The sequence below is a fragment of the Rhodosalinus halophilus genome, assembly GCF_003298775.1.
GTDB classification, from domain to species: Bacteria; Pseudomonadota; Alphaproteobacteria; order Rhodobacterales; family Rhodobacteraceae; genus Rhodosalinus; species Rhodosalinus halophilus.
This window is the reverse complement of the sequence record NZ_QNTQ01000020.1, coordinates 1-56,329: the sequence shown is the minus strand read 5'-3', so window position 1 is coordinate 56,329 and position 56,329 is coordinate 1. Positions and strand designations below refer to the sequence as shown.

Here is a 56,329-nt window from a genome sequence, read left to right as displayed (position 1 = left end):
CCGCCATGGGGAGCGGCGGAAGCGCCTCGGCGCGCTGCATCAGCGCATCGAAATGAAGATGGCGCTGGACGATCAGCCCCGGCAGTTCCTGATCGTCGTAGACCAGCTTCTCGCGCGGTGCCTCGACCACAGCCTCGCCCTGCATGACGAGCGCGTCGTCGGACAGGCGCCGCACCTCGGTGGCGAGCGTCACCGTCCCCTCGGCCGCGTCCTTGCCGGTGACGGTCACGCGGCTGACGAGTTCCTCGCCGGCATGGGCGCGATTCTGGAAGTCGAGCGTCTGGTGCCGGTAGAGCGTGCCCGCCCCCGGCAGCAGGTTGCCGAGCACGGCCGAGACCAGCGAGCCCACGAACATCGAGGGCGCCACCGGCTCGCGCGGGCCGGGACCGTCAGGATCCACGATGTGCATCGGGTTGTGGTTGCCCGAGACGTTGGCGAAGATCAGCAGGTCGTCGGAGGTGCACAACCGCTTGAGCTCGGCGCTGTCCCCGATCTTCAACTCGTCGAAGGTCTTGTTTTCCAGGTGCATTGCCGTCCTCGTCCCGGCCTTCGCTGCCATGCAGCATGCGATATCGGCGCCACGATAGAAACCCCGCGTGACGCGCCTGCGACGCCGGGGCGTCGTGCTCAGGCGATCCGGATCAGCGCATCCGCCGCGACGGCGCGATCCGGCAGGCAGAGCAGCGGATTGACCTCCACCTCGTCCAGCCGCGCGGCATGGGCCTCGGCGAACCGCGCGACGGCCGCGACGGCGCCGACGATGGCCGCGCGATCGGCCGCGGGCCGGCCACGCCAGCCGGACAGGAGCCGCGCCGCGCGCAGCCCGTCGAGCGCCGCGGCGATTTCGTCCTGCGGGGCGGGCAGCAGCAGTGTGGCCGTATCCTCGACGAGTTCGGCGAGCACCCCGCCCGCACCCAGGGTCAGAAGCAGGCCATGCGCCGGATCGCGCGTGACGCCCACAAGCAGTTCGGCCACCGCGCCGGGCACCATGGCCTCGATTAGATAAGGCCCCGCGCCCATGGCGCGGGCCGCCGCCTCGGCCCGCGCGGCGCCCTCAAGGCCAAGCGCGACCGCGCCGGCCTCGGACTTGTGCGCCAGCCCCAGCCGCTTCACCGCGACCGGAACGCCCAGCCGCGCGGCGGCCGCCCCCGCCTCGGCGGCGGTCTCGACCCGCTGCCCCTCGGGCACCGGCAGCCCGAAGGCCGCGAGCGCCGACTTTGCCGCGGCCTCGTCCATCAGACGGCCGGGCGCCGGGCCGCGCGTCGCCGCCGGCGCCGGGACTTCGCCCCGACGGGGCACGGCCGCCTGCGCGACGGCGATCCCCTCGAGCGCCGCGCCGAGGCCCATGAGCGGCGCGATGCCGCGGGCGGCGAGACGCTCGGCCACGGGCTCGGGCAGTCCCTCGGGCAGGGTCGAGATCACGGCCAGCGGGCAGGAGAGTCGCGGCGCCGCCGCCTCGGCGGCCTCGAGCGCGCAGTCCCAGGCCGACGGGTCGCAGCGATCGGCGCGCGGCAGATCGAGCAGCAGGCCCACGAGGCCCAGCGCGGGCGAATCCATGCCGGCCACCACATCGGCCATCGCGCCCGCATCGCCCCAGATGTAGGTGTGATAGTCGAGCGGGTTGGCGAGCGCCACGCGCGGGCCCAGCGCCCGGCGCAGCGCGGCCTGCTGGCCGGCGTCGAGCGGCGGCAGCCGCAGGCCCCGCGCCGCGGCGGCATCGGCGGCGAGCCCGGCCTCGCCGCCCGAACAGGACAGGAGCGCCAGGCCCGCGCGTGCCGGCGGCCCCGCGACATGCAGAAGCTTCAGCGCCTCGAGAAATCCCTCCAGCGTCTCGGCCTGCCCGAAGCCCAGCCGGCGGAAGAGCGCGCGCGCGCCCGCCGCGCTGCCCGCCAGCGAGGCGGTGTGCGAGAGTGCTGCGGCCTGTGCCGCCTCGGTCGCGCCGCTCTTGAGCACGACCACGGGAAGCCCCCGCGCCCGGGCCGCGCGCGCAAGCGCATGGAGCGCGGCCGGATCCCCCACCCCCTCGACATGCAGCCCCAGCGCCGTGACCCGCGCATCCTGCGCCAGCGCGGCGGCGATCTCCGCGAGCCCTGTCTGCGCCTGGTTACCCGCCGTGACGACATAGGCGACGGGCAGCGCCCGGCGCTGCATCGTCAGGTTGATCGCGATGTTGGAGCTCTGCGTGACGATGGCGACGCCACGGCCGACCGGCCGGCCCCCATGCGCATCGGGCCAGAGCGCCACACGGTCGAGATAGTTGAGCAGACCGTAACAATTGGGGCCCACAAGCGGCATCGTTCCTGCCGCCGCGACGAGGCGGTCTTGCAGATCGACCGAGCCCGCGCTTTCGGCCTCCGCCTCGGCGAAGCCCGAGGCGAAGCAGACCGCGCCGCCCGCCCCCATCGCGGCGAGCGCGCCCACGGCGCCGACGGCGGCCTCGCGGTTCACCGCGACATAGGCGGCGTCGGGCGGCGCGGGCAGATCCTCCGGCCGGCGAAACGCGGGCAACCCCTCGATCTCGGCGGCGCTCGGGTGCACGGGCCAGATCTCGCCCGCGAAGCCTGCACGGGCGAGTTCCCGCACCACGTTGCGGCCCCAGCCCCCGCCCACCACCGCGACGCTGCGCGGCCGGAGCAGGCGGGAGAGGTCGCGCGGCCCGGCGGGCGCCGTCATGGGGGCGCTGCCCCCGTCGCGCGGGACGCGCGACTCCCCCGGGATATTTTCCCCCAAGAAGAAGGACCGGGCGCGCGCATGGGCCTCAGCTTCCCAGCGGGCGCAGCAGCTCGCGGCCGATGATGTGGCGCTGGATCTCCGACGTGCCGTCCCAGATCCGCTCCACCCGCGCGTCGCGCCAGAAGCGTTCCAGCGGGAAGTCGTCCATCAGCCCCATGCCGCCGAAGACCTGGATGCCCATGTCGGTCACGCGCGCGAGCATCTCGGTCGCGTAGAGCTTGGCCGACGCGATCTCGCGGTTGGCGGGCAGCCCCTGGTCGAGCCGCCAGGCGGCGGCGAGCGTCAGCCAGTCGGCGGCGTCGATCTCGGTCACGGCATCGGCGAGCTGGAAGGAGACGCCCTGGAAGCGACCGATGGTCTGGCCGAACTGCCGGCGCTCCGCGGCGTGGTGGAGCGCGAGGTCGAAGGCGCGGCGCGCGCGGCCCACGGACATCGCCGCGACGGTGATCCGGGTGGCGTAGAGCCAGGTGTTCATGACCTCGAAGCCCCCGTCCACCGCGCCCAGAACCTGGGCGTCCGGCAGGCGGCAGTCGTCGAATTCGAGGATGCAGTTGGCGTAGCCGCGGTGGCTGACCGAGCGGTATCCCTCGCGCACGGTGAAACCGGGCGTGCCGCGATCGACGAGGAAGGCGGTGATGCGCTTTTTCGGGCCGTGGGGCGTGTCGTCCTCGCCGGTGGCGACGAAAACGATGAAGAAATCCGCGTGATCGGCGCCGGAGATGAAGTGCTTGGTGCCGTTGACCACCCAGTCGCCGCCGTCGCGGCGCGCGGTGCATTTCATGCCGCGCACGTCCGAGCCCGCGTCAGGCTCGGTCATGGCGAGCGCGTCCATCCGCTCGCCGCGCACCGCCGGCAGCAGGTAGCGCTCGCGCTGCGCGCCCTCGCAGGCCATCAGGATGTTCTGGGGGCGGCCGAAGAAATGCGTCAGCGCCATGGAGCCGCGGCCCAGCTCGCGCTCGACCAGCGCGAAGTCGAGGTGCGACAGCCCCGCGCCACCCACCTCCGGCGGAAAGTTGCAGGCGTAGAAGCCGAGCTCCAGCGTCTTGCGCTTGATCTCCTGCGCCAGCTCGGGGGGCACGCGGCCCGTGCGCTCGACCTCTGCCTCGTGCGGGTAGATCTCGCGCTCGACGAAGGCGCGCACGGTGGAGACGATCATCTCCTGTTCGTCGGTCAGGCCGAAGTTCATGCGATGGCCTCCGCATGCGCCGCGGCGAGGCGGGCGAGCGCCTGCGCCACCTCCGGTTCGGGCTCGCAGGCGCGGCGCGCCGAAAGGCTCACGTGGATCAGCAGCTGGTCGCATGTGGCCAGCAGCGCGCCGTCGCGGGCGCGTTTCATCTCGTGGAAGAGGCGCAGCTTCTTGCCCGCGCCCTGCGTAACGCGGCTTTCCACGAAGATCGCCTCGCCCGCGAGGGTTTCGGCGAGATAGCGGATGTCGGTCTCGACCGTGAAATAGCTGAAGCCGCGCGCGACATAGTCGCCCATGGCGCCGATCTCGGCCAGCACGGTCTCGGCCGCGTCGGAAAAGACCTGTCCGTAGCGGCCCTCGTTCATGTGGCCGTTGTAGTCGGTCCAGTCCACGGGGACGGTCCGGCGCTGGGTCTGCATCGGCGTGGCGGCCACGGGCGCGGGGCGCAGGCGCTCCTCATGCGCGGCGAGCACGCGGCCGGCGGCCTGATCGCGTGCCTTGAGCGCGCGCAGGAGCGCCACGAGGTTGTCGTCGCGCCGATGCGCCAGATCGGCGATGGAGAGATGCCCCGACTGCGCGTCGGACTGCGCGGCGATCGTCTCGACAAGCGCCGCGTCGAGGTCGGGCACGTCCATGAGCTTCGTCCAGGGCCATTTCAGCGCCGGCCCGAACTGCGCCAGGAAATGGCGCATGCCCTGCTCGCCGCCCGCCAGGCGGTAGGTCTCGAAGATGCCCATCTGCGCCCAGCGCAGCCCGAAGCCCATGCGGATCGCGTCATCGATCTCTTCGGTGGTGGCGATCCCGTCCTTCACCAGCCAGAGGCACTCGCGCCAGACCGCTTCCAGCAGGCGGTCGGCGACATGGGCGTCGATCTCTCCGCGCAGGGGCAGCGGGTGCATCCCCAGGCCCGAGAGAGTTTCCGACGCGCTGTCAAGTGTTTGCGGGTCGGTCTTCGCGCTGCCCACGAGCTCGACGAGCGGCAGCAGATAGACCGGGTTGAAGGGATGCGCCACGAAAAGGCGGCCCGGGTGGCGCGCGTCCTGCTGGAGTTGCGAGGGCGTGAAGCCCGAGGTCGAGGAGCCGATCGGCGTCTCGGGCGCGGCGGCCTCTTCGATCTCGCGGAGCACCGCGTGCTTGAGCTCCAGCCGCTCGCCCACGCTCTCCTGGATCCAGTCCGCCCCTGCCACGGCCGCACCCGCGCTGTCGTGCAGGGTGAGCCTGCCCTCGAGCGGGAGCGCCACGTCGTAGAGCATGGGCAGGGTGCGGCGCGCGCGGGCCAGCGTCGCCTCGAGCGTGCGGGTTGCCTCTGGCGCGGGGTCGAAGACGCGCACGTCCCAGCCGTTCAGGAGGAACCGTGCGGCCCAGCCCGCGCCGATCACGCCGGCGCCGATGATCGCCGCCGTTTTCGTCATGGCACCAGGGTCTCCGTGTTTCCGTCGATGGCGATGACCTGCCCGGAGATGCGCGCGGCCGCGGGCGACGCGAGCCAGAGCGCCGTCCCGACCACGTCCTCCTCCGTCACCCAGCTGCGGAGCGACACGCCCCGCGCGTAGCGCGCGCGAAGCTCCTCTTCCGAAAGGCCGCTCGCCCTGGCCTCCATGGCGAGGACGCGCTGCATGCGCGCGCCCTCGACCGCGCCGGGGCAGAGCGCGTTGACGCGCACCCCGTCGGGTCCGAGCTCCATCGCCAGCGTCTTGGCGAGCCCGACGATCGCCCATTTGGACCCGGCATAGGGTGCGCGCAGCGGGTAGCCGAAAAGCCCTGCCGTGGAGGAGGTCAGCAGGATGAGCCCCGACCCCTGCCCGCGCATCACCCGCGCGGCCCAGCGGCAGGTCAGGAAGGCCCCGTGCAGGTTCACCGCCACGCAGTCCTGCCAGGCGCCGTATTCCAGCGTCTCGATCCGGCCGGCCGGCCCGCCCGTGCCCGCGTTCGCGCAGACGACGTCGGCGCCGCCCCAAGCCGCCTCCACCGCGCCGAGAAACGCGCCCATCTGCGCCTCGTCGCGCACGTCGGCCACATGGGCGAGCGCCTCGGGACAGGCCTCGGCGAAGGCGGCCACCGCGGCCGCGTCCAGATCGCAGATCGCCACGCGGTCGCCGCGGTCGCGGAAGGCCCGCGCCATGGCCCGGCCGAGGCCGGTGGCCCCGGCGGTGACGACGACGCGCCGGCCGCTCACGCAATCTCCTGCTTCTTGAGGTTGAGCTTCGCGCGCACCTCGGCCGGGGTCATCACGCGCGCGCCCAGCCCCTCGACGATGCCCACCGCCTTTTCGACGAGTTGGGCGTTGGTGGCGAGCACGCCACGTTCCAGAAACAGATTGTCCTCGAGCCCGACACGGACGTGGCCTCCGGCCAGCACCGCGGCGGCGACATAGGGCATCTGGTGGCGGCCCAGCGCGAAGGCCGAGAAGGTCCAGCCGTCGGGCACGTTGTTCACCATCGCCATGAGCGTGTTCAGATCGTCGGGCGCCCCCCAGGGGATGCCCATGCAGAGCTGCACCAGCGCGTCCGGCTCGATCATGCCGTCGGCCACGAGTTGCTTGGCATACCACAGGTGGCCGGTGTCGAAGGCCTCGATCTCGGGTTTCACGCCGAGTTCGGTGATGGCCCGGCCCATCGCCTGCAGCATGCCGGGCGTGTTGGTCATCACGTAGTCCTTCTCGGCGAAGTTCATCGTGCCGCAGTCCAGCGTGCAGATCTCCGGCCGGCACTCCGCGATATGCGCGAGCCGTTCCGAGGCGGGCGCCATGTCCGTCCCCTCGACCAGCGGCAGGGGCTTTTCCGGTCCGCCGAAGACCAGATCGCCGCCCATGCCGGTGGTGAGGTTCAGCACCACGTCGGTCTCGGAGTCGCGGATGCGGTCGGTGAGTTCGCGGTAGAGCGCGAGGTCGCGCGCCGGCGCGCCGGTCTCGGGGTCGCGGACGTGGCAGTGCACCACGGCCGCCCCCGCCTTCGCCGCCGCGATCGCGCTCTCGGCGATCTGCTGCGGCGAACGCGGCACATGCGGGCTGCGGTCCTGGGTGGAGCCCGCGCCGGTGACGGCGCAGGTGATGAAGACCTCGCGGGACATGGTGAGCGGCATCGGGGCACCTCCGTGTTCGCGCGAATGTTACGGGGGTGACGCAGCATCCGTCGTTGCGTTATTGGACAGAGATCATGCCGAACTGGACAATGCCGCCCCGCGATCCGGTCGAGATCGACGTGCTCGTCTTCGACCGCTTTTCGAACCTCTGCCTCGCCAACGCGGTGGAACCCCTGCGCGCGGCCAACACCTTCGCCGGGCGCGCCGCCTACCGCTGGCGGCTGCTCACGCGCGACGGCGCGCCCGTCGAAAGCTCGAGCGGCCTGCGCCTCATGCCCGAGGCGCCGGCCCTGCCCCGCGCCTGCGACTATCTGTTCGTGCTGGCGAGCTACGGCGCCGAGACGCAGGACGCTCCGGCCACGCGCCGGACGCTCCGGGCGATGGCCGCCAAGGCGCGTGTCGTCGCGGGGCTCGACACCGGGCCATGGCTGATGGCCGCGGCGGGGCTGCTCGACGGGCGCCGGGCCACCGTGCACTGGGACGCGCTCGACGGGTTCGCCGAGCGCTTTCCCGGGATCGAGGCCCTGCGCGAGCGGGTCGTGACGGACGGCAACCGGCTGACCTGCGCGGGCGCGATGTCGGCCTACGAGATGGCAGCGGGGCTCGTGCGCGCCCACCTGGGCGAGGCCGCGGCGCTCGAGATCGACGGACTGTTCATGGCAGGCGAGGCGCGCGCGGCGCCGGGGCCGGGCCAGGGGCTGACGGGCCGCGCGCTGGCGCTGATGCGCGCCCATCTCGAGACGCCGCTCGCGGTAGAGGAGATCGCCCGCCGCCTCGGCTGCCAGCGCCGCACGCTCGATCGCCGCTTCGTCGCGGAGACGGGTGCGCCCGCGGGCCGGGTCTATCGCCACCTGCGCCTCTCGGCCGCGCGCCAGATGGCCGAGACCGGCCGGCTTCCCGTGAGCGAGATCGCGCTGCGCACGGGCTACGAGAGCCCGGCCGCGCTCGCCCGGGCCTTCCGCGCGCGCTACGGCGAGAGCATCCGGGCGCTGCGACAGGGCTGACTCCGCCCTCGCGCCCGAGGGCGGACCTGAGTTCGCCGCATTCCGCTGGCATCGACGCCCGGGGGGCGAGGAGGGAGCCCATGCCTGATCCACCCGCGGCGGGCGACTTGCGAGCGACCCCGCGCCGTCCCGCGCGCGGCTCTTCGCGCTGTTGCGGGCGGAAGCGCTGGCGCGCCGCAGCCGGGCGGAGGCCCCGCCCGATCCGGAAACGGCCGAACGCCTGCGTGCGGCGGCGGTGGCCTCGCGCGTCGGGCCGGCGCCGCGCTAGCCTTCCCCGCGGCCCCGGAACCCGGTCGCGACGACGTATTTTTCCGAACTGTCGGAGCGAGAGGCCGGCGGCTTCACGTTCGACACTTTCGCGAAGCGGCGCTTGAGCTCGGCCTGCAGCGCGTCCTCCGCCCCCCCAGCGAGCACCTTGGCGACGAAGGTGCCCCCCTCTTCCAGCACATCGAAGGCGAGCTGCGCGGCGGCCTCGCAGAGCGCGACGATGCGCAGATGGTCGGTCTGCTTGTGACCCGAGCTCGCCGCGGCCATGTCCGACATGACCACGTCGGCCCGCCCGCCCAGCCAGCCCCTGATCCGCTCGTCGGCGCCCTCCTCCATGAAGTCCAGCTGATGGATCTCGGCGCCGGGAACGGGATCGACCGGCTGCAGGTCGATGGCGAGCACGCGTCCCTGCGGCTTGCCGGCCCGCTCCCCCAGCGCGTTCACGCGCGCCACGGCCACCTGCGTCCAGCCGCCCGGCGCGCAGCCCAGATCGACCACCCGCGCGCCGGGGACGAGGAAGCGATACTTGTCGTCGAGCTCGAGGATCTTGTAGGCGGCGCGGCCGCGATATCCCTCGGCCTTGGCGCGCCTGACGTAAGGGTCGTTGAGCTGACGCTGCAGCCAGCGCGTCGAGGAGGCCTTGCGCCCGCGGGCCGTGCGGACCTTGACCTTCAGGTCGCGCTGGCCGCGCCCGGAGCTTCCGGCTTTCTTCGGCATGTCCGTCCCTCACCCATCGCGGGAGATCCTTCGTACGAAGAATCTCTGTACCGCGCCGCTGCCGTCCGTCAGACCGGCGCATCCTCCAGCACCCCGTCGGCGGACATCTGCGCGTAGAGCAGTCCCTCGCGCAAGCCCCGGTCGGCGACCGACAGCCGGTCGGTCGGCCAGAGCCTCAGCAGCGCCTGCAGGATCGCGGCGCCCGACATGATCAGCGCCTGGCGGTCCTGCCCGATGCGCGGATCGCGCCGCCGGCCCGCCGGCCCCATCGCCAGGTAGTCGCGGATCACCTTGTCGATCTGGTCCGAGGTCATCCTGAGCCCGTCCACCTTGGTCCGGTCGTAGCGCCGCAGACCCAGATGGCTCGCCGCGACGGTCGTGACAGTTCCGGAGGTGCCGATGATCTGGAACCCTTCGCGCGTCTGCTCGTCCTTGTAGGGCGCGAATTCGGCGAGATTTTCCTCGAAGAACCAGCTCATCAGCGCGTAGCGGGCCGCGTCGTCCTCGACGTCGCGGAACTGGTCGCGCAGCGTGGCCACCCCCAGGGGCACGCTGATCCAGTCCACCACCTTCGCGGCCGGAAAGGGGCTCTGCGGCGGATGGAAGCCCGCATGCAGCCGCATGATCGCGCGCGGCCGGTCGCGATTCGGCACCGAGGAGAGATCGATCCACACGAGCTCGGTCGAGCCGCCGCCGATGTCGACGACCAGCAGCTGTTCGGTCCGCGTGGAGACCAGCGGCGCGCAGGAGATCACCGCGAGGCGCGCCTCCTCCTCCGGCTCGATGATCTCGAGCGTGAGGCCCGTCTCCCCCCGGATGCGGCGCAGGAACTCCGGCCCGTTGCGCGCGCGCCGGCAGGCCTCGGTGGCCACCAGCCGCATGCGACGCACCTTGTGCCGCTTGAGCTTCTGCTGGCAGATCCTGAGCGCCTGCAGCGTGCGCTTCATCGAGGCACGCCCCAGACTGCCCGTGACTTCCAGCCCTTCTCCGAGCTGCACGGTCTTCGAGAAACTGTCCACCACATGGAATTGACTGCCCTTCGGCTGGGCAATCAGCATGCGGCAACTGTTGGTGCCCAGATCGAGCGCAGCATAAAGCTCCGCCGGATCGGGCGGTGCTGGCGCGGGGCTTTCGACCGGGACCGGGAACGCGCCCGCACCATCGGGACGCCTGGGCGCCATGTCTCACGCCCTCCGGATACAAAGTTGTCACAAAGATACGGTCGCGGGCGTGATCCGACAAGCGCGGCGACGGCGTTTTGCCGGAATTCCGTTCCCCGACGGCTTCGACGGGCAGCGGAGGCGCGCCCCGGGGGCGTTGCCGCGATGCATCGCCGCGCGACCGGCGCGATCCGATCGCCGACCGAGTCGTTCCCCGTCGCGCATTCGTCGAAATCAGACCGTGCGCCCCCCACATGCTGACGTAGAGAGGAGCGACGGGAGAGAGGAGATTCGCAGCGGTGCCCGAGGTCACGATCGTCTACTGGCGCGACATTCCGGCGCAGGTGATCGCGGGCAAGGGCCGGCGCGGCGCCAAGCGGCCGCTGCCCGAACGCTTCGAGCAGGCGATCGACCGGGCGGCGATGAAGGCCGGCGCACGCGATACCGACGCCTATCTCGCCGAATGGCGCAAGGCGCCCGCCTACGAGGTGGCGGGGGATGCCGAAGCGGTGGCCGAGGCCGAGGCCGCGCGGATCGAGGCGGAGTACGATCAGGATCGCCTGAAGGCGCTGATCGCGAACGATGGATGGGCCTGAGCGCCCGATGCGATGGAAGGAGGCCCTGATGGCGCTTCTCAGTTTTCCCCGGCGCGGCGAGCGCGCTCCGGCGCCTGCCGGTCCCGACCTCGAGGCGCTGCTCGCGGGCTACTCGATCGAGGTGATGCCGCGCACCGCCGCGAAGATCGAGGACTTCCGCGCGCTGCTGCCCGAGGGCACCCGCGTCTACATCGCGCATATCGAGGGCACGCCCATCGCCGACATGGTCGCCACGGCCGCGCGGCTGCGCGCCCAGGGCTTCGAGCCGATGCCGCATTTCCCCGCGCGCATCATCGCCGACCACGCCACGCTCGCGGACTGGATCGCCCGTTACCAAGGCGAGGCGGACGTGCGTCAGGCGCTGGTGCTCGCCGGTGGGGTCGAGCGTCCGGCGGGCGCCTTCGAGTCCTCGATGCAGCTGCTCGAGACCGGGCTCTTCGACGCGGCGGGCTTCACCCGCCTGCACGTCGCCGGCCACCCCGAGGGCAACCGCGACATCGACCCCGACGGCGGCACGCGCGCCGTGGACGAGGCGCTGCGCTGGAAACAGGCCTTCTCCGAGCGTACCGACGCGCGCATGGCGATCGTCACCCAGTTCGCCTTCGAGGCCGGCCCCATGATCGCCTGGGCCGAGCGGCTGCAGGCTGCCGGGATCCGTCTGCCCGTGCACCTCGGGATCGCCGGCCCGGCCAAGCTGCAGACGCTCATCCGTTTCGCCATCGCCTGCGGCGTCGGCCCCTCGCTCAAGGTGCTGCAGCGCCGCGCGATGGACGTCTCCAAGCTCGTCAAGCCCTACGAGCCCACCCAGCTGCTGCGCGCGCTTGCGGCGCACCGCGCCGCCCACCCCGACAGCAACATCGAACAGATCCACTTCTTCCCGCTCGGCGGCATCGCCGCCACGGCCGAATGGGCCCAGGCGCATGGCGGCGCGGCGGCCCGCCCCGCAGCCCGCGCCGCCGGCTGATCCAGACCCCGAGAAAGGACCCCAATGACCCGCACCATCGTCGCCTCGAAGTCGAAGACCGTGACCATCGGCTTCGACGAGCCCTTCTGCGTGATCGGCGAGCGCATCAATCCCACGGGGCGCAAGAAGCTGGCGGCCGAGCTCGAGGCGGGCGACTTCTCCACCGTCGAGAAGGACGCGCTGGAACAGGTGGCCTGCGGGGCGATGGTGCTCGACGTCAACGCGGGCGTCGTCTACAACTCCAACCCCAACCCGAACGAGACCGAGCCGCCGCTCATGCGCCGGATGATCGAGCTGGTGCAGGGGCTCGTGGAGGTGCCGCTGTGCATCGACAGCTCGGTGCCCGCCGCGCTCGAGGCCGGGCTGGAGGCGGCCGAGGGCCGGCCGCTGCTCAATTCCGTGACCGGCGAGGAAGAGCGGCTCGAGGCGATCCTGCCGCTGGTCAAGAAATACGACGTGCCCGTGGTGGCGATCTCGAACGACGACACCGGCATCTCCGAGGACCCGGAGGTGCGCTTCGCCGTCGCGAAGAAGATCGTCGAGCGCGCGGCGGATTACGGCATTCCCGCGCACGACATCGTGGTCGATCCGCTGGTGATGCCCGTGGGCGCCATGGCCACCGCCGGGCGGCAGGTCTTCACGCTGGTGCGCCGCCTGCGCGAGGAACTGGGCGTCAACACCACCTGCGGCGCCTCCAACATCTCCTTCGGCCTGCCCCACCGGCACGGGATCAACGCGGCCTTCCTGCCCATGGCGATCACCGCCGGCATGACCAGCGCGATCATGAACCCCGTGCGCCAGGTCGAGATGGAGGCGATCAAGGCCGCCAACTTCCTGATGAACAACGACCCCAACGGCGCGGAATGGATCCGCTTTTCCCGCGTGCTCGACGCGGTGGCGGAGGGCACCGCCTTCCCCGAGGCGGCGAAGGCCGCGCAGGCCGCCGGCGGCGGCCGCGGCGGGCGCCGGGGCGGACGCCGGCGCAGCGCCTGATCCGGCGCGGCCGCGGCGCTGCCCCCCGGCCCCAGGTCGTCCGCAGCCCTCGAAAGGCGGCCGCTGCACGGCGGCCTGCGACAGCCTAACACATTCCATTGCCGGCATGTGGCTGTCAGGCTCCGATCGGAAACCGACCCTGATCCGAAAGGAACCCTGATGCTCCGCAAGATGCTGACAGCGCTCGGCCTCGCCGCCGCGCTCGCCGCCCCCGTGGCCGCCGAGATGGAGGACCGCCTGGTGACGGTCGTCACCTCGCCCGATCCGCAGACCCAGCTGATGAGCATGGTGCTGACCATGCAGGCCGTGCAGAAGGGCGTCGAGGCGCATGTCCTGCTCTGCGGCCCGGCGGGCGACATGGCCCTCACGGACGCGCCCGAAAGCGCCACCGCTCCGCAGCCGCCGCGCGACATGAGCCCGCAAGGGCTTCTGCAGGCGGCGATCGCCAACGGGGCGACCGTCGAGGTCTGCGCCATCTACCTGCCCGGCCGCGGCGAAGGCCCGGAAGTCCTGATCGAGGGCGTCGGCGTGGCCCAGCCCCCGGCGATGGCCGAAAAGCTGCTCGACGACGGTGCGGCCGTCTGGTCCTTCTGATCGCGGCCGGACGCGCAGCCCCTGCCCTTCTTCTTGGGGACAAGTATCCTCGGGGGGTGAGGCGGCGAAGCCGCCGAGGGGGGCAGACAGCCCCCCTTGCCGCCCGCCCGACCCCGCGCCGCTCAGTAGTGCAGCGCGCGGCCGTAGGCGGCCAGCACCGATTCGTGCATCATCTCGCTCAGCGTCGGATGCGGGAAGACCGCCTGCATCAGCTCCGCCTCGGTCGTCTCCAGCGTGCGGCCGACGACGTAGCCCTGGATGAGTTCGGTCACCTCCGCCCCGATCATGTGCGCGCCCAGAAGCTCGCCGGTCGTCGCGTCGAAGATCGTCTTGACCAGTCCCTCGGGCTCGCCCAGCGCGATCGCCTTGCCGTTGCCGATGAAGGGGAAGCGGCCGACCTTCACCTCGTGCCCGCGATCCTTCGCCTGCGCCTCGGTCAGCCCGACCGAGGCCACCTGGGGGTGGCAGTAGGTGCAGCCGGCGATCTGGTCGGGCGTCACCGGGTGCGGGTCGCCGCCGGCGATCAGTTCGGCCACCATGACGCCCTCGTGGCTGGCCTTGTGCGCGAGCCAGGGCGCCCCGGCGATGTCGCCGATGGCATAAAGCCCCTGCACCCCCGTGCGGCACATCGGGTCCACCTTCACCTGCCCGCGCTCGACGGTGACGCCCGCCTCTTCCAGCCCGAGTTCCTCGGTGTTGCCCACGATGCCCACGGCAGAGATCACCGTGTCGAAGTCCTGCGTCTGCGTCTTGCCGTCCTGCTCGATGTGGGCTGTCACCCTGTCCTTGCCCCGGTCGAGCTTCTTCACCGTCGCGGAGGTGCGGATCTCCATCCCCTGCTTCTCGAAGGCCTTGCGCGCGAAGGCCGAGATCTCCTCGTCTTCCACCGGCAGGATGCGGTCCTGCACCTCGACCACCGTCGCCTGCGCGCCCATCGTGTGATAGAAACTGGCGAACTCGACGCCGATCGCCCCCGATCCGATCACCAGCAGCTTTTTCGGCATGTGCGGCGGCTTGAGGGCGTGCTTGTAGGTCCAGACGCGCGCGCCGTCGGCTTCGAGCCCCGGCAACTCGCGCGCACGGGCGCCGGTGGCGAGCACGATGTGGGGCGCCTCGACGGTCTGCTCGCCCTTGTCCGTCTTCACCGCGACGCGGCCCTTGCCCGCGAGCCTGCCCTCGCCGCGCAGCACGCTCACCTTGTGCTTCTTCACCAGGTGTTCGACGCCCGAGACGAGCTGTTTCGCCACCTTGCGCGAGCGGTCGATGACGCGGTCGAAATCGAAGCTCGCGCCCTCGACGGCGAGCCCGAAATCGCCCGCGCGGTGCATGAGGTGATAGATCTCCGAGGTGCGCAGCAGCGCCTTGGCGGGGATGCACCCCCAGTTGAGGCAGATGCCGCCCATGTGCTCGCGCTCGACGATGGCGACCCTGAGCCCCAGCTGCGCGCCGCGGATCGCGCAGACGTAGCCACCCGGGCCCGCGCCGATCACGATCATGTCGTAGGACTGTTCAGCCATTCCGGCCCCCTGTTCGCCTCGCGTCGGCGCGACGCTATGCGAAACGGTCGGGCACGACAATGCCGCGCCCCGCGGCGCAGGGGCGCGGCCCGGCGGCCCGGGTCAGGCGGCTTCGCTCTCCTCGAGGTCGCGAACCACGGCACCGTAGCCGCCGTGGTCGAGGAAGACGCGCTCGGCGCTGGTGTCCGCGCGGCCGAGCGCCCCGTTGCGATAGGGGAAGCGGCCGAAGCGGCGGATCACCTCGCGGTGCGCCCGGGCGTGCTTGAGATTGTCGCCGCCCGTCTCCGGCATCCGCTCGAGGATCAGCCGCACCGAACGGTCCTGGTCACACAGGTTTTCCGAATGCATCAGCGGCAGGTAGAAGAACTGCCGCGCGGGCTCGTCGATCCGCATGTCCCAGCCGCGCTGGATGGCCGATTTCGCCGCCGCGCGGGCGGCTGCGTCGGTCTCGAAGGCGCGCGCCGAGCCGCGGAACATGTTGCGGGGGAACTGATCCGTCAGGATGATGTAGGCGAGCGCGCCCGTGGGATAGGTCAGCCAGAGCGCGTAGCGGCCCTCCGTGGCCCCCTCCCAGGTATCGAGGAAACGGTCGCGGATCGTCCGGTCGAGGTCGTCGTCCACGGCGTACCAGCCCTTGGGACCGACTTCGTCGAGCCAGAAACCCAGAATCTCCTCCACGCCCGTCATGCCCTTGATCCTCCATGCTGCGGGTCAGTTATCCACAGTAAAGGATGCGGGGCGGTGCGCCTCAACAGAGCCGTTTTCACGAATTGCAACAACCCCGGCGCGCGAAAGCGGCCCGCGTCACCGCGCGTCGTCCGGATTCTCCTGTTCTTCCAGCGCGGTATCGATCGCGTATTCCTGCGCGAACTCCACCGCGACCGGCGTGACCGTGGGGCCGAGCGGAGCGTAGGTGCCTGTTTCTTCGGCAGCGGGCGCGGGCCGTTGCGTCATGCGCCAGGCGGCATAGCCCACGAGCAGCGCGAAGAAGGCGGCGATCGTGGCGAAGAAGCCCGGCGGGCCGATCACCTGCATCACCCAGCCGGCCGCCAGCGGACCCACGATCGCGCCGACCCCGTTGACGAAAACCAGCCCGCTCGAGGCCGCGGCCATGTCGTCAGGCTCGAGGAAGTCGTTGGTATAGGCGATCAGCAGCGAGTAGAGCGGGTTCGAGACACCGCCGATCAGCAGCGCGGCGGCGAGCAGCAGCTCGGTGCGTGCAGCCCCCAGCATCAGCCCCAGCACCGCGCCGGCGGTGCCGACCGCCGCCGTGCCCAGGATCAGCACCCGGCGGTCCATCCGGTCCGACAGCCACCCCAGCGGATATTGCAGCACGAGCGCGCCGACGAAGAAGGCCGAGACGAAGATCGAGATCTCCTGCACCGACAGGCCCGCCTCGGCGCCGTAGACGGCCGACATGCCGAACTGCGCCGAGAACACGGTCCCCAGCAGCAGCATCCCCACCAGGCCCAGCGGCGAGACCTTGTAGAGCGCGGCGAGCGTCATCGGCTTGGCGGTGCCGAAGGCCGGCGCCGGCGACACCGACAGCAGGATCGGCGCGAAGGAGATCGACACCAGAACGGCGGGAATGACGAAGAGCACGAAGCCCGAGGGATCGGCCACCACGAGCAGCGCCTGCCCGGCGATCAGCCCCACCACCTGCACCAGCACATAGACCGAGAGCGTCTGCCCGCGCGTCTCGTTCGTCGCGGTGTTGTTGAGCCAGCTCTCGGCGGTGACATAAACCCCCGAGAAACAGAAACCGATGACGAGCCGCCCGATCGCCCAGAGCCAGGGATCGGTGAAGACCGGGAAAAGGATCACCACGGCCGAGACCATCGAGGCCAGCGCCGAGAAGACGCGCACATGCCCCACGCGGGCGATCATCCGCGGCGCCATGCGCGAGCCCCCGAGGAACCCCACGAAATAGGCGGCCATGACCACCGACATCTCGAAGGCCGAGAAGCCCTCGATCTCGCCGCGCACGCCCAGCAGCGTGCCCTGCAGGCCGTTGCCGATCATCAGCAGGAAGAGCCCGAGCAGCAGGGCCCAGGCGCTGTTGAGGACGGTGAGCATGTGCCGGAGGCTCCGAAACGCGTCGATGTCTGCCCCTACAGCGCCGCGTCACCGGTGGCTGTTCCCGCCGCGACTCGGCGCAGGGCCTTCGGCGACATGGGCTATCACTCCCCGGGCACGAGAAGCGAGGCGTCTCCGTAGGAAAAGAAGCGGTAACGTTCCGTGATCGCATGGGCGTAGATCCGCCGAACGCGATCGAGGCCCATCAGCGCCGCGACCAGCATCATCAGCGTCGATTTCGGCAGGTGGAAGTTGGTCATCAGCGCGTCGGTCATCCGGAAGCGGAAGCCGGGATAGATGAAGATGTCGGTGTCGCCCTCCCAGGGCGCGATCTCGCCGCCCTGCCCCGCGGTCTCGATCAGCCGCAGCGCCGTGGTCCCCACCGGGATGATGCGCCCGCCGGCGCGGCGGGTCTCGGCGATCTGGGCGGCGGCGCTTTCGCTCACCTCGCCCCATTCGGCGTGCATCCGGTGGCGCGTCACGTCGTCCACCTTCACCGGCAGGAAGGTTCCGGCACCCACGTGCAGCGTGACATGCGTCATGCCGATGTCCGCCGCGCGCAGCGCGTCGAGCAGCGCCGCGTCGAAATGGAGGCTCGCGGTGGGTGCGGCCACCGCGCCCGGACGCGCGGCCCAGACGGTCTGATAGTCCTCGCGATCCTGTTCGTCGGGCGCGCGACGGCGTTCGATGTAGGGCGGCAGCGGCATCGCGCCGGCTCGCGCCAGCGCCTCGTCGAAGGCCTTGCCCGTCTGGTCGAACTCGAGGAGCGCCTGTTCCCCCTCGCGCCCCTGCATCCGGGCGGAGAGGTCGTCGGAGAAGCGGATCACCTCGCCGGGCGCGAGCTTCTTCAGCGGCTTGACGAGCGCGGTCCAGAGCCCGCCCGGCCGCGGCTCGAGCAGCGTGACCTCGATCCGCGCGTCCGAGGCGCCCGCCGCGCCATGGCGGCTGCGGGTGCCGCTCAGCCGCGCCGGGATCACCTTGGTGTCGTTGAGGATCAGCCGGTCGCCGGGCCGCAGGAACTCCGGCAGGTCGCGAACGATCGCGTCGGTGATGCGGTCGCCCTCGGCCACCAGCAGCCGCGCGGAGGAGCGCGGCCGCGCGGGGCGCGTGGCGATCAGCTCGTCGGGCAGGTCGAAGTCGAAATCTGACAGCTGCATGGGATTACCGGACCACTTTCGGAGGCGGACGACGGAAGATTTCCCTGAACATGCCCGGCGTCAAGGCGGAGAGCGGGTTCACGCGCACCTGCGGATCCTCGCCCGTGCCGCGCAGCCGGAAGTTGAAGCCGAAGAGCCCCTCGCCCTTCCGCGTGAGCACCGAGCCCACGACGTTGAGCAGATAGACCGGCGAGAGCACGCCCTGCATGTCCATCCGCCCGGAGGCGAGATCGTAATAGCCGTCCATCGAGATGCCCATCGAGGGACCGATCGCGGAGGACCGCGTCAGGATCACCTGCCGGGGGGTGAGGCGGAAGCGGGCCTCGACCTCGGAGAAGGCGATGCCGGGCCCGCCGAGCTGGTCCAGAATGCCGACGATGCTGATCGCGTCTAGCAGCGCGGCGAGCGTCGGCGTGTCGCGCATCCGCGTATCGGTGACGCGCAGCGTTCCGTCGAAGGTGCCGGGCGCCTGCGCGGGCAGCAAGGTCAGGTCCATCGCGCCCCCGGCCGCGTTGCGGAAGATGCCGCTCGACCGCAAAACCCGCCCCGCATCGTCGGCGCGCAGGCGCACCGCGGTACGCCCGCTCACGGGAACGAGCGTGCCTCGGATCGCCGCACGGTCGTTGACGCGGGCGGTGAACTCGCCCTCGAGCCCCGCGCCGGCCGTCACTTGCCCCCGGAAACCCGTCAGCGCGATCCCCTCCGAGACGACCAGCCGGTCGAGGCTCAGCGCGACGGGAACGAGCGCGCGGCGCCCCCCCTCCCCCCGCTCGGGGAGCGCGCGCAGGTCGATCTCGCCGCCGGCGATCTCGATGCCGGGCGGGCGCCCGGCGCCGCGCGGCCGCAGCACGACCGGCGCATCGAGCCAGCCGCCCGCGCGCACGCGGTCGAACTCCGCCCGGGCCAGCCCGCCGCCGGGCGAGAGCGCGACGCGCCCGCGCGCCGAAAGTCCGGGGGCGTCGAGCGCGATACTGTCGATCTCGGCCGGCCGCCCCAGCCTGCCGGTCACCTGCAGAGCGCCGGTGGCCTGTTCGGAAAGCCGCCATCCCAGCGGCGCGATGGACAGGCCGAGCCCGCCGAGGCTCGACCGCAGGGAGAACTCCGGCGGCGCGTCCTTCGGCAGATCGAGGGCGAGACGCGCGGACGCCGCGCCGCGCACCGCCTCGGGCGGAAGGTCGAGCCCGATCGAGGAAAGGAAGGCGCGGTCGAGGCGCAGCTCCGCCACGACACTGCCCTGCTCGCCCGCGGTCAAGGGCTGCCGCCAGCGGCCCGAGACCGGCAGCCCGTCGAGCGCCGCCGCCCCCTCGATGGTGAGCGCCGCGTTGTCCACGCGCGCGTCGAGCCGGCCCGCCGTCAGACGGCGGTCCGGGACGATCGCGTCGCTCGCGACGTCCCGCAGCACGCCGGCGAGGTCGAGATCGAGCTCTTCCGCCGTCAGGTTCCTGCGCAGCCTGAGGCCGATCCGGCCCGTGGCGGAAAGCCGCCCCTCGGCGAGCTCGGGCGTCCGCCCCGCCCGCGCGAGCAGGCCAAAGGGCGGCCGGTCCAGCAGCCCGAGCGCGGCCGGCAGCGGCCCGGCGGCCGCGAGCTGCACCTCGGCGGGCCCCCTGGGGATGCGCACGTCCGGAATGACGAAGCTCGTCCCCGCCACGGCGACCTGCCCGGCCTCTCCCATCGGCACATGGCCCGCATGCGCCGTGGCGGCGAAGCGCGCGTCGTGCAGGCTGATCTCGCCCGACGCCGCCTCGATGGGCGGCATTTCGGGCAGGAAGCGGATGCGCGCCTCGCGGAAGCTTCCCGTGAAGGACACCTTCGGCGGGGCGCCCGGCTCGGCCCGGAGCGCCGCCTGCGCCGCGGCGAGCTCGCCGTCCAGCACGTTCCGCACGACCCACCGGCGCGCGCCGGGCTCCCACACCTCGGGCCACCAGGTGGCGACCATCTCTGGCGTGACCCCCTCCGCGCGGGCGTCGAGGGAGAGCCGCCAGCCCTGCGGCCCCACGTCGGCGCGCCCCGAGAGATGCACCGGCAGCATCGGGTCCGTCACCCGCAGACGCCCGAGCCGCAGCGAGAAAGGGTCGAGCGCGACGCTGAGATCCGCCTCGGCGCCGTCGAGGTCGAGCGGTTCCGCATAGAGCCGCCCGGTCTTGGCCGTCACCTCGCCGAGGCGGAGCTGCGCGGTCAGCCCGGTGGGCCACCCCGTCTCGAGACCGTGAAGCTGCGCCTGCGCCTCGGCCGTGACGCTGAGCAGTTCGCTGTCCACCGCGATCTCGTCGAAGCGCAGCCGCGCGGCCGCCGGATCATAGGTGAAATAGCTGTGCGCCGACCGGAAGGGGATGGGCCGCGCCACCGCCTCGGGCTGGAGCGCGCCCGCGCCGATCTGCAGCGCCGCGTGGAGCGGCCCGAGCGCGCCGGAGGCGTCCACTTCCGTCCGCAACGCGCCCGAGATCGGCGCATCGAGCACCCCGAGCCAGGCCAGCGCGGGCGATTGCGTCGCGATATCCGCGGCTTCCATGCCCTCGAAGGCCGCACCGAAGGCGACCGCGGCGGAGCCGATCGCGCTCTCGGCGTTGAGCTCCAGCGTCGCGGCCTCGTCACGCCCCGACAGAAGCGCGAAATCCCCCGCCACGCGCAGCCGGCCGTCGCTGCGCGTGATGCGCAGCCGCCCGCCGTCCGCCGTCCAGCCGCGGCCCGCGCGCGCATCCTCGTAGCGCAGCGTGAGCCCCTGCGCCTCGACCCGTGCAAGCCCGGCGAGGCGCGGGTGCACCGCCAGCGCGTCGACCGCCGCGATCATCTCGGGCACCGAGGCGAAGCCGGCCCCCGTGCCGCCGAGCGCGAGGTCGAACCGGCCCGACGCATCGCGGCGCAGCTGCATGATCGCGCCGGCTAGCCGGAGTTCGCGCAGCCGCGTCTCTCCCTGCAACAGCGGCAGCACCGCGAGCGTCCCCTCGATCCGCGCCAGACTGGCCTGCGGGGCGCCCGCCCGGTCGCGCAGCGTCACGCCGTCGAGCCGGATCGCGGGATGCCCGTCGCGGCGCAGGGACAGCTGGATCGCCTCGAACTCGACGCGCAACTCGGGCAGCGCCGCGTCGAGCCGCGCCTCGACCCGCGTCTCGAGCCATCTGGGCGCGGCCAGGGTGCGGTCGCTCAGCGCGAAGACCAGGCTCGCGACAGCGAAGCTCGCGACGCCCGCCAGCGTCGCCGCGACGAGGCGCCGCGGCCAGCCGCGGCGCGATCCGCCGCGCCTGCTCTTCGATGGCGTCATGCGTGCCCCTGCCACATGGCTTTCTTCTTGACGGTCGGCGCCTAGTATCTCACGCGCAACAGCGTCAGACCAGCCGAGGACTCATGACATGACCGAAAATGCCGCACCGGATTTCACGCTGCCCGTCACCGGCGGAGGCGAAATCACCCTCTCCGCCCTGCGCCCGGCCCCGGTGGTGCTCTTCTTCTACCCGCGGGACGACACCTCTGGCTGCACCAAGGAGTCGATCGCCTTCTCCGGTCTGAAGGAAGAGTTCGACAAGCTGGGCGTGAAGGTCTTCGGCATCTCGAAGGACAGCATGAAGAGCCACGAGAAGTTCGCCGACAAGCACGGGCTCACGGTGCCCCTGCTTTCCGACGAGGGATCGGACGTCGCCGAGCAATACGGCGTCTGGAAGGAAAAGAGCATGTACGGCAAGACGTTCTGGGGCATCGAGCGCTCGACCTTCCTGATCGACGGCGCGGGCCGCATCGCGCGCGAGTGGCGCAAGGTGAAGGTGCCGGGCCACGCCGAGGAGGTTCTCGAAGCGGCCAGGGCGCTGTGAGCCCGAGCCTCGCCCGACGCGCGGTGGAGGTGCTCTCCACCGCCGACGCGGCCGAGAAGGCGCGGCTGTCGCGTGCCCATGCGGCGGACTGGTTCGCGGCGCGCGCAGCCGGCACGCCGCTGCCCGTCGGCCGGGCCGAGCCGCCCCTGCGGCCGGCGCGCCCCGACCGGCCCGAGCTGCTGGACCCGCGCGAGGTGCCGAAACGGCGCCCCGGCTCGGTCGAGGGCCGGACGGCGCTCCTGCACGCGGTGGCGCATATCGAACTGAACGCGGTGGACCTGCACTGGGACGTCATCGCGCGCTTCGCTCATGTGCCGATGCCCGCGGGCTTCTACGACGACTGGGTGAAGGCAGCCGACGAGGAGGCCAAGCACTTCGGCCTGCTCTCAGACTGCCTCGCGGCGCGCGGCAGCCACTACGGCGCGCTGCCCGCCCATGCCGGCATGTGGCGCGCGGCGGAAGACACGGCCGGGGACTTCATGGGCCGCCTCGCCGTCGTTCCGATGGTGCTCGAGGCGCGCGGCCTCGACGTGACGCCGGACATGATCGCGCTCTTCCGCAAGCACGGCGAGACGGACGCCGTCGCCGCGCTGGAAACGATCTACGCCGAGGAAGTGGGCCATGTCGCCTACGGCGCGAAGTGGTTCCATTTCCTCTGCGGGCGCGAGGATCGCGACCCGAAGGAGACCTTCCACGCGCTCGTGAGGCGCTATTTTAAGGGCGCGCTGAAGCCCCCCTTCAACGAGGAAAAGCGCGCCGAGGCGGGCCTTCCGCCCGATTTCTACTGGCCGCTCGCCGCCGATGCCGGCTGACCCGCGGCCCGCAACGCGCTGACATCGGCGGAATTTCGCCCAATTCGCGGCGCCAAGGGGCGCGACGGCGGGTAAGCCGAGCAAAACCGTTGCCTGTCGCGTAACCAATCGCTAACCAACTGTGCAAGGTGCCGGGTGTTGGGGAGCCCGAGCGTCGCGATTGAGACAGGAGCGAGGGGCAGGCTTCGTGCGGACGCGGCTGGCGATACGGTTTCATGCGCTTCTCGAGCGCGTCTTTCCCGAGCGAAGGCTCTTTCTGAAATCCGACGACGACATGCGCTTCATCCGGCTTCGGTCGGGGACGCAGGCGATCGCGATGGCGGGCGCCACGCTCGTCGTGGGCTGGGCGATCCTCGCGACGGCGATCCTGCTGATGGACGCGATCGGCGGCGGCAACTTCCGCGAGCAGGCGCGGCGCGACCTCGAAACCTATCAGGCGCGGCTCAACGCCCTGGCCGAGGCGCGCGACGCCCGCGCGGCCGAGGCGGTCGCCGCGCAGGAACGGTTCAACACGGCGCTCGAACAGGTCTCGGTGATGCAGTCCGAGCTTCTCGCCTCCGAGACGCGCCGCCGCGAACTCGAGACGGGTCTCGAGATCGTGCAGGCGAAGATGCGCGACCTGGCCCGGGACCGCAACGCGATGCGCGAGCGGCTCGCGACGCTCGAGCGCGCGCTCGAGGACGGCGAGGCCCTGCCCGAGGGTGGCGGCGGCGCGGACACGACCGTCGCCTTCCTGACCCGCGCGCTGGCCGAGACTGCGGCCGAACGCGACCGGCTCGAGGCCGACGCCGAGGAGGCCCTGCTCGCTGCGGACCGCATGGCGAGCGAGTTGCGCCTGCTTCAGGACCAGAACGAGACGATCTTCCGCCAGCTCGAGGAGGCGATGCTCGTTTCGGTCGAGCCGCTGGACCGGATGTTCGAGCGCGCGGGGCTGGACCCCGACGACCTGCTCGACGAGGTGCGGCGCGGGTATTCGGGCCTCGGCGGCCCGCTCACGCCGATCTCCTTCACCACGAGCGGCGGCGCGATGCACCCCGACGCCGAACGCGCGGGCCGCATCATGAACAGGCTCGACGAGCTGAACCTCTATCGCATCGCGGCGCAGAAGGCGCCCTTCGCGCTGCCGGTCAAGGGCGCGTTCCGCTTCACCAGCGGCTTCGGGATGCGCTGGGGCCGGATGCACAACGGCGCCGACTTCGCCGCCTCGCACGGCACGCCGATCTACGCCACCGCCGACGGCGTCGTGACCCACGCCGGCTGGCTTTCCGGCTACGGGCGGCTGGTCAAGATCCAGCACGAATTCGGCATCGAGACGCGCTATGCCCACATGTCCCGCATTCGCGTGAAGGAAGGCCAAAGGGTATCGCGCGGCGACAGGATCGGTGATATGGGGAACAGCGGACGCTCCACCGGCACCCATCTGCACTACGAAGTCCGTGTCGGCGGCAAAGCCGTGAACCCCATGATCTACATCAAGGCTGCGAGAGATGTTTTCTAAGAGCAAGATCAACGAGCCCGGCCCCAAGGCCGCGGAACCGGCGCCCGCGCCCTCCGCGGAGACCTCGCCGGCGCCCCGGTCGGATTACGCGGCCTCGGCGAACAAGCCGAAGCCCTCGCCGTCGGTGCTCTCCTCCGATCTGCACATCACCGGCAACGTCAAGACCACCGGCGACATCCAGGTGGAAGGCACGGTCGAGGGCGACATCCGCGCCCATCTGCTGACCATCGGCGAATCCGCCACCATCAAGGGCGAGGTCACCGCCGACGACGTGGTCATCAACGGCCGGATCGTCGGCCGCGTGCGCGGGCTCAAGGTGCGCCTCACCTCCACCGCCCGGGTCGAGGGCGACATCATCCACAAGACCATCGCAATCGAATCGGGCGCGCATTTCGAGGGCTCCGTCCAGCGGCAGGACGACCCGCTCAACGGTGGCGGCCGGGCCAAGCAGGGCGCCGAGAGCCAGGCGCCGCAGACCGGCAAGTCCGGCGGATCTCAGCCGCAACAGCAGACCGCGACCCAGAAACAGGGCGCGTGAGCGCGCAGCGGGCGGCGTCGTCGCCGGCATGACCGACGACGCGCGCCCGCCGGTCTGTGCACCGCGCAACCGGCGCTGGATGCTCGCCGCTGCGATCCTCGCCTCGGCGCTGGGCTTCATCGACGGCACGGTCGTCGCGATAGCCCTGCCCGCCATCCGTGAGAGCCTGAACGCCAGCCTCGCGCAGGCGCAATGGATCAACAACGCCTACATGCTGCCGCTCTCGGCGCTGATCCTGGCCGGCGGGGCGCTCGGGGACCGCTTCGGTCTGGTCCGCGTCTTCGGCGCTGGGATCGCGGTCTTTCTGCTGGGATCGGCGGCCACGGCGCTCGCGCCCACGCCCGAGGCGATGATCGCGGCACGGGCGCTCAAGGGCGCGGGCGCGGCCGCGATGGTGCCGGGCTCGCTGGCGCTCGTGGCGCGCGCCTATCCGCGTGCCGAGCGGGGCCGCGCCATCGGCCTCTGGGCGGCGGCCTCGGCGCTCACAACGGCGGGCGGCCCGGTGATCGGCGGGCTGATCCTCTCGGCCGGGGGCGAGTGGACCTGGCGGCTGGTCTTCGCGCTGAACCTCCCGCTCGGGGCGATCGCGCTCTGGCTGCTGCACAGCAAGGCAGAGCCCGATCCGGGGCGGCCGGAGGCGCCGGTCGACTGGCCGGGCGCCGTGCTGGCCACGCTGGGGCTCTTCGCGCTCGCCTGGGGGCTGACGCGCCCCGGACAATGGCCGGTCTCGGCCGCCGGGATCGGAATTTTCGCCCTCTTCCTGCTGTGGCAGGCGCGCGCGCCCGCGCCGATGATGCCGCTCGACCTCTTCCGCAGCCGCGCCTTCGCCGCCGCCAACGGGCTGACCTTCGCGCTCTATTTCGCGCTCTCGACGATGATCTTCTTCGTGCCCATGGCGCTGATCGGCGGCTGGGGCGTCAGCGAGGCGGCCGCCTCCGTGGCCTTCGCGCCGCTGGCGCTCTGCGTGGGCGCCTTCTCGGGCCTCGCCGGGCGCGTCGCCGACCGGATCGGCCCTGCCCCGCCGATCCTCGCCGGCGCGCTGACGGTGGCGGCCGGTTACGCCGCCTTCGCCGCCACCGCCCCGGCGGCCGAGTTCTGGACGCGCAGCCTGCCCGCGCTCGCGCTCACGGGGCTGGGGATGAGCATGCTGGTCGCGCCGCTCTCGACCGCGGTGATGATCTCCGTGCCAGACGCCCGCGCCGGCGCGGCCTCGGGGGTGAACAACGCGGTCACGCGCATGGCCGGGCTGATCGCCGTCGCCGCCATGGGCGGCGTCGCGGCGGCCCGCTATCACGCTGCCGGCGGCCCGGCGAGCTTCGGCACGGAATCCGCTGCGGCGGGACACATGGCGGCGAGCACCGCGGCGCTGGCCACGCTCGCCTGGATCGCGGCGGCTCTGGCAGCGCTCGCGGCGCCGATCGCCTGGCTCGGTCTGCGTGCGGGCGGCGCGGCCGCTCAGGCCTCGAGCTCGGCGTCCCAGTAAAGGAAGTCGAGCCAGCTTTCGTGCAGGTAGTTGGGCGGGAACTTGCGACCGAGGTTGCGCAGCTCTTCCGCGCCCGGCCGGCGCGGCGGCTTGCGCAGGCTCATGCCCGTCTGGCGCAGGCTCTTGGCGCCCTTGCGCAGGTTGCACTTCGCGCAGGCGGCGACGACGTTTTCCCAGCTCGTCACCCCGCCCGAGGCGCGCGGCACCACATGGTCGAAGGTCAGATCGCCCTTGGCGCCGCAATACTGGCAGGCGAATTCGTCCCGCAGAAAAAGATTGAAGCGCGTGAAGGCCACGCGCTTCCTGGGTTTCACATAGTCCTTGAGAACGACCACCGAGGGTATTCGGATCGTGGTCGAGGGGCTGCGCACGGTCTGGTCGTATTCCGCGACGATGCTCACCCGGTCGAGCCAGACGGCCTTCACCGCCTCCTGCCACGGCCAGAGCGAGAGCGGGTAGTAGGAGAGCGGCCGGTAATCGGCATTGAGCACGAGCGACGGATGCTTTCGGAGCGCGCCGGGCTCCCGTACGAAACTCGTCCTGAAATCGCCATCCATCGCGCCCCGCGCCTCCGCCCGTGCGACGCCGCCGACCTGGCCGGGCCAATCCGGCGCCCTCTGCCTCTTCTTACTATATATCGCGTTCGCCTTGCGGCAAGCCCCGCAATATCCGGTGGCCTGCACGAGGCCTAGCCTGCTCCTGTAACGCCTGAATGACGGGCGCGTGCCGCTGACAGGCCGCACGCGCTCTGCTAGCCTCGGCGCCATGGCAGAGGATGACGCGACCCTTCCGCCGGCACCGCCGGCGCGCGGCGTGCTCGAGGCCGCGGTCTATGCCGAGGATCTCGATGCGGCCGAAGCCTTCTACGGCGGCGTGCTGGGGCTCGAGCGGATCCAGCGGGTGGGCGCCCGGCACGTCTTTTTCCGAGCGGGCGCGCAGGTGGTGCTGGTCTTCAACCCGGCTGAAACGGTCAAGCCGCCGGGCAACCCGCGGCTGCCCGTGCCGCCGCACGGGGCGGAGGGGCCGGGCCATCTGTGCCTCGCCGCGCCCGCCGGGGAGATCGACGCCTGGCGCGCGCGGCTCGAGGCCGCCGGCGTGGCGATCGAGGCGGATTTCGCCTGGCCCAATGGCGCGCGGTCGATCTACTTCCGCGACCCGGCGGGGAACTCGCTGGAGATCGCGGAGCCCTGGCTCTGGGATCGGCGCGCCTGAGACGAGGGGGGCGCTGCCCCCCTCGGCGGCTCGCGCCGCCTCACCCCCCGGGGTATTTCTTGCAAGCGGAAGGACCGGGCCGGCGTGTCGTCGTCGGCCGCGCGCGGCGGGGCATGGCCAAGCCGCGCGCGGCGCGGTAAGAGGCGGTGCGCAGTCAGGGGGAGGCGCGCATGGCCGGAGACGACCGCCCGCAGATCTATCTCGTTACGCCGCCGGAGATCGCGCTGCCGGACTTCGCGCCGCAGCTCGAGGCCGTGCTCGACGTCCATCCCGTGGCCTGTCTGCGGCTCGATCTGGCCACGCGGGACGCCGACGCGGTGGCGCGCGCCGCGGACGGGCTGCGCGAGATCGCCCACGCCCGCGACGTGCCGCTGGTGGTGGCGGAGCACCTGGCGCTGGTGGAACGGCTGGGCCTCGACGGGGTGCATCTGACGGACGGTGCGCGCTCGGTGCGCAAGGCGCGGGCCATGCTTGGCGCCGAGGCGATCGTGGGCGCCTTCTGCGGGGCCTCGCGCCATCAGGGTATGTCCGCCGGCGAGGCGGGCGCGGACTACATCGCCTTCGGCCCCGTGGCCGAGACGGGGCTGGGCGACGGCACCGTGGCGGCGCATGATCTTTTCGCCTGGTGGTCGGAGATGATCGAGCTTCCGGTCGTGGCCGAGGGGGCGCTCGACGCCGCGCGGGTGGCGGAGCTGGCCCCGGTGGTCGATTTCTTCGCCTTCGGCGAGGAGGTCTGGCGCGAACCGGACCCGGTCGCGGCGCTGGGGGCGCTCAGGGACGCGATGGGCTGAGCGCGGCCTCGAGCCCTTCGCGCACGCGTGCCTCGAGCGCCTGCGCGAGCGCCTTGCGGCCGGCGTGCCCGGCCACGTCCAGGGGCGCGTGCCAGATCACCTCGACCCGGCCCCGGCCCGGCGCGGCCAGCACCTGAAGCAGATGCGGCCCGAAGGCCATGTCGCCCCACCAGCCGTAGAAGCGCGCATCCCGACCCGGCGGCGCATGCCATGCGACCGTCACCGGCTGGATCCGCAGCCCGTCGAGGCCGTCGTCGTAGAAGGCGTCGAAAAGCGTCGGCACGAAGCGCAGCACGCGGCGGCCGTCGGTCGAGGTGCCTTCGGGAAAGAAGAGCAGACGGTGCCCCAGCCGCAGACGCTCCGCGAAGGCTTCCCGCTGGAGGCGCGCCGCGCGCCGGTCGCGCGCGATGAAGAGCGTGCCCGTCGCCCGGGCCAGCCAGCCGATGCCGGGCCAGCCGGCCACCTCGGCCTTGGCGACGAAGTAGAGGGGCGTGCAGGCGTTGAGCGCGAAGATGTCCGCCCAAGAGGCGTGGTTGGCCACCATCGCCCCCGCGCCGCGGATCGGCGCGCCGCGGATCACCAGCCGCACGCCCAGAAGCGGCAGGGCCGCACGGCAGACGCCCAGGGTGATCCATGGCGTGACAGGGCGCCGCGCGCCCCAAACGAGCCGCTCCGGCACGCGCAGGAGCAGCAGCACCGCAAGCCCGCCGAAGACGACGAGCGCGAGCGGCAGGCCGGTCGCCGCCGCGCGAAGCCAGCCGGCGGGGCCGATGGGCTCCGGCGCGGGCGGCGCCGCGCCGCGCCAGGTTCGGCTCATGCGCGCCCCCCGCGGTAGAGCGCGGCCTGCCGTTCGTTGAGCCGCGCCGTATCCATCAGCAGGCAGACATCCGTGGTGTTGAAGGCGTGGTCCACGAAGGCCCCCTCGCCCACGAAGCCGCCGAGGCGCAGATAGGCCTTGATGAGCGCGGGCACCTGCAGCATGGCGCGCCGCCGGTCGATCGCCGCCTCGGGCAGCAGATCCATGCGCTGGAAGTCCCGCGCCCGCACTCGCAGGTCGATCGGCGCGAGGTGGCGGTGGTGGAGCAGCGAAAGCGGCTCGGCCAACGCTTGCGGATCGGTGCCGTGGAAGCTCGCCACGCCGAACAGGATCTCTATCTCGTGCGTGGCGACGTAGTCGGCCAGCGCGCGCCAGAGATGGAACATGGCGGCCCCGCCGCGATAACAGGGGTGCACGCAGGAACGGCCCAGCTCGAGCATGCGGCGCCCGCTCGCGTGCAGCGGCGCGAGGTCGTATTCGTCCTCGCTGTAGAACTGGCCCGCCGCGGCCGCCTGCTCGGGGCGCATGACGCGATAGACGCCGACGACGTGATCGAGCGCGGCTGCGTCGCGCGCCGGATCGACGAGGACGAGGTGGTCGAAGAACGGGTCGAACCTGTCGCGCTCGAGCCGCGCGGCGTGATCGACGAGCGGGCCGGAGCCGCCCAGCTCCTCGACGAAGACGGCATAGCGCAGCCGCTGCGCGGCGAGGCGGTCGCGCTCGTCCGTTGCGAGACGGACACGGAACTCGGGGTCCGGGCGGGCGGCGGGCTTCGTCATGCGCGATCGGGCTAGTGTCTCGGCGCCTGCGTCATAGGCAAGGCGGGCGGAATTGGCAACAAAACCACCGCCCCGGCGCTTCGGCGCGTTTACCAATCCGTAACTGAATCAGGGTTCGATGACGGGCACGAGGGTGATGCGGGCCCCATCGATCACGACCTTGCCCTCCTCGCGGAAGTTGACGGTGATCCGCCCGCCGATGTTGGATTGCACCTGCCCCACGCCCCAGTCGGGTCGGTCGGGGTGGCGCACCAGCATGCCCGGTTCGAGAAGTGCGTTGAGGTCGTTCATGTCGGTTGTCCCGGATACGGTCGCCCCTGAACCTAGTGCGGAACTCGCCGCGCTCATAGGGGCGCGGATCTGTCACGATCTCGTCAGCCCCGTGGGCGCGATCGCCAACGGGCTGGAGCTTCTTTCGCTGGAGGGTGGTGCGGCGTCTGGCCCGGAGCTGCAACTCGTCGCCGAGAGCTGCGCCAGCGCGCAATCGCGGCTGGCCTTTTTCCGCGTGGCCTTCGGTGCGCGCGCCGGCGCCGAGGCGCTCTCGGCGTCCGAGGCGGCGCGGCTCGCGCAGGGCTATCTGGGCGACACGCAGCTCGATCTCGACTGGACCGTGACCGCGGCGGTCGCGCGGGCGGAGGCGCAGCTGGCCTTCCTGGGCGTGATGTGCGCCGAGGCCACACTGCCGCGCGGCGGCGCGCTGCGCGTGGCGCGCGAGGACGGCCGATGGCGCCTGACGGCGGAGGGGCCGCGGATCCTCGCCGATACGGCCGGGTGGGAGCTTCTCCAGGGCGCCAAGGCGCCCGAACCCGGCGATGTCCCGCCCGCTCAGGTCGAGTTCGTCCTGCTCGCGCTGCTCGCCACTCAGTCCGGGCGCAGTCCGGAAGCGGCGCTGGAGTCCGAGAGCCTGCGGCTCACGATCTGACTGCGTCAGGGGCGCACCGTCCCGTCGCCCTCGACCAGATACTTGAAGCTCGTGAGCTGCTCGGCCCCCACCGGGCCGCGGGCATGCAGCTTGCCCGTGGCGATGCCGATCTCGGCGCCCATGCCGAACTCGCCGCCGTCAGCAAACTGCGTCGAGGCGTTGCGCATCAGGATTGCGCTGTCGAGCCGCTCGAAGAAGCGCGCCGCGGCGGCATCGTCCTCGGTCAGGATGGCGTCGGTGTGCTGCGAGCCGAAGGTGCGGATGTGGTCGATCGCCGCGTCGATGTCGGGGACGACCTTCGCGGCGATATCCATGTCGAGGTATTCGCGGCCCCAGTCCTCCGCCGTCGCGGGCACCGTGCCCTCGATGTGGGCCAGGCTCTCGTCGGCGTGCACGCGGACGCCGGCCTCGATCAGGCGGCGGATCACCCCCTGCCCGATCGTGTCGGCCACCTCGGCATGGATCAGAAGGCACTCGGCGGCGCCGCAGATGCCCGTGCGCCGGGTCTTGGCGTTCATAACCACCTTGAGCGCCTTCACCGGGTCGGCGGCGGCATCCACGTAGATGTGCACGATCCCCTCGAGATGGGCGAAGACCGGCACCCGCGCCTCGCGCTGCACGAGGCCCACGAGGCTCTTGCCGCCGCGCGGGACGATCACGTCGATATGCCCGGTCATGCCCAGCATCGCATTGACCGCCGCGCGGTCGCGCACCGGCACCATCTGGATCGCGTCGCGCGGCAGGCCGGCGGCCCCCAGCCCCTCCTGCAGCGCCGCGTGAATCGCGGCGGAAGAGTGCAGGCTCTCCGAGCCGCCGCGCAGGATCACGGCGTTGCCCGCCTTGAGGCAGAGCGCGCCCGCGTCGGCGGTGACGTTGGGCCGCGATTCATAGATCACGCCGATCACGCCGAGCGGCGTGCGCACGCGGCGGATGTGCAGGCCCGAGGGGCGATCCCATTCGGCCATGACCTCGCCCACCGGATCGGGCTGGGCGGCGACGGCGCGCAGCCCCTCCGCCATGGCCTTGATGCGGCCCTCGTCGAGCGCGAGCCGGTCCATCATCGCCGGCGAAAGCGCCTTCTCGCGCCCGAAGGCGAGATCCTTCTCGTTCGCCGCCATGACCTCGGACCGCGCGGCCCAGAGCGCGTCTGCCGCGGCCTCGAGAGCGTGCCGCTTGGCCTCGGCGGGCGCATAGGCGAGTTCGGCCGCGGCGGCGCGCGCCCGGCGGCCCATGCCGTCCATCAGCTCGGAAATCTCAGCCAGATCCTTCATGGGGCTGCCTCCTGTCTCGGGCCCGTCCTCCATACCCCATATCGGGGTCAGAGCGCCATATCGTCACGGTGGATCAGCGCCGCGCGCCCGGGGTAGCCCAGCAGCGCCTCGATCTCCGAGGAGCGGTGCCCGGCGATGGCGCGCGCCTCGTCAGCCGTGTAGCGCGACAACCCCTGCCCCAGCTTGCGCCCCTGCCGGTCGAGGATCGCCACGGGGTCGCCGCGGCCGAAGGCGCCGCTCGCAGCGACCACCCCTGCCGGCAGCAGGCTCTTGCCGCGGGCGAGCGCGTCGGCCGCACCCGCGTCCACCCGGAGCTCGCCGCGCGGCTTCATCGCCGCGATCCAGCGTTTGCGCGCCGAGGCCGGATCGAGATTGGGAAGGAACCAGGTGGCGGGCGCGCCCTCTTCCAGCGCGCGCAGCGGATGATCCCGTGCGCCCGCCGTGATCGCGAGCGCGCAGCCCGCCGCCATCGCCGTGCGCGCGGCCATGAGCTTGGTCTTCATGCCGCCCTTGGAGAGCCCGCTGCCGGCGTCGCCGGCCATCGCCTCGATCTCGGGGGTGATCTCCTCGATCACGTCGAAGCGGCGGGCCTCCGGGTCGGCGAGCGGATTCGCCGTGTAGAGCCCGTCCACGTCGGACAGCAGCACCAGCCGGTCGGCCCCCACGGTCACCGCCACCTGCGCGGCGAGGCGGTCGTTGTCGCCGTAGCGGATCTCGTCGGTGGCCACGGTGTCGTTCTCGTTCACGATCGGCACCGCGCCGAGCGCGAGCAGCGTGCCGAGCGTCGCGCGCGAATTGAGATAACGGCGGCGGTCGGCGCTGTCCTCGAGCGTGACGAGCACCTGGGCCGCCGTCAGGCCGTGCGGCGCGAGCGCCTCCTCGTAGGCGCGGGCGAGGCGGATCTGGCCCACCGCGGCCGCCGCCTGGCTCTGCTCGAGCGGCAGCGTCCCCTGCCCCAGGCCCAGAGCCCCACGGCCCAGCGCGATGGAGCCCGATGAGACGATCACCACCTCGGCGCCCTGTCCCTTCAGCCGGGCGACGTCTGCCGCCAGCGTGTCCAGCCAGTCGCGCCGCAACCCGCCCGTCGCGCGATCGACGAGCAGGGCGGAGCCGATCTTGACGACGATGCGCGCCGCGCCGGTCAGGGACGCCACGGTTCCTCCTCCTGGGTGGCATCGCGCTCGGCGGCGCGCGCCGCCGCGATCTCGGCGCGCAGGGCGCGCAGCACCTCGGTCAGCCCTTCTCGGCTCACCCCCGATATCTCGAAGACCTCGCCGCCGCAGGCCTCCCGCAACTCCGTCGCCGCCGCCGCGCGCGCCTCCGCGTCCAGCGCGTCGACCTTGTTGAGCGCGGTGATCCGCGGCTTGTCGTTGAGATGGCCGCCGTAGAGTTCGAGCTCGCGGATCACCGTCCGCCAGTCCTCGGCGATTGTGTCAGACGTGCCGTCCACCAGATGCAGCAGCACCGCGCAGCGCTCGACGTGGCCCAGGAAACGGTCGCCGATGCCGCGGCCCTCGTGCGCGCCCTCGATGAGTCCCGGAATGTCGGCGACCACGAACTCGTGTCCGTCCACGCCCACGACCCCGAGGTTCGGATGCAGGGTGGTGAAGGGATAATCCGCGATCTTCGGCCGCGCGTTCGACGTGGCGGCCAGGAAGGTGGATTTGCCCGCGTTGGGCAGGCCCAGAAGCCCCACGTCGGCGATGAGCTTGAGCCGCAGCCAGAGCGTGCGCTCCACCCCTTCCTGGCCCGGATTGGCGCGGCGCGGCGCCTGGTTGGTGGAGGTCTTGAAGTGCAGGTTGCCCCAGCCGCCGTTGCCGCCCCGGGCGAGCAGGACGCGCTGCCCCACCTCGGTGAGATCCGCGATCACGGTCTCCTGATCCTCCTCGAGGATCTCGGTGCCCACGGGCACCCGCAGCGTGACGCCCGCGCCGTCCGCGCCGGTGCGCGCCTTGCCCATGCCGGCGCGGCCGTTCTTCGCGAAGAAATGCTGCTGATAGCGGAAGTCGATCAGCGTGTTGAGCCCATCGACCGCTTCGGCCCAGACGTCGCCGCCCCGGCCGCCGTCGCCACCGTCCGGCCCGCCGAACTCGACGAACTTCTCCCGGCGGAAGCTCACGGCACCCGCGCCGCCCGAGCCCGAGCGGATATGCACCTTGGCGAGATCGAGGAACTTCATGCGCGCGCGGCCTCCTCAGCCGTCCCGCGCGCTCTAGCGCGGCGCGCGGGCGGGCTCAATCCAGTTTGCGGGTATAGGTCCAGGTCGGAACCTTGGCCGCGCGGGCGACCGAATACCCCTCGGCATCGCCGAGATAGGCGAAGCCGCATTGCGTCAGAACCCGCGCGGAGGCGGGGTTGTCCTGGAACACCGAGGCGAACATCGCCGTCTGCCTGAGCGGGTTGGCGGCGACCAGGGCGCGCACCGCCTCCTGCGCGAAGCCCGTGTTCCAGAAGGCCGGACCGACCCAGTATCCCAGTTCGGACTGGTCGCGATCCATGCGCTTGAGCCCGATGACGCCCATCAGTTCGGGGCCGCCGTGCCGGGTGGCGTCCATGACCCAGACATCCTCGTCCCGCTCGTCCGAAAGCGAGCGGGCGATGAAGGCCTCGACCGCGCCGGGCGGCATGGGGTGCGGTATCGACCGCGTCATGCGCGCCACGCGCAGATCCCCGGCGTAGAGCTCGATCAGCCCCGCATCCGAGGGCGACAGCGGGCGCAGGTCGAGGCGCGCGGTCTCGATGACAGGCTGCGCGCGAACCATCTGGACGGTCATGCTTCTCCTCCCATGGACAGGCGACGCCTGCCCCAAAGCATGTGGGGGACCGGCCTCGCCGATCCCCCATTCATTGCGTCGACATGTCGGGAACGGCTTACTCGGCGGCCTCCGCCACGGGTTTGACGGATACGAAGGTGCGGCCCTTGAACCCCTTGTGGAAGGTCACGCGCCCCTCGGCGGTGGCGAAGATCGTGTGATCCTTGCCCTGGCCCACGCCCTCGCCCGGCCACCACTTGTTGCCGCGCTGACGCAGGATGATGTTGCCGGGGCGTGCCTCCTGTCCGCCGAAGAGCTTGACGCCAAGGCGCCGGCCCTCGGAGTCGCGGCCGTTGCGCGACGAGCCGCCTGCTTTCTTGTGTGCCATATGCCCTTACTCCTTCTCTGCCGCGAGCGCCTTGGCCTGTTCGACCCAGCCCTCGCGCTCGATACGGCCCTTGAACGAGAGCGCCTCGTCCATCTTCGCGACGTCCTCTTCGGTCCAGCCCGCGATCTGCGCGAAGCTGGTCACGCCCGCCGATTGCAGCTTCTCGGCCAGTTTCGGGCCGACGCCCGACAGCTTGGTCAGATCGTCGCCGCCCGCCGCGGGCGCGGCTTTGGCGGGCGCGGATTTCGTCGCGGCCGCGGATTTCGCCGGCGCGTTGGCTTCCGCGGTGCGCGGCGCCTTGCCCGCACCCACGGCGGCCTTGACGCCCGAGCTGTCCGCGCCCTTCTCCAGGATCTCCGTCACCTTGACGAGCGTCAGCTGCTGGCGATGGCCCTTTGTGCGCTTGGACGAGTGCTTGCGCCGGCGGCGGACGAAATGGATCACCTTCTCGCCCTTGATCTGGCCCAGAACCTCGGCCTGCACCGCGGCGCCCTCGACGAAGGGCGCGCCGACCACCGGGTTCGATCCGCCCAGCATCAGCACATCGTTGAACTGCACGGTTTCGCCGGCCTCGGCCGCGAGCTTCTCGATCTCCAGTGTGTCGCCGGGCGCCACCCGGTACTGCTTACCGCCAGTCTTCATGACCGCGAACATGCGCGTCTTCCCTTTTTCCCCGCGTCCTGCGGCCCCCGCCTTGCGGGCGTTCATGGCCGGCGTTCCGGCCGCCTGCGGACAGCGCGCCCCGCGAGGGGGGCGACGTTTACAACGAAACGGGCGCGGCCTGACGACCCCGCCCGAGATGCGCGCTTATCGGGCGCGCGCGGCGCGATGTCAAGCCCGCATCAGAGCTCCGTCGCCTGCATCTCCCGCGCGATGGCGAGGCCCAGCGCATAGGAGATCTCGGCATACATCCGGTCGAAGCCCGCAAAGAGCGCGCGGTTCATCGCCCGGCCCGCCTCGGTCTCCGAAAGCGTCACGTAGCGCTGCAGCACCTCGGCGGAGACGGGATCGTAGGCCATGAGAAGGAAGCCGTAGAGCCACTCGCGCGTGTCGGCGCGGGTCTCTTCCTCCTGCGCCCAGACGTCGGCGAGCATCTCGCCCTCGGTCATCTCGAGCGCGCCACCGTCGGCCAGCCCGCGGTAGAAGGCGAAGTTCGAGTTGAGCGCGCCCACGACGTTCGCCTCGACCAGATCGTTGGCCTGCACGAAATCGCGCACCAGCCGGAAGGTCTCGTCCGGATCGGCCGCGCGGGCGAGATAATCCTCGCGCGCCGCCGCTTCGACGTCCTCGTCCATCATCGCGCGCCGCGCGCTCACCTCCAGCGCCACGAGCCGCTGCCCCGCCTCGGTGTCGAAGAAGGCGATCAGCGGCCCGGGATCCACATCCTCCATCGCCGCGACGAAACCGTCGCGCACCGTGGCCGCCATCCGGGCGGGATCGTAGATGCGCGAGACGGTGCGCTCCCACTGGCCCGAGGCGCCGGCGGGCAGCATCTCCTCGGCGAGCGTCGCGCCGTAGTCGACCCCCTCCTCGCGCATCACCTGCACGATCTCGGGCAGCCCGATCAACTCGACCAGGCGCGTCAGGCCGTCCGGCTGGGCCGCGGCACGCTCGGCCGAGAGGACGCCCGACGCGAGCGCGAGAACGGTGGCGCAGGCGCGCAGGAACATGACGGACCCTCCCTCGGCGTCTCCCCGAGACTAGGCGCGTCCCGGCCGCTTTCCAAGGCCCCCGCCGGCGCGGGCGCCCCAGAATCCGGTTGCGCGCACACGGCTGCTTCGCTAGACCGCGCCGCAGACCAGCGGAGCGGCACGGGCAGACCGGGCGCGCATCCGGGCCGTGCGCCGCAATCACCGCGGGCGCACGAAGCCCCGAACGACGATCCGCACCCCCCTTCGCCCGGCCCGCACGGGCGAGGCCGGACGGACAGGTGGCCGAGTGGTCGAAGGCGCCGGTTTCGAAAACCGGTAGGCGTTAACGCGTCTCGTGGGTTCGAATCCCACCCTGTCCGCCACTTGTCCCCGCGAAAGCGTGCTCCCGATCCGGCTGCGGCCGGATTTTTCTGTTATATTCAAGGGTTATGCGGGTGGGGCTGAGCACCGGCCCCGGCGCTAGGAGGCCCGAAAGCGGTCTCTCAGGGCCGGTATTCTCCGGACCTCGTGACTGCGCCGATTTAGTGAATAGGTCATAAGCCCATGTAGAGATTTAGGAAATTCAAGTTTTTGAAATTGCTTGGACTGGAGTGGCATTTGAATCTGCCGCGACCGGGTTCGGAAGTTCTCAGGCCATGGCTGGGTGATTGTAGGACAATGCATCCAGCGGTGGGCGATGTAACGGCAATCCGGGCTCGGGTTTGGCCACGCCGCTTCTTCTGCTAGGATAGGCAACACCGACGGCCTGATGGCTACCACGTCCGGGTTTGGCCACGCCGCTTCTTCTGCTAGGATCGTCGGCGGTGTTCACCTGCTTCGCGTAGAAGTCCGGGTTTGGCCACGCCGCTTCTTATGCTAGGATCCCGCATCTCGCGCGCCGGCAGGCGTACGCGTCCGGGTTTGGCCACGCCGCTTCTTCTGCTAGGATAAGCCCCGCGCAACCTCTTGTTGCGCGGGGCTTTTTCTTGATTCCTGCTGCCGGGAATCGAGCGCAGGGCCATCAAAACAGGGCCAGTTGGCGCGGTTTTTCGTCGGGTTTCGCCGGTCTGGTCCGCCCGCGAAAGACTTGGCTTTGCGCATATTGCTTGTCTGTAAAGAAGAGCACTTGCACATGGCCCGCCTCCGGAACGCAGCCCCCAACCTGTTGCGCGAAGGATTCCGCCTTCTCGCGACTCCACGCATGGCGAAGATACACCGAGAACTGGACCATCTCGAAGCCCAGATCGAGAAGATCATTTCGAAACCGCGTGGCGCGCTTGCGTTCTGCCTTGGTGCCGACGGGGAGATCGAAGAGAACCCAGACCCACATAACCCGATATCCTGACAGTTGCTTGTAGCGTTCAGGCATGCTCGGTCTCGCCCACTACGTCCGGCAGCGGCCGGGATGGGAAATCCAGCTTCAGCTTGCGATCGAGGAAGGACCGCGCGAGGCTTTGCGCAAGGCGGACAAGAACCTGTGAGAGTGGCGTAGCCCCGTTTCGGGTCGGGAAATCGGCCGAGAGGCACGCGACAAGGTCCTCGCGGGCGTCCTCCACACAGGCGCGCCCCTCTGCCCTGAGGCGGTGGACGATCAGGTCCACCGTCGAGCGGAACGGCTCCATGAGATCATCGGCCAGCGCCAGCGCATCGCCGCCTGAGCGATGATGGACCGACAGCGAAGGGTGCAGACCGGCGGAGACGATGGCGCGGACGGTTGCGGCGCGAAGCACGGCGTACCCGTAGTTGAGCATCGCGTTGGCGCCATCCGCTCCGCGGTCGCGCCGGAAATCCCGTCCCATCATGAGGGGCCAATAGGCTTGTGCCGCCTGCGCTTCGCGATTGTCCGGGTCGCCCGAGCGAACCGCAGTCAAAAGCCTTCGCAAGCGTTCCGAGGGTTGGCCGATCCTGTCCAAAGCCTGAGCTATGCTCGAAAATGGGTGATGGGGCCTGAGAAGGCGGCGTATCGTGGCGGGTGCTGAAACCTGCCAGACCCTCCCGAAGGAGCGATACGCCATGGACGACGATACCACGATCACCCCGCTTCACCAGCCCGGATCCGTGGAAGACCCGCTGACCGAGATCGCGCGTGAAGGCGCGCGGCGCATGCTGGCTGCGGCGCTGCGGGCCGAGGCCGATGCCTTCGTCGCGCAACATGCCGAGGAGACCCTGCCCGACGGGCGCCAGCGGGTCGTGCGGCACGGGTACGGGCCGGACGGAGCGCAGCGTCCAGACCGGGATCGGCGCGCTCGAGGTGCGCCGCCCGAAGGTCCGGGATCGCGCCGAGGGCGTGCCGGCCGAGAGAAAGATCCGCTTCAGCTCCGGCATCCTGCCCCGCTGGGCGCGGCGCTCGAAGAGCCTCGATGCCCTGCTGCCGGTGCTCTACCTGCGCGGGATCTCCACCGGGGACTTCCTGGGTGAGGCACCGAACGCGACCCGTCCGAGAGAGGGGCCGAACCTCTCTGCGATCCTCGGCGCCGATGCGCCGAACCTGTCGCCGAACGTCATTTCGCGCCTGACCGGCGAGTGGCAGAAGGAATACGACCGCTGGCAGCGCCGCGACCTCTCTGCGCGGCGATACGTCTACATCTGGGCCGTCGCCAATGGGGCTCGAACCAGTGGCGCCCACATTGGCGACCGTCTACCTGCAGGCCCGCATGGAGGCCCAGGCCGAGTGCAGGCTGGTCATTCTCGGGTTCGGCGGGCTTACGCGGCCGCATCGGCGGCCACGGTCCCGCCTCACCCCCTGAGGGGAAGAAGGAGCTCGTCGGCTTCCAGGTCGGCGTACGCGAGAGCGCGCGAGACGCTGGCGCGAGCTGCTGGTCGACATCAAGGCCCGCGGCCTGAAGGTGCCGCCCGAGATCGCCGTCGGCGACGGGGCCATGGGCTTTTGGAAGGCGCTCGACGAGGTCTTTCCCGGCACGCGTCACCAGCGTTGCTGGGTGCACAAGACCACGAACGTCCTGAACAAGTTCCCGAAATCCATGCATCCGGCGGTGAAGACCGATCTGCGCGAGATCTGGCAGGCCGAGACCCGCGCCACGGCCGAGGCCGCCATGGACACCTTCACCGAGAAATACGGGACCAAGTACGACAAGGCCGTGATCTGCCTGACGAAGGACCGGGAGGCATTGCTGGCGTTCTTCGACTTCCCCGCCGACCACTGGGACCACCTCCGCACCGGCAACCCCATCGAGAGCGTCTTCGCCACCGTTCGGCACCGGACCGTCCGGACCAAGGGCGCGCTCTCGCAGAAGACGGCGATGCTCATGGTCTTCAAGCTCGTTCAGGCCACCGCGAAGACGTGGCGCCGCCTGAAGGGCGCGAACCGGGTGCCTCAGGTCATCGAAGGCGTCACATTCACCGACGGCGTCGCAGCCCGCGACACCGAAACCCGCGCCGCCTGATCAGGCCGCGTCACCCAGAATCGGTCATAGCTCAGGGTTGCCTCCTATTCGGTGAGCATGTTCGACTAATGGGTGTGCCATCTTTCTAGTTTCCAGTTGTCTTGAAATCGGTGCAGCGCCGCAGCGCAAGCCGCACCAACTCAAATTGAGGACAGCTTGGCCGAAACAAAAAGTCGGACCCTGACCCGAGACGAACTATTCGACATGCCCCCCGATGAACTGCAGGCCCTGCGCAGGGATGTCGACCGCGCGCTTGCGCATATCGATGAACGCTACAGGCTGGAAGCGCTCGCGGCCCTTCGGGCAGAAGCGGCAAAGCGCGGGTTCGAGCTAGATGAACTGCTGAAGGCCGGAGGCGGCTTGGGGGCTAGCAAGTCGAAAGGAACGCCGCGCTACGTGCACCCGAAGGACCCGAGCCTCACTTGGACCGGTAAGGGGCGCCGGCCGAACTGGGTCAACGAATACATTCAGCGTGGGGGCCAACTGGCCGACCTCGAGATTGGCCGCTGAGCGCCAGTGGGCGGCTTGCGTCCATGACGCGAGCCGTCCGCCCGGTAATAGCCAAAGACGGGCGCTTCGGCCTCATTACTTTCCACGGCTCTGCCGCTCCAGGATCGCGTTGACCTTCTGCATCTGGCGGCCGTTCGGCCCCTATTGCTCCGTCGACGCAGGAGCGCCGTTCTTACCGTCGGAGCCTTGCATCAATTAAAGGGGTTCGGGGCCACGGCAGCCGGCCACAGACGACGGACAGCCATCACGTAAGCCTCCTGCCGCCAGCGACCTGGACGGCTACCCTTTCCTTCCTGGCCTAGTCCGCATCCTCCAACGGCTCAGCTTCCAGCTCCCAGCTATACTTGAAGCCTGTCGGGCGCTGCTGTTCGTCGTAGGCAATGCGGTAGCCCGTCGCCTTGCCGAACCGTTCGCCGTCGACAAAGAGATACTCCCCCTTACGGGCCTCCACCCGCATCTCGCTGAGAGGAACCTCGGGCTCGCTGAACTCTGAGTGCAGCGTGAGGACGGCCGCGATCATGCGCCGTGCATCTGCCTCAGATTCGATTCGATAATCGGCGGGCAGAAGCGTGAGGAAGTTTTCCCTGCTCTCGGGAGTGCCGTGGCGGTGTATACGCAGCACCTCTCCATCGTGGACAGCCATGAAGAGCATGCTCCGCCCACCACCATACTGCTCTATCGCAACTCGCCACACTGTGGTCTCGATCAACTCGTCGAGCGCCGCCTTATGGAAGGGCTCGGAGGACACGGAAACCTGTTCGAGCACATGCTGCCTGATCAGCGCCGGCGCTTTCTGGGCGTCGGCTGAGCCGCCTGACAATGTGAGCGACAAGGCTAGGCTGCTGACAAGGACATGGGCGGGTCTTCGAGCAAAACAGTGTTTCAAACCAGAAACCTCTCTTTCCGCGACTGCCAAATATTGTCGACGTGACGCTCCACCCCTCGCGCATCGCTTCCTATCGCGTCAACCTTGGTCCACTGCCGTCTCATTTGGGTGGCACGCTGCGCACTGCCAGACCTTTGCTGCACCACGAGCGCGGAACCGACGGGGTATCGAAACTTGATCTAGATCAAAAACGGATTGCTCGCGCTGAAGAGGGGCAATGGGTCATGAACTGGTGGCCTGCGACGAAAGACGGCTCCGGCTTTCAGGCCGGAGCAGATCCGTGCGCGAGAAGAGAGTGTATCAGCCGCGCCCCCCGCCGTTACCACCTCCGTTGCCGCCGCCGTTACCACCTGCGTTGCCACCACCATTTCCGGCTCCGTGGCCGCCGCCGTTGCCGCCTGCGGCGCCCGGTCCTGCGTCGTCCCCGGCGCCACTTGCGTCGGCAGCGACTTCGCCGCCTCTGCCGTATCCATGCCCGTTGTCGCCCTTCGCCGCGCTCGCCTCGGCACCGCGTGCACTCCGGTTGTCGCCCTTCGCCGTACTCGCTTCGAGGCCGCGGCCGGTCGGTCCGGTTCCTTCGTCGGTATCCTCGTCTTCGGCAATTTCGTCCTGCTCTTCGGCGTCGTCGGCCTCTTCGGCCGCCTCTTCAGCGGCTTCCGCTTCGTCCTCGCTCACGAGACCGTCACCATCGGTATCGTAGCTCGCGAGCGTGCCGGCGCCTGCATCCCCGAAAGCGGAATCGAGTTCCGCCGCATCGAGCATTCCGTCGTCGTTGGTGTCGATGCTGGAGAAGGTCTGGCCCTGCGCCAGTGCCGTGGTCCCGTAGAGGGCGGCCGCGATCGTGAGCGTGAGAAGCTTGCAGTTCATGGGTGAGAACTCCTGATGGTTCCGGTCGGGAGGACCGAGCGTTGAGAACGGTGGTCAACTGGCGTTCGCGCCAAGCCGATGCTCCAAATGTGGCCGAAAGTGGAGCTCGGCGTGGAATTGCTGTGGCGGTTCTGTTAGAGGAAAGCTCGCTTGACCGAACTCGTGGCCTCTCGTGATTGACCGCTCGCCAAAGGCAGCGCCGCTCGCCGTCGATCTTCACCAACATCTCGTCGAGGTGCGAGCTACACCGCTTTGCTGGAGCAAGTCCTCGACGTTCCGGAGCGGTGGTGGGAAACGGACGTAAAGGATCACTGCCAGGCCGATGATCTCGGGGCTGTCTTGAAGTACTGGAACGGGCCGCGCTTGCTCGTGGTCGGACGCTGGGCGACGCCCGCACACTGAAGGCCTCGCACGGTCCCACTTTCAGCCCAGGTCCGGGACGCTGCGTCAGGAGGAGTATCCGTTGGACGCCCTTCCCCGGTTGCGCTCGGCTTTCTGGGCAGCTTCGCCGCAGGTTCGTTGACGGCGCTCGGAGCCGTTCCGGCTCTGTTCGCACAGATTCTGTCACGCGCGATGCGTGACCTCGTTCTCCACTTCGCCGCAGGAGGAATGCCGTCGGCTTCGTTCTTTTCGCTGATCATCCCAGCACTCGACGCGGCAGATCTCCGGTTAGAGCGCGGCGCTATGCTGGCTGCGCACGTCAGTCTGGCCATCGTTCTGGGCATGGCGGTACTGGCGTTGATAAACGAGCGGCTCCCGCATCAGCATTTCCGAAGTGGCAGAGAAGGGCCAGACGCGGCAGTGCTTCGGCGCGTCTGACTCTTCACCATCGCGATCACGATCCACAATGTTCCCGAGGACCTGGCGGATGGCGTGGGCTTCGCCGCGGAGGGTCTTGGGGGGGGCCTCCCGCTCGCCATTGGTATCGGGCTTCAGAATGCGCCCGAGGGTATCGCCGTCGCGGTTGCGCTCCTCGGCGAGGGTTACGGCAAAGGGCGCGCATGGAGCGTCGCTGCGCTCACCGGACTGGTAGAACCGCTGAGCGGTCTTCTTGGGGCCTGTGTCATCACGTTGTCGTAATCGCTGCTGCCTTGGCGCCTCGCTTTTGCCGCAGGAGCGATGCTCTATGTCATCGGCCATGAGATCATCCCCGAAACCCACCGGCGCGGGCTTCAGAACACGGCAACGCTCGGCCTCAGCATCGGGCTGATTGTGATGATGTTTCTCGACGTCTGGCTCGGCTGGGCCGCGCGCTGCAGCCTCGCGCGGATCGGCCCACAGGATCGCGCGCTGTTTCCTCCGTCGGCTCGAATGTGCTATCACTTGCACAACTATAGGGGGAAGGTGGATGGGCGACTTTCCCGTCTTGGTGCGGCGAGGCGGAACGACAGGAGTGTTGCGCCATGCCAAAAGCCCCAGAGTTCACCGTCCGTGCCGATCGCCGCTTCCCGGTTCGCAACGAGGACGAAGCCACCGTCAGGAAGGCCTTTGTCCAGGCTCTGTCCCGCCACTACGACACCCATGCGCATCGCTACCACGAGGAGTACGTCAATCCTCCTGGCCTCGGGCTGTTCGTCGAGGACTTTCCGGGAACGCGCACCGAGCGGCTCGACGTCCCGATTGATACGGTTGATCCGAAGCCGATCCCCGTCCCCAATCCGTTTCCGCCGGACAAGCCAGGAAACGGGGGCTTTTCAGGCGGCCCACGGCCAAGGCCGCAGTCGATCCCGAAGGGCGGACCAATCGGCAAGCCGTTGCCCCTGATCGAAGAGATAGAGGTGCCCGACGTTCCTGAACATGTCGCGGACTACGTCTGGCACGTCTCGCGGCGCGAGGACGATTTCGATTTCGACGACATCCGGCCGGTCGAGCGCCGCACCATAAAGGGCGTCACTCGGATGGTGGGCGAGCCCTGGAAGCTGAAGCTCGCGATCCCCGGCCCAGGCACCTATGACATCCGGATCCGCCAGCGAAGCGACAGCGGACGCACGGTTTTCGAGCGGGAGACGACGCTGGATCTGCGCGACTTCCTCGTCGTGGCGCTGGGAGATTCCTATTCCTCAGGCCAGGGCAATCCCGACATTCCCGGCGCGCCCGACCACGACAATGCCTGGTATGACGTGTTCCTGCCGACCCTCGGTTTCGTCGTATCGCTCTCGGGCGGCATGTTCACTGCGCCGCTCGCCTACAGGTTTGGGAAAGAGGCGCTCGACGCTGCGAAGGACATGCTCGCCGAGAAGTGGCCGACAATCGCACGCCAGCAGAAGGCGACGATCGCGACCGACCCTGATCCCGTCTGGCAGGAGCCTGCGGCCTACCGTTCGCTCAAGTGCGGCACCGCGCTCGGTGCCGGCAGCCTGGAGAACCCAGAACTGGGTCGTCTCGTGACCTTCCTGAATTTCGCGCGGACCGGTTCCGAGGTGTTCGACGGGTTGCTGGGCCCGCGCACCTCGGACGGGCTGCCGATCGACGACTGGATCGGCAACATGGGCCAGGTCGAGGAAATGGCCGAAACGCTCACCCGCGCCGGCCGAACCGAAATCGACGCGCTGGTGATCTCGATCGGCGTCAACGACCTCGGCTTCGCGACGCGGTTGACGAGCCTGGTGGCCGACGACAGCATCGCCCTTCTAGGCGGCGTCGGCGACGACACGAAAAACCGGGAAGAGACGCTGAAGCGCGCCGAGCATCTGCTGGATTCGGGCAAGATCCGCGGCGCGCTAGACAGCCTTCGGCAGGCGCTGGAAGAGCTGCCACTCTCGATCCACCAAGTTTACCTGCTGGAATACCCCGCCGCGATCTTCGACCGCGCCGACGGCAAGCCGCATCCGGGCTGCGAGATATTTGGCTCTGCCTTCGATCTGGACATCGATCAGCGCGACGCGGAGCTCACCCGGCATCTCGGCCTGCGCCTGAACGAGGTGATCCGCGAGGCCGCCAACGATTTCGGCTGGGTCCACGTCGGCAACATCGATGCGGGTTTCCGCGGCCACGGCTATTGCATGGGCGAGGACAGCTTCTACCGCACCGCTAGCCAGTCGCTGGTGCTGCAAGGCGATACCGAAGGCACGATGCATCCCAACGGCGCGGGGCACGCTGTGGTGGGCGAACAGGTCGCCCAAGCACTCGAGCAGCACATGGTTGCCGCCGCACGTCCACCCGAAGTCGTGCGAACCGAGATCGAGGCCTGGCGGGTCGCGGGCGTGGACGAGCAGTGGAAGCCGGTCCGTTTCGGGCAGGATTACGACATGCCGCCTGTGGTCCTTGCCTCGCTCCAGACCTTCGCGGGCTCCGACCCGTCGCTCGCGCGGGTCCGTGAGGCCGACACGCGAGGCTTCCAGGTTCGCGTCGAGGAGGAGCAGGCCGGCGAGCCACACCACAATGCTGAGGAGGTCGGCTTCGCTGTCCTTCGGCCGGGGCTGCTGCGAGACCGGCAGACCGGCGAGATAGTTGGGGAAGCCGGCAGCCTCAGTGTCGATCAACCCTCCGCCGACCTGTGGCGCACCCTGACCTTCGACGAGCGGATCACCGGCGATGTGGTCGTTGTCATGCAGGTGATGTCGGCAAACGGCCACCAGCCGGTCCATGTCCGGCTAAGGGACGTCGGCGAGGCCGCCGACGGGCGTCGGCAACTCCGCTTCAAGATGGAGGAGTGGCGGACCGCCGACGGCCAGCACTTCGAGGAGCGTATCGGCTATCTCGTCCTCAAAGTCGGGGAACACACGTTGCGTGGGGCCGAGATCTTCGCTTCGCTCGTTGACGGCGTGGACGAAAGCTGGCGGCGGAGCGTGGTGTTCAACGCGCGGCCGGGAGGGACGCCCGTCGTTCTGACGCAATGCCAGACCTTCCGTGGGGCTGACCCGGTCGTGGTGCGGCAGAAGAACGTGGAGCGGGACCACTTCGATGTCCGTCTGCAGGAAGACAGGCAGGGCGGCGATCACGTCGGCGAGTCCGTGGGTTTCATCGTGGTCGAGGCGGCTTAGCGAGACAGTTGTAAACACCGAAGTACGACATAAGACAGACAAGTCTCGCTGCGTTGAGCATCTGAATTCGTCTGATCACCATCATCGGTCCGCCGCGTCGCTCTCGTTTTCGCGACGATCTGGCGGAGCGGCTGCGCAACGGGCGCTTCTGACGTCGGCCACCTCGGGCAATGCCACCCGTCGTCGAGTACAGCTCGGAGTTATCGGCACGGGCGGCCGAGGAACTGGCCCTGCTGCCGGAGGGCTCGGCGGTCGCGGAGATGCTCAGCGACTAGGCAGTCATGCGGGGGAGCAAGCGCGGGTTTGCGATGGGTCGCGGGCATGGCGTTGAACGGCAGACACCGCTACTCGACGACTGGATAAAATGGCCGGCCCCAATCCTCCTGCGGGTTGTCCATCATTAGGTCCACGAAAACCGGGAGCAGGAAGGCGAGTATCGCTGCGCCATCGCGGACCTGTGCCCGGTTCACTCCGCTGTTCCAGGTCGATCCGCCGTGCACCAACTGATTACGCAGCACGTAGAGCCGGTCGAAGACGAAGCTGAGAACACGCACGCTGTCGCCGGCCTGGAACGACTGTGCGAAGCTGCGAGAGGACGATCGGAACCTCTCCTCCCAATCCTCGAACCCGTCGATGCCGTTCTGATGCTGCCAGAAGGGGTTGAAGACGAAACGGTTCTCCATGAGGGTCCGAACAGGACCGGAGAACCGCTGCCATAGCGCCTTGTAGATGCGCCGCTCTTCGTCCCGCGCCACCAGCTTGCCGAAGTAATCGACGAATGCAGCTCTCTCTCCGGTTACCACCGACTGGAATTCGCGTTCGTCCGCGTAAGCTGCGTTGAAGGCGATCCAGAGGAAGATGAAGCGTGCATCGTGATCGTCACCGCACGCCTCGGCTCGTCCGATCCAGCTGATGGAGCGGTGCACGCGCAGGCCCATCGTCTCGGGAAAGCCTGCACGGATCGCGCGTTGCTTTTCCTTCAAGGCGCTGAACGACAGGCTGTCTTGCATCGAATCTCTCCGTCTCAAATTCTCGTTCACGGCATCGCGCCGAAATCGGATCGGCGGTATCCGTCGACCATCGCCCGGAGTGCATCCGGGGCAATCACCTCGACCTTGTCCCCCCACTGGTAGAGGTGCCACGTCATCTCCACCCAGCCTGCCGCCTCGAAACGCACGACAAGGCTGCCGTCTTCTTGCGCCTCGAGCACTTGGCGGGGATGAAAGCGGAAGCCCGCAGCGCGTTCGGCCGCCTCTGGCGCGAAACGCCAGATCACCTCCCCATACTGTTCGGGATCCTGCCAGACGCCGAAGGACCGCGCGGCGTAATCCGTGATGTTGAAACCGTCCTGCAGCGCAAAGCTCTCGTCCAGGACTTCCGCATCGCGGATCAGATCGATGCGGAAATTGCGTACCTCGTCTGCCTTTGCAGGGTCGCGTGCCGCCAGATAAGTCCGGTGGCCCAGCAAGACCCCGTGCGGTTCGAGGATGCGGCTTGCGTCGTCCCGGTTGTAGCGCACGCGCAGCCGAAGCGGGCCGCGCAGTGCCTCGATGATGGCGTCCAGTACGTCCGTCTCGACACTGACCCTCGGGCCGGGGCGCGTGACCTGTCCCATTGCCGCGAGGACCGCCTCGGCATCGGTCTCGATGCGGGACCGGGAGGGTGCCTGCGCAAGCAGCCTCTCGCGCAACTCGACCAGAGCCCGGGCATGACGCAGACGACCCTCAGCCTCTGCCCCGCGAGCAGCGATCTCCAAGGCCTCCACACCTGTTGCGTGGCGAAGTTGCAGGCGGTCGAGGCCGGGATCGAGTAGGCGCCAACGTCGTTTGCGGTCTTCGCCATCCTCTACCAGGACGTTTCCGAAGGTCTCCTCCAGCGCGTCGGTCATCCGCTGCGCGGTCCGGTGGGACACTCCGAACTCCAGCGCGATCTCCTCGAGGCTGATCCCACTGCGTCTTGCCGCAGCCAACTGCGCAAGCCGGATCAAGTCCTGAGCCTTGGAAAAGGACATGCGCGCCTCTCAGCCTGCCAATTTTTGACACCCTCGGAGGCTAAGAAGGTATCTGTTGCCTGTCGACCTGATTCTCTCACCGCTGCGGTGGAACGGGCGAAAGGCAGACAGAAGCTTCGGAAGGGAGATTGATGGCCATGAGTGGGCGTGTGATCAGGATCGAACGAGTTTCTCCACGTGAAGGCGTTGTAGAAGAACCAGACTTCACGTCGAAAGGTTACCGACTTGGCGACCCTGCACATGGCAATGCCAAGCATCACGCAGAACACACCGTCTATGTGAAGACCCTCGATGAAGCTGCAGAGCTGATCGAGAAAGGCTTCTCTCTGTGGATGGGGGCGAAGGGGAAGCGAGCTTCGCTGATTTCACCGCAGAGCCTGCGGATCTTCCGTGACGGAAATACCAAGAAGGCTTGAGGCGTGGCTGTTCGTACCCCTTCCAGGTGCCGGACCTTCGCAAGGGCCGACAGTTATTGACACCCACAGGTGTGATTTATGAAGCTGCAATCAGGAGACGTTTTCCGCGGTTCGGGTTGCGCTCATTGACGATTGAAGGAGCCCATGCGGGAATTCGACGGCGGCATTCTTTTCTCGGCGAGCGATCTGATGCGGTTCATGGGCTGCGCCCATGCCACGAAGCTCGATCTCATGCGCCTGCGCGGCGAAGGGCCGGAGCCAGGCGCGGACAGTGAGGACGCTGCTCTGCTACAGAAGCAGGGCGACGCGCATGAGGCGGCGCATCTCGAGCGTTTGAAGGTTTCTGGCAGGTCCGTGGTCGAGATCCCGCGCGGCGACCTTGCGCGCGATGCGGAGGCCACGCGCGCAGCGCTGACCGAAGGTGCCGAGGTGGTCTTTCAGGGCGCATTCCTGTCGGGCAACTGGGGCGGCTGGTCTGACTTCCTGGAGCGCGTGGAGCGCCCCTCCGCGCTCGGGCCCTTCAGCTACGAGGTCGCCGACACCAAGCTTAAACGCCGGCCGCATCCGAAACACGTCCTGCAACTCGTGCTCTATTCCGACCTTCTGGCCGAAGTGCAGGGCGCGGCGCCCGAGTTCGCTCATGTCGAGCTCGGCTCCGGCGAACGCGCGACGCTGCGGCTCGCCGACTACGCCCATTATGCGCGCGGCGCGCGGGCGCGGCTGGAGGCCTTCGTGGCGAACCCTTCGCCCACGCGCCCCATCCCCTGCGCCGATTGCGCGCTGTGCCGCTGGGCCGACCATTGCGCCGGCGTCTGGGAGGCCGAGGACAACCTCTTCAACGTGGCGGGCATCAGCCGCGGACAGGTGAAAAAGCTTGAGGCCGCGGGGATCAAGACGATGGAAGCGCTGGCCCGCCTCGACCAACCGATCCGCGGCATGGCCGAGACCACGCGCGCGAAGCTCTTGGCTCAGGCCCGGCTTCAACATGCCCGCAAGACCGGGGAGCCGGCTTACGAACTGCGCGCGCCCGAGCCGGGCAAGGGCTTCGACCTGCTGCCAGAGCCGACGCCCGGCGACATCTTCTACGACATCGAGGGCGATCCGCATTACGAGGGCGGCCTCGAATACCTGCACGGCGTGTGGTGCGACGGGGACTTTCACGCGTTCTGGGCACATGATCATGAGGCCGAGGCGCAGGCATTGTCGGAGCTGCTTGCGTTCTTTCGGGCGCGGCTCGATGCGCATCCGGATGCGCGGATCTACCATTACGCACCCTACGAGATCACCGCGCTGCGTCGGCTGACCACGAAATACGGGATCGGTGAGGCCTTTCTCGACCGGCTCCTCCGCGAGCGCCGCTTCGTCGATCTCTACGCCGTCGTGCGCGGCGGGCTGATCTGCTCGGAAGCCAACTATTCGATCAAATCGATGGAAGCCTTCTATGACCGAAAGCGCGAAGGTGAGGTGACGACGGCGGGCGGGTCGGTGGTCGCCTACGAACGCTGGCGCGAGACGGGCGAGCAGCAGATCCTCGACGAGATCGAGGACTACAACCGCATCGACTGCATCTCCACTGAGGAACTCCGCGATTGGCTGGTCCGGATCCGGCCCGAAGGCCCCTGGCCGCGTCTGGGCGAGGACGCGGGCGACAAGGAAGAGGCAGAAGACGCCGACGCCGCAGACCTGCGTGCCATGCTCGCCGCATCCGGCCTGCCCGAGGAACGACAGAAGACGCTCTTCAATCTCGGCCTCTTTCACAAGCGCGAGGCGAAACCGGCGCAATGGGCCGTCTTCGACAGCGCCGGGAAGGATGAGGACGAGTTGATCGACGACCTCGACGCGCTCGCCGGGCTCGAGGCTGCCGGCCCGGCGGAACCGGTGAAACGTTCCTTCGTTCGCCCCTACCGATACCCGCCGCAGGAGACGAAACTCCGGCCCGGGAAATCCCCGACGGTGCCAGTCTTCGACGGTGCGCCCGTCAGTGTGACAGTGATTGAGATGGATCGCGCGGCGCGGTATGTGGCCGTGAAGGCGGGCCCCGGGAAGGACCATCTTCTGGCCGAGCGTCTGTCCCTGCATCCTAGCTGGCCGATAGACCCCAAGCCCATCCCTGGCGCATTGCGCGATGTCATCGCCGACCAATGCGAGGCCCGTCGCTATACGGCTGCGGGCGACCTGCTGTCCCGCGCCACCCCGCGGCTGACGGGCCGCCCTGTCGAGGCGGTTCTGGACGGCGCCGATCCGGTGGCCGGCACGATCGCGGCCGTGGGCGCGATGGATGGCACCGTGCTGCCGATCCACGGACCGCCCGGCACTGGCAAGACCTATGTCACCGCTCGGGCGGTTCTGTCGCTGGTGCGCAAGGGATACCGGGTCGGCGTGGCTTCGAACAGCCACGAGGCCATTCGCAACGTGCTGATGGGGTGCCTACAGGCCCTCCGGGAAGACGACCCCGACATTACCGTCGAAGACGCTGAACTGGCGCACAAGGTTAGCGGCGAAGACGACGGCTATCCCGAAGGGTTTACCGGTGTCACCCGGACCACCTCCAACGACGATCCGGCGCTAATGCGCGCGCATGTCGTCGGCGGCACGGCGTGGTTCTTTTCTCGTGACGACAAGGTGCAGGCATTCGACTGGCTGTTCGTGGACGAGGCCGGACAGGTCGGTCTCGCCAACATGGCCGCGATGGCGCGGGCCGCGCGCAACCTCGTGCTGGTGGGCGATCCGCGCCAGTTGCCGCAGGTGATCCAGGGCGCGCATCCGAACCCCGCGAACCTCTCCTGCCTCGACTGGATGCTGGGCGATCAAGCGACGATCCCCCCGGACCGCGGCATCTTCCTGCCCGTCTCGCGGCGCATGCACCCCGAGGTCTGCCGCTTCATCTCGCAGCAGGTCTATGAGGGTCGGTTGACCAGCCACCCCGATACCGCGCGCCAGGCCGTAACCGGCACGCATTTCCCCGAGGCAGGGGCCTTCTGGGTGCCGGTCGCGCATGAGGGGAATGCGCAGGTCTCGATCGAGGAGGTCGGCGCGATCCAGGCCGCGGTCGCCGACCTTCTGCAAGGCGAGTGGACGGAGAAGGACGGCACGCGCCGCCCCATGCGCGAGACTGACATCATCGTCGTCGCGCCGTACAACGCGCAGGTGAACGCCCTGCGCGACGCGCTGCCGCCCGGCATCCGCGTGGGCACGGTCGACAAGTTCCAGGGACAGGAGGCGCCGGTCTGCCTGGTCTCGATGACTGCCTCATCGGCCGAGGAAACGCCGCGTGGTATGGACTTCCTGTTCTCCCTCAACCGCATCAACGTGGCTGTCTCGCGCGCCAAGGGGCTGGCGCTGGTCTTCAGCGCGCCGCGCCTGCGTGAGGCGAAGTGTGAGACGGTCGAGCAGATGCGGCTGGCAAATACGCTCTGTGCACTACAAACTTCCCCCAAGATGGAGGCATCCCTTGGAGAAACGGGAAAGCAATAACGTCGACGCTTCTTATACAGGAGGCGAGATCAAGAGATTCAGCGAGCTACGGGGCAAGCTCCTTGAAACGGAAGCCCAAGAGTCACTCGATATCTTGCTCGATTTCAGCCGAAAACTGGGCGGCGGCTACTCTGTGGAGGCCGAGAGTGGTCGCGACGTGGTGAATCTCTACGACCTTCGCTCCGGGCGAGTGAATCCCTTTGCGTTCATAGTGAACAAGAGGGATATTTTATTCTATATCCGTGGGCCCGCCTTCAAACACTTTGGATTTGACTTTGGCATTGATGGATTGCGAGAGGTATTCGTTGAAGGCGATCTGAACAAGAATAATAAGGGCGAAATCACCATCAGAGTGGGTGATCCTTCGGACGCCGAGAAAGTGATCATGGAAGTTCTTGAACCTTATTTGGGTAGCGAGAAAGGCCAGTCCGCAGCACGTCAGTTAGCACGCAAAGACGTCGAAGCCGCAATGGATGCCTTTGATCGATACAGCCAGACTGGTGAACAAAGCGAAATCTTCCGCCACTTCGGAGATCCCCGAGACTATTGGGTGAGATCCAGTCGCGATCGTGAGAATCGTGTCTATCCCAGCAAGCCGCTCGTGGGGTACCTCCTCGACAAGACTGAACTGAATGGAGGGTGGGGCCAAAAAGCTGACGCGGCAGCCCGGCTTCACAACTCGGGCTTCATCATCTTTGATCAGCATGATGAGCCTGTCCCGGTACCCGAGCGATACGAACATCTAATCTCAGGTGCTGAACGCATCAGGCTTTGCGCGCTCAATTACTTTATCGAGCCGGCTCGGGAGAAGCACCTGAAAACTGTGACCATACGTGCTGGGGGCCTGGCCAGCGCAATGGGGCTGAAGAACGCTTTCCCAAATATCTGCCAGGCTCTCGGTGGCGAGAAGCTTCAGCAGCTTGCGAAGGTTCCGCCGCCCGCGATTTCAGAGCCGAACCCTAGCAGCTCAACAACATTTACCTACCAACTTGGATCTAAATCGGAAGCGGACACAATGGACCAAGCGAGCACGACGATATCGACGTCCGCAACCAACCTCATCCTTTATGGGCCGCCGGGGACAGGGAAAACCTTCGCCACCGCGGCGGAAGCGGTGCGGCTCTGTGGCGAGCCAGTCCCGCAGGATCGGGCCGAGCTCATGGCGGTCTACGAGAGGCTCGTGGCGGCCGGGCGCATCGAGTTCGTCACATTTCACCAGTCGATGTCTTACGAGGATTTCGTCGAAGGTCGGCAGCCCATGACAGGGGCGGATGGAGACGGCGAGGCAGAGTCTGCGGGCTTCCGGCTCGAAACGGTCCACGGGGTTTTCAGGCGGATCGCGAAGCGCGCGGAGACCAGCCGTGGCCGCTCATCGGGTGATGACATGATCAGGCTGGAGGGCCGCCAGGTCTTCAAGATGTCGATCGGTGAAGCGAACAACCCCGAGGACGCGCACTTGTTCGAGGAAGCGATAGAGGGCGGCTACACACTCCTCGGCTTCGACGACATCGACTGGAGCGATGAGAAGTACGCCAGCCGGGAGGCGATCTTCGAAGCCTGCAAAGACCACCGAGACGGCGGCGGCGACATAGATGCAAGATCCGGATGGGTCCAGATGCCCTTTCGATTCCGGAACTGGGTCCGGCAAGGCGACATCGTCATCGTGTCGAAGGGAAACCAGCAGTTCCGTGCCATCGGGGAGTTCGTCGGCGACTACGAGTTCAAGCCACGGCCGGGAGGAGGCTATGCCCACCGGCGCGCGGTGCGATGGCTTTGGGTGGATCGTGACGGGGTACCGGTCAGCGAGATCTACAGCCGCGGCTTCATGCAGCAGTCGATTTATCTGCTCTACGACAGCGAGCTCAATATTCCGGCGCTCGAGCGCTACATGAACAGTCAGAGGACCGACGGGGGTGACGAGCCCGATCATTTCGTTCTGATTATCGACGAGATCAACCGGGCGAACATTTCCAGGGTCTTCGGCGAACTGATCACCCTTCTTGAGGCCGACCAGCGGCTCAACCAGCCGAATGCGGTACGGGTCCGCTTGCCCTATTCCGGTGACGAATTCGGCGTGCCGTCCAACCTGCACATCCTCGGCACTATGAACACCGCCGACCGCTCGATCGCGCTTCTCGACACTGCACTCCGGCGGCGGTTCACCTTCCGTGAAATGATGCCTGATGCATCCATCCTCGAAGACGCTGGTCAGAAATGCGGGATCGACCTGCCGCGGCTTCTCACCACGATCAATAAGCGGATCGAGTATCTCTACGACCGGGAGCATCAAATCGGCCATGCCTACTTCACCGCGTGCCGCTCGCAAGCCGATGTCGACGAGGTCATGCGCCACAAGGTCATCCCGCTCCTCGCAGAATACTTTTTCGAAGACTGGGCCAAGATCGCGGCGGTACTCGGCGACTTGGAAGCGCACGAAGGTCCGATCGCCGGTGGCTTTCTCAAGCGTGCGATCCTGAACCCGCCTCCGGGCCTCGAGGACGGCGATGCCGTCGCCCGGTTTCGCTGGCAGGTTCGATCCGTGGATGAGGGCTTCGACTACAGCAAGTTGGTCGCGGCATGATCCGCCGCACGATCCGTGAGTGGGAGCGTATCGCCTACGGGTCCTCAGACAACGAAATCCCGGAGACGCAAGCAGACCGGCTTGCCGCGGTTGCGCGGGCCTCGACCTTCTCCGGGCGCGGGGGTGAAGGCGTGCTGGAACACGGGCGGAAGGGGCTCCGCGCACGTGGCGTCGTCGGCGTTGTTGCCACCCCCGGCTGCCAACTGGAGATCCTCCCGAAGATTGAGGGGGGCGGCGAGAGCGGGGTGTTGGATGCGGTGCTCCGGCAGCGCCTCATCCACATGCTTGCGGTGACATACGATCTGCCAATCGAAGCCGGCGCGATGACGCAGCTCGGCTGGCAGCGTGAGACCGTGCTCGAACTCCTGATCCGTCTGTTCTGTGCGAAGCTGATCGACGCGGTCCGGCAGGGGATGCCGCGCCACTACCTCGAACATGAAGACGACTTGCCTGCGCTTCGGGGGCGCCTGGACGTGACACGGCAGTTCTCGAAGCTCGCGGTCTCGCCACAGAAGCTCGCTTGTCGTTTCGATGCACTGTCGCCGGACATAGCGCTGAACCAGGTGATGCGGGCGGCGGTCAGCAAGCTGTCGCGTCTGTCCGGTGCACCGGATAACCAGCGCGCGCTGCGCGAACTGAGCTTCGTGTACGCCGACGTAGCCGACGTCCCTCCGAACGCCCTCCGCTGGGACCGGATCGTCCTGGACCGCACCAATCGTCGTTGGCGGGGTCTCCTGTCTCTTGCGCGCCTGTTTCTATCGGACCGGCACCAGCAGACGAGCGCGGGAACCATCGAAGGTCACGCGCTGCTATTCGAGATGAACGTCCTGTTCGAAGCATATATCGAACGGATCCTGTCGCGTGCTCTGGCCGGCACGGGCTTCCGTGTTTTGTCGCAAGGCGGCCATCGAGATTGTCTCTACGAAGGCGAGACCGGGCGCTTCCGCACAAGGCCGGACCTCATCGTCCGGCAGGGTGAGAGGATCGCGCTGATCATCGACACCAAGTGGAAGCGCATGACGCCGCGGATCGACGATCCGAAGCAGGGGATCAGCCAGGCGGACATCTACCAGCTTATGGCATATGGCAGGCTATACGACTGCCCGAACGTCGTACTGCTATACCCCCATCATGGCGACCTGCCGCCCGATCCGATCCGCCGGCGGTACTCCATCGCGGCTAGGGGGGCGGACGAAACGCTGATCGTGGCCACTCAAGACCTCGCCGGCAAACAGCGAGACCACAGGAATGCCCTTCGACAACTAGTCCTCGATTGCCTGCCGCGTGACGATCGATCGGAGGCTGCCCCTCATAAGGAGGAAGCGCTTTTTCATTCTATATGAATAGCTTACTCGCACCTGAGCGCGCTTTTGAACCTGCCTTCGAGCCAGAGAGCGTTCGACGCGGGTCCCGTCCCCTCCGCCACTTGCCTTCGCGAAAGCGTTCTCCCGGTC

The 56,329-nt window shown here is 69.0% G+C and carries 49 protein-coding genes, 1 tRNA gene and 2 pseudogenes (1 of these 52 cut by a window edge); 22 read left to right on the top strand and 30 right to left on the bottom strand.

From position 1 onward, the window contains the following. From DRV85_RS16680 to bcoG, 6 genes are all read right to left on the bottom strand, one after another. A protein-coding gene (locus DRV85_RS16680; RefSeq protein WP_113290611.1) for a bifunctional enoyl-CoA hydratase/phosphate acetyltransferase crosses the window boundary here: on the bottom strand, positions 1–529 show its 5' portion. 860 nt of this gene lie to the left of the window's left edge; only the first 529 of its 1,389 coding nucleotides appear in the window; the start codon lies at positions 527–529; the stop codon falls past the left edge of the window. 98 nt (positions 530–627) lie between these two features. After that, positions 628–2,673 (bottom strand): acetate--CoA ligase family protein, encoded by a 2,046-nt coding sequence (locus tag DRV85_RS16675; protein WP_113290610.1) that lies wholly within the window; start codon positions 2,671–2,673, stop codon positions 628–630. Positions 2,674–2,758: 85 nt separating this feature from the next. Next, positions 2,759–3,919, bottom strand: a complete 1,161-nt coding sequence (locus tag DRV85_RS16670) for an acyl-CoA dehydrogenase family protein (RefSeq protein ID WP_113290609.1) — start codon at positions 3,917–3,919, stop codon at positions 2,759–2,761. After that, entirely contained in the window at positions 3,916–5,331 is a 1,416-nt protein-coding gene (locus DRV85_RS16665) for a carnitine 3-dehydrogenase (protein WP_113290608.1), read from the bottom strand. The genes DRV85_RS16670 and DRV85_RS16665 overlap by 4 nt, the downstream gene beginning before the upstream one ends. Further along, the gene (locus tag DRV85_RS16660) at positions 5,328–6,095 is read right to left on the bottom strand and encodes an SDR family oxidoreductase (RefSeq protein WP_113290607.1); all 768 of its coding nucleotides are present in this window, start codon (positions 6,093–6,095) and stop codon (positions 5,328–5,330) included. Before DRV85_RS16660 ends, DRV85_RS16665 begins: the two co-directional genes overlap by 4 nt. Then, entirely contained in the window at positions 6,092–7,000 is a 909-nt protein-coding gene (bcoG, locus tag DRV85_RS16655; protein WP_113290606.1) for a 3-dehydrocarnitine:acetyl-CoA trimethylamine transferase BcoG, read from the bottom strand. The genes DRV85_RS16660 and bcoG overlap by 4 nt, the downstream gene beginning before the upstream one ends. A gap of 74 nt (positions 7,001–7,074) precedes the next feature. Here bcoG and DRV85_RS16650 point away from each other — a divergent pair, with 74 nt between their 5' ends. Beyond that, the gene (locus DRV85_RS16650; protein WP_113290605.1) at positions 7,075–8,004 is read left to right on the top strand and encodes a GlxA family transcriptional regulator; all 930 of its coding nucleotides are present in this window, start codon (positions 7,075–7,077) and stop codon (positions 8,002–8,004) included. Between the two features lie 264 nt (positions 8,005–8,268). Here DRV85_RS16650 and DRV85_RS16645 read toward each other — a convergent pair whose 3' ends face one another. Both DRV85_RS16645 and DRV85_RS16640 read right to left on the bottom strand, forming a co-directional pair. Then, a complete protein-coding gene (locus DRV85_RS16645) occupies positions 8,269–8,988 on the bottom strand; it encodes an RlmE family RNA methyltransferase (protein ID WP_113290604.1) in 720 nt (239 codons plus the stop codon). A gap of 68 nt (positions 8,989–9,056) precedes the next feature. Then, the gene (locus DRV85_RS16640; protein WP_113290603.1) at positions 9,057–10,169 is read right to left on the bottom strand and encodes a Ppx/GppA phosphatase family protein; all 1,113 of its coding nucleotides are present in this window, start codon (positions 10,167–10,169) and stop codon (positions 9,057–9,059) included. A gap of 278 nt (positions 10,170–10,447) precedes the next feature. Here DRV85_RS16640 and DRV85_RS16635 point away from each other — a divergent pair, with 278 nt between their 5' ends. The 4 genes from DRV85_RS16635 to DRV85_RS16620 all read left to right on the top strand — a co-directional run bounded on the left by DRV85_RS16635 (position 10,448) and on the right by DRV85_RS16620 (position 13,295). Beyond that, positions 10,448–10,744, top strand: coding sequence for a virulence factor (locus DRV85_RS16635; RefSeq protein ID WP_113290602.1), 297 nt, complete (start codon positions 10,448–10,450; stop codon positions 10,742–10,744). Between the two features lie 28 nt (positions 10,745–10,772). After that, positions 10,773–11,708 (top strand): methylenetetrahydrofolate reductase, encoded by a 936-nt coding sequence (locus DRV85_RS16630; protein WP_113290601.1) that lies wholly within the window; start codon positions 10,773–10,775, stop codon positions 11,706–11,708. 24 nt (positions 11,709–11,732) lie between these two features. Continuing rightward, complete coding sequence (locus DRV85_RS16625; protein ID WP_113290600.1) at positions 11,733–12,701, top strand: methyltetrahydrofolate cobalamin methyltransferase; 969 nt, start codon at positions 11,733–11,735, stop codon at positions 12,699–12,701. A 159-nt stretch (positions 12,702–12,860) separates the two neighbouring features. Further along, entirely contained in the window at positions 12,861–13,295 is a 435-nt protein-coding gene (locus tag DRV85_RS16620; protein WP_113290599.1) for a DsrE family protein, read from the top strand. A gap of 122 nt (positions 13,296–13,417) precedes the next feature. Here DRV85_RS16620 and lpdA read toward each other — a convergent pair whose 3' ends face one another. The 5 genes from lpdA to DRV85_RS16595 form a co-directional block, all read right to left on the bottom strand. Beyond that, entirely contained in the window at positions 13,418–14,812 is a 1,395-nt protein-coding gene (lpdA, locus tag DRV85_RS16615) for a dihydrolipoyl dehydrogenase (RefSeq protein ID WP_113290598.1), read from the bottom strand. 102 nt (positions 14,813–14,914) lie between these two features. Then, positions 14,915–15,499, bottom strand: a complete 585-nt coding sequence (locus DRV85_RS16610) for a DUF924 family protein (protein ID WP_113290597.1) — start codon at positions 15,497–15,499, stop codon at positions 14,915–14,917. Between the two features lie 117 nt (positions 15,500–15,616). Beyond that, positions 15,617–16,888: an MFS transporter gene (locus DRV85_RS16605; RefSeq protein ID WP_113290596.1), complete on the bottom strand. Its 1,272-nt coding sequence runs from the start codon at positions 16,886–16,888 to the stop codon at positions 15,617–15,619. Between the two features lie 104 nt (positions 16,889–16,992). Further along, entirely contained in the window at positions 16,993–18,045 is a 1,053-nt protein-coding gene (gene queA / locus DRV85_RS16600) for a tRNA preQ1(34) S-adenosylmethionine ribosyltransferase-isomerase QueA (RefSeq protein ID WP_113290595.1), read from the bottom strand. Between the two features lie 4 nt (positions 18,046–18,049). Then, positions 18,050–21,304 carry a YhdP family protein gene (locus tag DRV85_RS16595; RefSeq protein WP_113290594.1) on the bottom strand — a complete coding sequence of 1,085 codons (3,255 nt, stop codon included), beginning with the start codon at positions 21,302–21,304 and terminating at the stop codon, positions 18,050–18,052. 88 nt (positions 21,305–21,392) lie between these two features. Between DRV85_RS16595 and DRV85_RS16590 the strand changes: the two genes are divergently transcribed. From DRV85_RS16590 to DRV85_RS16570, 5 genes are all read left to right on the top strand, one after another. Beyond that, entirely contained in the window at positions 21,393–21,848 is a 456-nt protein-coding gene (locus tag DRV85_RS16590) for a peroxiredoxin (protein ID WP_113290593.1), read from the top strand. Continuing rightward, positions 21,845–22,660, top strand: coding sequence for a ferritin-like domain-containing protein (locus DRV85_RS16585; protein ID WP_113290592.1), 816 nt, complete (start codon positions 21,845–21,847; stop codon positions 22,658–22,660). The genes DRV85_RS16590 and DRV85_RS16585 overlap by 4 nt, the downstream gene beginning before the upstream one ends. A gap of 187 nt (positions 22,661–22,847) precedes the next feature. Then, complete coding sequence (locus tag DRV85_RS16580; RefSeq protein ID WP_199526054.1) at positions 22,848–24,158, top strand: M23 family metallopeptidase; 1,311 nt, start codon at positions 22,848–22,850, stop codon at positions 24,156–24,158. Next, positions 24,148–24,696 (top strand): bactofilin family protein, encoded by a 549-nt coding sequence (locus DRV85_RS16575; RefSeq protein ID WP_113290591.1) that lies wholly within the window; start codon positions 24,148–24,150, stop codon positions 24,694–24,696. Before DRV85_RS16580 ends, DRV85_RS16575 begins: the two co-directional genes overlap by 11 nt. 28 nt (positions 24,697–24,724) lie before the next feature. After that, entirely contained in the window at positions 24,725–26,179 is a 1,455-nt protein-coding gene (locus DRV85_RS16570) for an MFS transporter (RefSeq protein WP_113290590.1), read from the top strand. Here DRV85_RS16570 and DRV85_RS16565 read toward each other — a convergent pair. Continuing rightward, positions 26,152–26,736, bottom strand: coding sequence for an HNH endonuclease (locus tag DRV85_RS16565; protein WP_113290589.1), 585 nt, complete (start codon positions 26,734–26,736; stop codon positions 26,152–26,154). The genes DRV85_RS16570 and DRV85_RS16565 overlap by 28 nt on opposite strands. Positions 26,737–26,944: 208 nt before the next feature. Here DRV85_RS16565 and DRV85_RS16560 point away from each other — a divergent pair, with 208 nt between their 5' ends. Continuing rightward, complete coding sequence (locus DRV85_RS16560; protein WP_113290588.1) at positions 26,945–27,391, top strand: VOC family protein; 447 nt, start codon at positions 26,945–26,947, stop codon at positions 27,389–27,391. 170 nt (positions 27,392–27,561) lie between these two features. Beyond that, a complete protein-coding gene (locus tag DRV85_RS16555; protein ID WP_113290587.1) occupies positions 27,562–28,182 on the top strand; it encodes a thiamine phosphate synthase in 621 nt (206 codons plus the stop codon). On the opposite strand, the gene olsA is transcribed toward DRV85_RS16555, so the two are convergent. The 3 genes from olsA to DRV85_RS16540 form a co-directional block, all read right to left on the bottom strand. Further along, positions 28,163–28,999, bottom strand: coding sequence for a lyso-ornithine lipid O-acyltransferase (olsA, locus tag DRV85_RS16550; protein WP_113290586.1), 837 nt, complete (start codon positions 28,997–28,999; stop codon positions 28,163–28,165). The genes DRV85_RS16555 and olsA overlap by 20 nt on opposite strands. After that, complete coding sequence (olsB, locus tag DRV85_RS16545) at positions 28,996–29,778, bottom strand: L-ornithine N(alpha)-acyltransferase (protein ID WP_113290585.1); 783 nt, start codon at positions 29,776–29,778, stop codon at positions 28,996–28,998. Before olsB ends, olsA begins: the two co-directional genes overlap by 4 nt. 108 nt (positions 29,779–29,886) lie before the next feature. After that, a complete protein-coding gene (locus tag DRV85_RS16540; RefSeq protein WP_113290640.1) occupies positions 29,887–30,069 on the bottom strand; it encodes a DUF3553 domain-containing protein in 183 nt (60 codons plus the stop codon). Here DRV85_RS16540 and DRV85_RS16535 point away from each other — a divergent pair. Continuing rightward, positions 30,068–30,700: a histidine phosphotransferase family protein gene (locus tag DRV85_RS16535; protein ID WP_158540187.1), complete on the top strand. Its 633-nt coding sequence runs from the start codon at positions 30,068–30,070 to the stop codon at positions 30,698–30,700. The genes DRV85_RS16540 and DRV85_RS16535 overlap by 2 nt on opposite strands. A gap of 5 nt (positions 30,701–30,705) precedes the next feature. Here DRV85_RS16535 and DRV85_RS16530 read toward each other — a convergent pair whose 3' ends face one another. The 7 genes from DRV85_RS16530 to DRV85_RS16500 all read right to left on the bottom strand — a co-directional run bounded on the left by DRV85_RS16530 (position 30,706) and on the right by DRV85_RS16500 (position 36,782). Continuing rightward, complete coding sequence (locus DRV85_RS16530) at positions 30,706–31,971, bottom strand: glutamate-5-semialdehyde dehydrogenase (protein WP_113290583.1); 1,266 nt, start codon at positions 31,969–31,971, stop codon at positions 30,706–30,708. A gap of 47 nt (positions 31,972–32,018) precedes the next feature. Next, positions 32,019–33,125: a glutamate 5-kinase gene (gene proB, locus DRV85_RS16525; protein ID WP_113290582.1), complete on the bottom strand. Its 1,107-nt coding sequence runs from the start codon at positions 33,123–33,125 to the stop codon at positions 32,019–32,021. Then, positions 33,113–34,150, bottom strand: a complete 1,038-nt coding sequence (gene obgE, locus DRV85_RS16520) for a GTPase ObgE (RefSeq protein ID WP_113290581.1) — start codon at positions 34,148–34,150, stop codon at positions 33,113–33,115. The genes proB and obgE overlap by 13 nt, the downstream gene beginning before the upstream one ends. Before the next feature lie 55 nt (positions 34,151–34,205). Then, on the bottom strand, positions 34,206–34,745 hold the full coding sequence (locus tag DRV85_RS16515) for a GNAT family N-acetyltransferase (RefSeq protein ID WP_113290580.1): 540 nt from the start codon (positions 34,743–34,745) through the stop codon (positions 34,206–34,208). 97 nt (positions 34,746–34,842) lie between these two features. Continuing rightward, positions 34,843–35,112, bottom strand: a complete 270-nt coding sequence (gene rpmA / locus DRV85_RS16510; RefSeq protein ID WP_113290579.1) for a 50S ribosomal protein L27 — start codon at positions 35,110–35,112, stop codon at positions 34,843–34,845. 6 nt (positions 35,113–35,118) lie between these two features. Next, a complete protein-coding gene (locus DRV85_RS16505) occupies positions 35,119–35,766 on the bottom strand; it encodes a 50S ribosomal protein L21 (RefSeq protein WP_113290578.1) in 648 nt (215 codons plus the stop codon). A 188-nt stretch (positions 35,767–35,954) separates the two neighbouring features. Next, on the bottom strand, positions 35,955–36,782 hold the full coding sequence (locus DRV85_RS16500) for a DUF2059 domain-containing protein (protein ID WP_113290577.1): 828 nt from the start codon (positions 36,780–36,782) through the stop codon (positions 35,955–35,957). Between the two features lie 254 nt (positions 36,783–37,036). Between DRV85_RS16500 and DRV85_RS16495 the strand changes: the two genes are divergently transcribed. Next, positions 37,037–37,126, top strand: a tRNA-Ser gene (locus DRV85_RS16495). A 638-nt stretch (positions 37,127–37,764) separates the two neighbouring features. On the opposite strand, the gene cas2 is transcribed toward DRV85_RS16495, so the two are convergent. Both cas2 and cas1 read right to left on the bottom strand, forming a co-directional pair. Next, entirely contained in the window at positions 37,765–38,112 is a 348-nt protein-coding gene (gene cas2, locus DRV85_RS16490; protein ID WP_199526052.1) for a CRISPR-associated endonuclease Cas2, read from the bottom strand. Further along, positions 38,105–38,758 (bottom strand): type II CRISPR-associated endonuclease Cas1, encoded by a 654-nt coding sequence (cas1, locus tag DRV85_RS16485; protein WP_113290575.1) that lies wholly within the window; start codon positions 38,756–38,758, stop codon positions 38,105–38,107. The genes cas2 and cas1 overlap by 8 nt, the downstream gene beginning before the upstream one ends. Between cas1 and DRV85_RS16480 the strand changes: the two are divergent. Together DRV85_RS16480 and DRV85_RS16475 are read left to right on the top strand one after the other, a co-directional pair. Further along, positions 38,757–40,147 (top strand): annotated as a pseudogene (locus tag DRV85_RS16480) (IS256 family transposase). The gene cas1 and the pseudogene DRV85_RS16480 overlap by 2 nt on opposite strands. Positions 40,148–40,351: 204 nt before the next feature. Then, complete coding sequence (locus DRV85_RS16475; protein ID WP_113290574.1) at positions 40,352–40,657, top strand: H-NS histone family protein; 306 nt, start codon at positions 40,352–40,354, stop codon at positions 40,655–40,657. A gap of 298 nt (positions 40,658–40,955) precedes the next feature. Here DRV85_RS16475 and DRV85_RS16470 read toward each other — a convergent pair whose 3' ends face one another. Further along, on the bottom strand, positions 40,956–41,489 hold the full coding sequence (locus DRV85_RS16470; protein WP_113290573.1) for a hypothetical protein: 534 nt from the start codon (positions 41,487–41,489) through the stop codon (positions 40,956–40,958). A gap of 354 nt (positions 41,490–41,843) precedes the next feature. Next, complete coding sequence (locus tag DRV85_RS16465; RefSeq protein WP_113290572.1) at positions 41,844–42,410, bottom strand: EF-hand domain-containing protein; 567 nt, start codon at positions 42,408–42,410, stop codon at positions 41,844–41,846. Positions 42,411–42,905: 495 nt separating this feature from the next. On the opposite strand from DRV85_RS16465, the pseudogene DRV85_RS19585 reads away from it, so the two are divergent. Together DRV85_RS19585 and DRV85_RS19245 are read left to right on the top strand one after the other, a co-directional pair. Further along, positions 42,906–43,652: pseudogene (locus tag DRV85_RS19585) on the top strand (ZIP family metal transporter); the annotation flags it as partial. A 161-nt stretch (positions 43,653–43,813) separates the two neighbouring features. Continuing rightward, positions 43,814–46,393 carry an SGNH/GDSL hydrolase family protein gene (locus DRV85_RS19245; RefSeq protein ID WP_158540185.1) on the top strand — a complete coding sequence of 860 codons (2,580 nt, stop codon included), beginning with the start codon at positions 43,814–43,816 and terminating at the stop codon, positions 46,391–46,393. 344 nt (positions 46,394–46,737) lie between these two features. Here DRV85_RS19245 and DRV85_RS16445 read toward each other — a convergent pair whose 3' ends face one another. Beyond that, complete coding sequence (locus DRV85_RS16445; protein ID WP_199526041.1) at positions 46,738–47,403, bottom strand: HEPN domain-containing protein; 666 nt, start codon at positions 47,401–47,403, stop codon at positions 46,738–46,740. Positions 47,404–47,429: 26 nt separating this feature from the next. Next, complete coding sequence (locus tag DRV85_RS16440) at positions 47,430–48,404, bottom strand: helix-turn-helix transcriptional regulator (protein ID WP_113290570.1); 975 nt, start codon at positions 48,402–48,404, stop codon at positions 47,430–47,432. A gap of 137 nt (positions 48,405–48,541) precedes the next feature. On the opposite strand from DRV85_RS16440, the gene DRV85_RS16435 reads away from it, so the two are divergent. The 4 genes from DRV85_RS16435 (at position 48,542) to DRV85_RS16420 (ending at position 56,218) form a co-directional block, all read left to right on the top strand. Further along, positions 48,542–48,820, top strand: coding sequence for a hypothetical protein (locus tag DRV85_RS16435; protein ID WP_113290638.1), 279 nt, complete (start codon positions 48,542–48,544; stop codon positions 48,818–48,820). Positions 48,821–48,964: 144 nt separating this feature from the next. Beyond that, the gene (locus DRV85_RS16430) at positions 48,965–52,294 is read left to right on the top strand and encodes a TM0106 family RecB-like putative nuclease (protein ID WP_113290569.1); all 3,330 of its coding nucleotides are present in this window, start codon (positions 48,965–48,967) and stop codon (positions 52,292–52,294) included. Further along, positions 52,272–54,875 (top strand): AAA family ATPase, encoded by a 2,604-nt coding sequence (locus DRV85_RS16425; RefSeq protein ID WP_199526039.1) that lies wholly within the window; start codon positions 52,272–52,274, stop codon positions 54,873–54,875. Before DRV85_RS16430 ends, DRV85_RS16425 begins: the two co-directional genes overlap by 23 nt. After that, positions 54,872–56,218: an McrC family protein gene (locus tag DRV85_RS16420; protein WP_113290567.1), complete on the top strand. Its 1,347-nt coding sequence runs from the start codon at positions 54,872–54,874 to the stop codon at positions 56,216–56,218. The genes DRV85_RS16425 and DRV85_RS16420 overlap by 4 nt, the downstream gene beginning before the upstream one ends. Positions 56,219–56,329 lie beyond the last annotated feature (111 nt).

Excerpts from the sequence above, each read along its gene's own strand:
- DRV85_RS16505 (WP_113290578.1), bottom strand. The coding sequence starts at position 35,766 with ATGTTCGCGGTCATGAAGACTGGCGGTAAGCAGTACCGGGTGGCGCCC.
- DRV85_RS16575 (WP_113290591.1), top strand. The coding sequence starts at position 24,148 with ATGTTTTCTAAGAGCAAGATCAACGAGCCCGGCCCCAAGGCCGCGGAA.
- DRV85_RS16565 (WP_113290589.1), bottom strand. The coding sequence starts at position 26,736 with ATGGATGGCGATTTCAGGACGAGTTTCGTACGGGAGCCCGGCGCGCTC.
- DRV85_RS16650 (WP_113290605.1), top strand. The coding sequence starts at position 7,075 with ATGCCGAACTGGACAATGCCGCCCCGCGATCCGGTCGAGATCGACGTG.
- DRV85_RS16625 (WP_113290600.1), top strand. The coding sequence starts at position 11,733 with ATGACCCGCACCATCGTCGCCTCGAAGTCGAAGACCGTGACCATCGGC.
- DRV85_RS16445 (WP_199526041.1), bottom strand. The coding sequence starts at position 47,403 with ATGCAAGACAGCCTGTCGTTCAGCGCCTTGAAGGAAAAGCAACGCGCG.
- DRV85_RS16630 (WP_113290601.1), top strand. The coding sequence starts at position 10,773 with ATGGCGCTTCTCAGTTTTCCCCGGCGCGGCGAGCGCGCTCCGGCGCCT.
- DRV85_RS16645 (WP_113290604.1), bottom strand. The coding sequence starts at position 8,988 with ATGCCGAAGAAAGCCGGAAGCTCCGGGCGCGGCCAGCGCGACCTGAAG.
- DRV85_RS16610 (WP_113290597.1), bottom strand. The coding sequence starts at position 15,499 with ATGACGGGCGTGGAGGAGATTCTGGGTTTCTGGCTCGACGAAGTCGGT.
- queA (WP_113290595.1), bottom strand. The coding sequence starts at position 18,045 with ATGCAGCTGTCAGATTTCGACTTCGACCTGCCCGACGAGCTGATCGCC.
- cas2 (WP_199526052.1), bottom strand. The coding sequence starts at position 38,112 with ATGCCTGAACGCTACAAGCAACTGTCAGGATATCGGGTTATGTGGGTC.
- DRV85_RS16590 (WP_113290593.1), top strand. The coding sequence starts at position 21,393 with ATGACCGAAAATGCCGCACCGGATTTCACGCTGCCCGTCACCGGCGGA.
- DRV85_RS19245 (WP_158540185.1), top strand. The coding sequence starts at position 43,814 with ATGCCAAAAGCCCCAGAGTTCACCGTCCGTGCCGATCGCCGCTTCCCG.
- olsB (WP_113290585.1), bottom strand. The coding sequence starts at position 29,778 with ATGACGAAGCCCGCCGCCCGCCCGGACCCCGAGTTCCGTGTCCGTCTC.
- DRV85_RS16535 (WP_158540187.1), top strand. The coding sequence starts at position 30,068 with ATGTCGGTTGTCCCGGATACGGTCGCCCCTGAACCTAGTGCGGAACTC.
- DRV85_RS16675 (WP_113290610.1), bottom strand. The coding sequence starts at position 2,673 with ATGACGGCGCCCGCCGGGCCGCGCGACCTCTCCCGCCTGCTCCGGCCG.
- DRV85_RS16430 (WP_113290569.1), top strand. The coding sequence starts at position 48,965 with ATGCGGGAATTCGACGGCGGCATTCTTTTCTCGGCGAGCGATCTGATG.
- DRV85_RS16665 (WP_113290608.1), bottom strand. The coding sequence starts at position 5,331 with ATGACGAAAACGGCGGCGATCATCGGCGCCGGCGTGATCGGCGCGGGC.
- rpmA (WP_113290579.1), bottom strand. The coding sequence starts at position 35,112 with ATGGCACACAAGAAAGCAGGCGGCTCGTCGCGCAACGGCCGCGACTCC.
- DRV85_RS16595 (WP_113290594.1), bottom strand. The coding sequence starts at position 21,304 with ATGACGCCATCGAAGAGCAGGCGCGGCGGATCGCGCCGCGGCTGGCCG.
- DRV85_RS16435 (WP_113290638.1), top strand. The coding sequence starts at position 48,542 with ATGAGTGGGCGTGTGATCAGGATCGAACGAGTTTCTCCACGTGAAGGC.
- bcoG (WP_113290606.1), bottom strand. The coding sequence starts at position 7,000 with ATGCCGCTCACCATGTCCCGCGAGGTCTTCATCACCTGCGCCGTCACC.
- DRV85_RS16570 (WP_113290590.1), top strand. The coding sequence starts at position 24,725 with ATGACCGACGACGCGCGCCCGCCGGTCTGTGCACCGCGCAACCGGCGC.
- DRV85_RS16605 (WP_113290596.1), bottom strand. The coding sequence starts at position 16,888 with ATGCTCACCGTCCTCAACAGCGCCTGGGCCCTGCTGCTCGGGCTCTTC.
- DRV85_RS16560 (WP_113290588.1), top strand. The coding sequence starts at position 26,945 with ATGGCAGAGGATGACGCGACCCTTCCGCCGGCACCGCCGGCGCGCGGC.
- DRV85_RS16440 (WP_113290570.1), bottom strand. The coding sequence starts at position 48,404 with ATGTCCTTTTCCAAGGCTCAGGACTTGATCCGGCTTGCGCAGTTGGCT.
- cas1 (WP_113290575.1), bottom strand. The coding sequence starts at position 38,758 with ATGGCGTATCGCTCCTTCGGGAGGGTCTGGCAGGTTTCAGCACCCGCC.
- DRV85_RS16465 (WP_113290572.1), bottom strand. The coding sequence starts at position 42,410 with ATGAACTGCAAGCTTCTCACGCTCACGATCGCGGCCGCCCTCTACGGG.
- DRV85_RS16640 (WP_113290603.1), bottom strand. The coding sequence starts at position 10,169 with ATGGCGCCCAGGCGTCCCGATGGTGCGGGCGCGTTCCCGGTCCCGGTC.
- DRV85_RS16420 (WP_113290567.1), top strand. The coding sequence starts at position 54,872 with ATGATCCGCCGCACGATCCGTGAGTGGGAGCGTATCGCCTACGGGTCC.
- DRV85_RS16515 (WP_113290580.1), bottom strand. The coding sequence starts at position 34,745 with ATGACCGTCCAGATGGTTCGCGCGCAGCCTGTCATCGAGACCGCGCGC.
- DRV85_RS16475 (WP_113290574.1), top strand. The coding sequence starts at position 40,352 with ATGCCCCCCGATGAACTGCAGGCCCTGCGCAGGGATGTCGACCGCGCG.
- obgE (WP_113290581.1), bottom strand. The coding sequence starts at position 34,150 with ATGAAGTTCCTCGATCTCGCCAAGGTGCATATCCGCTCGGGCTCGGGC.
- DRV85_RS16670 (WP_113290609.1), bottom strand. The coding sequence starts at position 3,919 with ATGAACTTCGGCCTGACCGACGAACAGGAGATGATCGTCTCCACCGTG.
- DRV85_RS16540 (WP_113290640.1), bottom strand. The coding sequence starts at position 30,069 with ATGAACGACCTCAACGCACTTCTCGAACCGGGCATGCTGGTGCGCCAC.
- DRV85_RS16500 (WP_113290577.1), bottom strand. The coding sequence starts at position 36,782 with ATGTTCCTGCGCGCCTGCGCCACCGTTCTCGCGCTCGCGTCGGGCGTC.
- DRV85_RS16530 (WP_113290583.1), bottom strand. The coding sequence starts at position 31,971 with ATGAAGGATCTGGCTGAGATTTCCGAGCTGATGGACGGCATGGGCCGC.
- DRV85_RS16555 (WP_113290587.1), top strand. The coding sequence starts at position 27,562 with ATGGCCGGAGACGACCGCCCGCAGATCTATCTCGTTACGCCGCCGGAG.
- DRV85_RS16620 (WP_113290599.1), top strand. The coding sequence starts at position 12,861 with ATGCTCCGCAAGATGCTGACAGCGCTCGGCCTCGCCGCCGCGCTCGCC.
- olsA (WP_113290586.1), bottom strand. The coding sequence starts at position 28,999 with ATGAGCCGAACCTGGCGCGGCGCGGCGCCGCCCGCGCCGGAGCCCATC.
- lpdA (WP_113290598.1), bottom strand. The coding sequence starts at position 14,812 with ATGGCTGAACAGTCCTACGACATGATCGTGATCGGCGCGGGCCCGGGT.